Origin of the sequence: Mycobacterium sp. NPDC050441, from assembly GCF_040655355.1 — a bacterium.
Taxonomy (GTDB): domain Bacteria; phylum Actinomycetota; class Actinomycetes; order Mycobacteriales; family Mycobacteriaceae; genus Mycobacterium.
The window spans coordinates 229,048-286,231 of record NZ_JBFAJS010000003.1; the positions used below are offsets into that span (position 1 = coordinate 229,048).

Sequence of the window (57,184 nt, forward strand, 5' to 3'; positions counted from 1 at the left end):
GCAGCACGCCGTCGGTCTCCGACCACAGCGGCTCCTCGGTGGACAACGCCGTCATGGTGTGCCACTGCGAAGGATCAGCCCCTGGCACTCCCGCCGCGGCCAGTCTTGCCAATTGAGTTGCGGCACAGGACCGGGACTCGTCGTCGACGGCGCCCTCCGGCGCGCACACGACGGCCCGCAGCCGACCGACCACCGCCGAGGGCAGTAGCACCCGCGGTGCGGCCAATGGCGGAAGCGACACGGATTCCGTTGCCACCTCGGCCAGCTCTGCACAGAACGGTGACGGCAGCAGCGATTCATCCCCGCCGTCGCTGTCGACCGCGGTCACCAGCAGCCTGGTCCGGGCCCGGCCCATAGCCGCCATCAACAGCCGCCGTTCCTCGGCGAGCAGGGGCGCCCGGGTCGACACCACGCGGTCAGCCGGGGCGGACACCCCGTCGAGAACATCCACCAGATTCTGCGTACCCAGGATGCCGCCCCGCGGAATGGTGTTGGGCCACAATCCTTCCTGCACGCCAGAAATCACCACGAAGTCCCACTCCCGGCCCAGTGCGGCGTGCGCGCTGAGCACCGAGACCGCGTCAGCCCTTGGGCTCGAATCCGAGGCCGACATCGACGAACCCAATGTCGCCACGTGGTCCACCAGCCCGCGCAGCGACGCCCCTGCCGTCCGGCCCACATACTGATCGGCCACATCGAACAGCGCGGTCATCGCGTCCAGGTCGCGGTCGGCCTGTGCCCCGATGGTGCCGCCCCGCTCACTGGCGGCCAGCCAGCGCGGCTGCAACCGGCAGGCATTCCAGGCCTGCCACAAGGTGTAGCGCGGATCGGCGCCGTCCCGCTCGCTGCGGCGGGCGGCGGCCAGCACAGACCGCAGCCGGCGCAGCGGCTTGGCGTGTTCGGCCGACAGTCCGGCCGGCTCCGCATCGATGGCGGCCACGAGTAGATCGGCGAAATCCCTTGGCGGCGTGGAACCATCGGCACGCCGCAGCGCCCGTCGCAACTGCCGCAGGGTCACCGGGTCGACGCGTCCGATCGGACCGGTGAGCAGGCTGACGGCGCTGTCACCGTCCAGGTTCCCGGACGCCGTCACCTCCAACACGGTCAGCAAGGCTGCGACCGCAGGCTGCTGTGCCAGCCCCAATTCAGTGCCCGTGGCCTGCACCGGCACCCCGGCCCCGCTCAGTGCCCGCGCCAGTGCCGCACCCACCCGCGGAATCGAGCGCACCACCACCGCCATTTCGGACCAGGGCACCCCGTCAATCAGATGAGCACGGCGCAAAGCGTCGGCGATGAAGGCGTTCTCGGCATGCGGCGTGGCCGCCAACCGCATGGTCACCTCACCCGGTCCGCGCTCCGGGTTGCCCTCGATCACGCGGCCGGCCCCCACACCGGGCAGCCGGCGAGCGATGCCCGAGATCGCCGAAGCGACCGCGGGGGCACAGCGGTGCGACTGGGTGAGGGTGATCGACGGGGCATCCTCCCCGCCGTGATCGCGCAACAACACCGGATCGGCGCCGCGGTAGGAGAACACAGTCTGGTCGGGGTCGCCGGCAAGGACGGTCAACCCCGCCCCGGCGGCCAACACCCGCACCAACAACGCGGCCTGCGGGTCGAGGTGCTGGGCGTCGTCGACCAGCAGCAGGCTGATCCGCGCCCGCTCGGCGGCCAGCAGATCCGCGTCGGTCCCCAGCGCCTCCAGCGCCGCACCGACGAGCTCGGCCGCCCCCAATGCGGGGACCGTGGCCTGCGGTGCGGCCATACCGACCGCCGACCGCAACAGCATGATCTGCTCGTAGGCCTGGGCAAACCGGCCCGCCGCCAACCATTCCGGGCGTCCCGCCGAACGGCCCAGCCGCTGCAGTGCGCGCGGATCCACACCGCGCTCGGTGCAGCGGGCCATCAGATCGCGCAGCTCGGTGGCGAAGCCCGCCGTGCTCAGCGCCGGCCACAGCTGCTCCGGCCAGCCAACGGGAGAATCCGCACCGTCCTCCAGGTCGCCGGCCAGCAGTTCCCGGATGATGCCGTCCTGTTCGGCGGTGGTGATCAGCCGCGGCGGCGGATCACCGTTGCGCTGGGCCGCCAGCCGCAGGAGTGCGAAGGCGTAGGAGTGCACCGTGCGCACCAGCGGTTCCCGCACCACGCCGTGGGTGCCCGCCCCGAGCAGCCGCGCGGTGATGGCGGCCCTGGCCTCGCCCCGCAACCGGGCCGAACCGGTCAGCAACAGCACCGACTCGGGATCGGTGCCCGCCGCAATGTGGTCGACCGCGGTGCTGATCAACAGCGAGCTCTTGCCCGTCCCCGGCCCGCCCAGCACCCGCACCACCCCGCCGCGCCCGGGTACCAGCAGCTCGGTGCCCGCCAGTGCCGGTTCGACGTGGTGTGTGGTCATGGAGGAGATGACACCAGAAGGGACCGACAAGTAGCGGAGCGGATTGGAGCGAGGGCCCCGACAAGTAGCGGTTGCGACTCCTGGCAGCATGAACGAATGTCAGCCGCGAAGTTGAACGTCCACCAGTACGGTCCCGCGCAGCCGGCCCGGCTGTTGCTCATCCACGGGTTGACCGGGCACGGCGAACGCTGGAAGACACTGGCCGAGCAACACCTGCCCGAGGTGCCTGTACTCGCCCCCGATCTGCTCGGGCACGGCCGCTCATCGTGGGCCGCCCCGTGGACACTCGATGCCAATGTCGAGGCCTTGGCCTCGCTGCTGGACGGTCCGACCCTGGTGGCCGGGCATTCGTTCGGCGGTGCGGTGGCGCTCAATCTTGCTGCCGCACATCCTGATCTGGTCAGCGGGCTGGTGCTGTTGGACCCCGCGGTGGAACTCGACGGCGAATGGATGCGCGACATCGCCGACAGCATGATGGCCTCCCCCGACTATCCAGACCGCGCCGAGGCACGCGCCGAGAAGGCCAACGGTTCGTGGGGCGAGGTCGCCCCGGATGAGTTGGACCGGGACCTCGACGAACACCTCGTCGAGCTACCCGGCGGACGCTTCGGGTGGCGGATCAGCATCCCGGCCATGATGTCGTATTGGAGCGAGTTGGCCCGCCCGGTTGCCTTGCCGCGCAAGGGCACTCCCACGGTTCTGGTCCGCGCCACCCGTACCAGTCCGCCGTATGCGCGGGACTGTCTCATCGGTGCGCTGAGTGGGCAACTGGGCCCGGATTTCACGCTGCTGGATTGGGACTGCGATCACATGGTGGCCCAGGCCAAACCCGCCGATACCGCGAAGCTGATCCTCGAACAGCTGGGCTGACGATGGCCGGCGGATCGAACCAGATCACCGAGGAGCAGGTGGAAACCGTGCGGGCGCTGGTCGCGGCGATCCCGCCGGGCCATGTCTGCACCTACGGCGACATTGCCGATGCCGCAGACCTTTCCAGCCCACGGATCGTCGGTTGGATCATGCGGACCGATTCCTCGGACCTGCCCTGGCACCGGGTGATCCCCGCATCAGGCCGCCCGGCCCCGCACCTGGCCACGCGGCAGTTGGAACAGCTGCGCGCCGAGGGGGTGCTGGCCGTCGACGGGCGGGTACCGCTGCGGGAATACCGCCACGCCTTCTAGCGCGCTAGAGAATCAGCCGGACCAGTGAGGCGGTGCGCGCCAGGCCCGGGAAGGCCGCGGCGGTGGACCGCGGGTGCAGTGCGTGTACAGCCAGGCGGAACATCAACGCCCGCAACAACATCTGCGGCCATTCGGGCAGCGACTGCCACCGCTCGATCAATCCGTCGTCGGCGTCGCCCCAGGACAGCGCGTCGATCACCACCACTCCCGCGGCCCACGGGGCGGGGCGCCAGTACGGGGTGATGTCGGTGATTCCCGGCGCGGCCGTTCCGGCGAAAAGCACTGTGCCGTATAGGTCACCGTGGACCAGTTGACTGGCGCTCTTGGTCGGTCTGCGCAGGCCGGCCAACTGATTGATCAGCTCGACCGAGCGCTGGCCATCCGATGATCCGGGCGAGACCCTGGCCCCGGGCGGCAACGAATGCAGCGGCCGGTCCTCCCAGGCCGCCCGGTCTGCGGCGATGAACACGTCGACGTCGGCCCACGGCGCGACGGGCGGTTGGGTGAGGAAGCGTGGTCGCTCCAATTTCGAGGTGGCCTCGTGCAATCGCACTGCGGCCGACACCACCTCGTCGTGACGGGGCTCGGGCGTGCCGGCGACGAAGGTGTCGGCACGCCACCCGGCGACCACGTAGCGGCCGTCCGTCGAGCGGACCGGGCGAGCCAGCCGCACCCCGTCGATGAACAGCGATTCCCGAACCTTGGCCGACCACGCCGCACGGGCGTGCTCGGGCACCATCGACATCACTACTTCGCCGCAGCGCCAGCCACCCTCCCAGCCTGAGCCGAGCGGTACCGGGCGCACCCCGGACAGGCCGAACGCCGCCAGCACATGTTCCGGCGGCCGTTCCACACTCACAACCTCAGCCTAAGGTGTTGACCGGCAAACCAGCCGTCAGTACATCACCATGTCGGGCTCGAGTTGCTTGGCCCAGGCCACAATTCCGCCCTGCAGGTGCATCGCGTCGGAAAAACCGGCCTTCTTGACGATGGCGAGCACCTCAGCGGAACGTATTCCGGTCTTGCAGTACAGCACCGGTGTCCGGTCCACCGGGAGCTTGGCCAATGCGTCGCCCGATTCGAACGTCGGCTTCGGGATGAGCTCGGCGCCCTCGATGTGATTGATATCCCACTCGACGGGCTCGCGGACATCGATCAGCGCCAAAGGTTTCCCGGAGTCGATGAGCTCCTTGAGCTCGAGCGGGGTGACCGTCGATCCGGCAGCGGCCTCGGCGGCGGCGTCCGACACCACGCCACAGAACGCTTCGTAATCGATCAGCTCGGTGATCTTCGGCGTCGCCGGGTCCTTGCGGATCCGGATGGTGCGGTAGGTCATGTCCAGCGCGTCATAGACCATCAGCCGGCCGAGCAGCGGCTCGCCGATGCCGGTGATGAGCTTGATGGCCTCGGTACCCATCACCGACGCGATCGAAGCGCACAGGATGCCCAGCACCCCGCCCTCGGCGCAGGAGGGCACCATTCCCGGTGGCGGCGGCTCGGGATAGAGGTCGCGGTAGTTCAGGCCCAACCCGTCGGGGGCGTCCTCCCAGAACACCGACACCTGGCCTTCGAACCGGTAGATCGAGCCCCACACGTAGGGCTTGCCGGCGAGCACCGCGGCATCGTTGACCAGGTAGCGGGTAGCGAAGTTGTCGGTGCCGTCGAGGATCAGGTCGTACTGGCTGAACAGCTCCACCGCGTTGTCGGGCTCCAGCCGGAACTCATGCAGGTTCACCGTCACCAGCGGGTTGATCTCCAGGACCGAGTCCCTGGCGCTCTGCGCCTTGGACCGGCCGATGTCGGATTGGCCATGGATGATCTGCCGCTGCAGGTTGGACTCGTCGACCACGTCGAACTCGACGATGCCGATGGTGCCCACCCCGGCGGCGGCCAGGTACAGCAAGGTCGGCGAACCGAGCCCACCGGCTCCGATTACCAGCACCCTGGCGTTCTTCAGCCGCTTCTGCCCGATCACGCCGACGTCCGGAATGATCAGGTGCCGGCTGTAGCGCGTCACCTCTTCACGGGTCAGCTCGGCGGCCGGCTCAACCAACGGCGGTAACGACACGTCCAAATTCGCGGACACCGTATGTCTCCTCAGATTTTCTGGGCAGTTCATCGTCCCAGCTGCTCGTACCCACAACGGTAATCCGGTCCTCAAGCTTCCCGCCGTCGGGCTACCGTGACCGCGCACATGACCCATCCGGTCCGCATCGCGATACCCGGCGCAGCGTGGAGAATCCCATCACAAGACCGGGCGGTCAGGCGATCGGGTAAGGCCAGGGATTGAACTTGCAGGTCAGACCGTCGGCCGTGACGGTTCCGGGGTCAAACTTGGCGGCATCGTCGTTCGAGGTGGAGAACGTCTGCTGCATCATGATCGGCGCCAGCTTTCCGTTGCCTTCGCAGGCCTCATGCCGCTGGTACCCAATGGCGTGACCAACCTCATGGTTGATCAGGTACTGGCGGTAGGACCCGATGTCCCCCTGGAACGGCACCGCACCGCGCACCCAGCGGGCCTCGTTGACGAACACGCGGGGCTGATGCCCGTCGTACGACGGGTTGTAGCAGGACGATTCCAGCTCGATGTCGTAGCCACAGCCCTCCCGGACCGTCATCGGAGAGGTCAGCGACACCCGGAAATCGGGTTCGACACCGCTGGTCTCATCCACCCGGGTGAAGGCGAACAGCCCGTTGTGAGTCCAACTCTTCGGATTGGCCAGGGTCTCGCTGACCATCCGGGCGAAACCGTCGTCACCGCCGAACGAGGTGGTGTCCACCCCGTCCTCGACCTCGACGGTGTAGGTGAACGACTTCGTGGTGCCCTCACCGATCTTGGGGATGGCCCCCGGCACGATCCGCCAGGTCCGGGTCCCCGCCTCGGTGAACTGGCCGCCCGCGGGCAGGATTCCGGTCGGCAGGTTCGCGTCGAACTGGGTCAGGCCTTTGGGCGGCGCGCCGATGATCGAGGTGCTGGCCACATCGATGGTGGGCGGGCCCTGCACCGGGCCCTCCTCCTCCTGGGCGGACTGCGAGACGCTCGTGCCGGTCACGGTCTGGTACATCACCACCACGGTCAGCACGATGAGCACCGGCAACGCATACGCGCGCCAGCCGTACGTGGACACGAAGCGGCCGATCCAAGTCTGCTTACGCCACTGCTGATGGTCGTCCCGATTGGATCTGGCTCGGCCTGAATCGGCGCCAATCGGATCTCGCTGAGCGCGGAGCGGCTCCCGCCACTCGTTTCGCAGCGCCGGGACACGGCCACCCCCGCGACGTCCCGGGTCGTAGGTCACCGGACCAGAATGGCACAGACTCCTGTGGAGCGGTTCCGAGCGCAGCTATGCCGTGACCTCGCCGGTGTCATTTCGAAATCCATGTCCGTTTCGCATCGACCGCGCGACGGCAGCGGCGCGTCACGGTAGTAGTGTCGGTGCGATCAGCCGCTCGGATGAACATGTCCAAGTGCGCCAGAGCAATACAGATTGAGGACCTGATGAGCGATCTCGCCAACACCGCCGAGAGGAGAGGTGACAAGCCGACCGGTGGTCGACGCGGCAACCGCCTCCCTCGTGATGAGCGGCGTGGACAGCTGTTGGCAGCCGCCAGCGAGGTTTTCGTCGAACGCGGGTACCACGCGGCGGGGATGGATGAGATCGCCGACCGCGCAGGTGTGAGCAAACCTGTTCTGTACCAACACTTCTCGTCGAAGCTCGAGCTGTACCTCGCTGTACTGCAACGCCACGTCGACAACCTGGTGTCCGGGGTGCGTCAGGCCCTGCGCACCACGACCGACAACCGGCAGCGGCTGCGCGCCGCGGTCGAGGCGTTCTTCGATTTCATCGAGCATGACAGCCAGGGCTACCGGCTGATCTTCGAGAATGACTACGTCAGCGAGCCGCAGGTGGCAGCTCAGGTGAAGGTGGCGACCGAGGCCTGCACCGATGCCGTGTTCGATCTCATCAGTCGCGATTCGGGACTGGAAGCGCACCGCGCCAGGATGATCGCGGTCGGGTTGGTGGCCGTCAGCGTCGACTCAGCGCGGTACTGGCTGACCAATGACCGGCCCATCGACCGGAACACCGCCGTGGATGGCACGGTGCAGTTCGCCTGGGGCGGACTGTCACACGTGCCACTCACCCGTTCCTGATCTCAGGCGGATTCCGCTCCCACTCCGAAACCGACCCGGCGCACGTCGGCGGCGCCGATCTCGACATAGGCGATCCGGCTGTTCTGCACCAGGAATCGCCGACCCTTCTCATCGGTCAGCGCCAGCACACCCGCGTCCTTGGCGAGTGCGTCGTTGACCTGCTGCTCCACCTCGGTGGGTGTCTGCGCACTGTTGAAGGTCAGCTCGCGAGGGCTGTCCGTGACACCGATCTTGACCTCCACGCTGGACCCTTCTTTCTTTCTCACAACGTTTGTCGACTTCTCTGAGAAGGCTAGTGGACGGCCGAGCCCGCCGACCGCGAGCGGGGCTGCACCGGAGGTACGCCGTGCGCGAAACACAGATACCGAACTGAGTCCGGACCGTGACCGACACGCACCGAGCTCAACCTCATCTGTCACTTCTGCCTCGATAGCATCGGTTTCGACATTGGACGAGACGACTGGGACAGCCGCATGACCAGGCAATATTCGCCGTATGACACCACGCCGACCGAGCGCTTCGGGGATCACCCCTATGAGCCGGGCGGGTACTCCGGCCATACCGCCGACGGCTACACCGCCGACCCCGGGACGGACTACGACGCCGACTACGACGACTACGACGAGGTCACGTTCTACGAGGACCCGATCGACCGGCGCTGGATCTGGGTGGCCGCCGTGGCCGGCGCGATCCTTTTGGTCGCGGTGATCTGCACCGTGGTGATCCTCGGCGGCGGGGACAGCGGTTCGGTGTCGGCCACCCTGACCTCGCCATCGGCCCAGCCGACACAGACCACCCAACCGGCCCAGGACGCCACCTCCAAGCCGGTCCCGCCGCGCGCCGCACCGACTGCGCCGCTCTCGCCCGAAACCGTGACCACGGTGACGCCGTCGCCCAGTGCCACCGTGGCGCCCGTGCCCGCCGCCCCGCCGGCTGAAGCGGCCCCGCCCGCAGCCGCCGTGAATCCGAACACCATCACCTACCGGGTGACCGGCAACCGGCAGCTCATCGACCTGGTGACCGTCGTCTACACCGACGCGCAGGGCGCACTGCAGACTGACATCAACGTCGCGCTGCCGTGGGCCAAGACCGTGGTGCTCAACCCCGGTGTCCAGCTCAAGTCGGTGACCGCGACCAGCGTCGCCGGTCAGCTCAACTGCTCGATCGCCGACGCATCGGGCGCCGTGCTCATCGCGCAGGCCAACAACACGATGATCACCACCTGCACGCAGTAGCGACCAACCAAGCAGTGACGGACTGGGTCTGGCGGGTACTACGCCAGGCCCAGTTCCTGCATCCGGGACTGGTGGGTGTTCTGCAGGCGGCCGAAGAACTCGGCCAACTGGGTCAGACCCTCACCGCTGGACATGACCAGGTCGACAAGTTCGTCGTGATCGGCCAGCACGAACTGCGCCTGGGTGACGGCTTCGCCGAGCAGACGACGCGCCCACAGCGCCAGCCGGTGCCGCTGACGATCGCTCGCGGTCACCGCTGCGCGCACCTCGGCGACCACGAACTGCGAATGCCCGGTTTCGGACAGCACCGCGCGCACCACCGTCGCGACCGCTTCAGGCAATGCGTCGGCAATCTCCAGGTAGAAGTCCGCAGCGAGCGCATCGCCGATGTAGGTCTTGACCAACGCCTCCAGCCACGTGCTCGGAGTGGTCATCCGGTGATAGTTCTCCAACGCCGAGGCGTACTTTGTCATCGCCGGAACGACGTCAACTCCCCTGTGTTCCAACGCATCCCGCAACAACTCGTAATGGCCCATCTCAGCAGCGGCCATACTCGCCAAGTTGATCCGGCCGCGCAGATTCGGCGCCATGCGTGCCTCTTCGGTGAGCCGGTAGAACGCGGCGACCTCGCCGTAAGCCAGCACCGCGAACAGTTCGTTGACCCCGGGATGATCCGCCGTCACGCCCGCATCGACCGGTTCGACGATCTGTTCCGCGGCAGGCTGAGGCGAATTCATGAGGCCAACTCTAGACGCCGCCGGGGCACCGTGATCTGCTGGCAAATCGGCCCAGGTCCCGCGACCAGCTACAATGACACTTGGTAACGGCTTCGAGCCGACTGTTTTCAGCGCCCGAACCGCTACCAGGAAATGTGCGTGCACGCAGTTGGCCCGCCCTGTGGAGCTGGGCCCAGCGGATCGGCAGCGCCGACGGATACGACCGTATCCGGGCGAACCCGACCGTTTCATCGTCAAACTCGTGTGCGCTGGATGCCCATGAGGTTTGACAGTGAAAGGCCACCTCCACCCACCATGACTCATCTGAATAAGACTTTTGCCGAGCTCGGCGTCCGCGACGAAATCGTCCGTGCACTGTCCGAGGAAGGCATCGAACACCCCTTTGCAATCCAAGAACTGACCCTCCCGCTGGCACTGGCCGGCGACGACCTGATCGGTCAGGCCCGCACCGGCATGGGCAAGACCTACGCCTTCGGGATCCCGCTGCTGCATCGCATCTCCACCGATGAGACCCGCCCGCTCAACGGCACCCCCCGGGCCCTGATCGTCGTGCCCACCCGTGAGCTCTGCATTCAGGTCTACGGCGACCTCGCCGGAGCGGCCAAATACCTGACGGTGGACGCCGACCCCGCCGCCCACCGCAAATTCTCGGTGACCTCGATCTACGGCGGGCGCCCGTACGAGCCCCAGATCGAAGCGCTGCGCAAGGGCGTCGACGTCGTCGTCGGCACCCCCGGCCGGCTGCTCGACCTGGCCCAGCAGGGACACCTGCAGCTGGGCGGTCTGTCCGTGCTGGTGCTCGACGAGGCCGACGAGATGCTGGACCTGGGCTTCCTGCCCGACATCGAGCGCATCCTGCGACTGACCCCCGATGACCGGCAGTCGATGCTGTTCTCTGCCACCATGCCCGACCCGATCATCACGCTGGCCCGCACGTTCATGAACCAGCCGACCCACATCCGGGCCGAGGCCCCGCACTCTGCGGCGACCCACGACACCACCGAGCAGTTCGCCTACCGGGCCCACGCCCTGGACAAGTCGGAACTGGTGAGCCGGATCCTGCAGGCCGACGGCCGCGGCGCCACGATGATCTTCACCCGCACCAAGCGCACCGCACAGAAGGTGTCGGACGAGCTCGCCGAGCGCGGATTCAAGGTCGACGCCGTGCACGGCGACCTGGGCCAGGGCGCCCGTGAGAAGGCACTCAAGTCGTTCCGCTCCGGAGCCGTCGACGTGCTCGTCGCCACCGACGTGGCCGCGCGCGGCATCGACATCGACGACGTCACGCACGTCATCAACTACCAGTGCCCCGAGGACGAGCAGGCCTACGTGCACCGCATCGGCCGCACCGGCCGCGCCGGCAAGACCGGTGTCGCAATCACCCTGGTCGACTGGGACGAACTGACCCGCTGGGAGACGATCGACAAGGCGCTCAACCTGGGTTGCCCCGATCCCGCCGAAACCTATTCCAGCTCACCGCATATCTATGAGGAACTGGGCATCCCGAGCGACGCGACCGGCCGGATCGGCGAACCGCTCAAAGCCAAGCCCAAGCGCAGCGCCGACGAGAAGCGCATCTCCTCGGCGGACTCCGAGGGTCGGCCTGCCAAGACCCGGACCCGCAACCGTCGCCGTACCCGCGGCGGAGAGGCAGGCTCCGAGCATCCCGAGGGCGCCGCTGCTCCGGCACCGGAGAACACCGATTCCGCACCTGTGACCGAGTCGGACGACACCGCCGGCGATGCAGCGTCCGCCGGACGTCGCCGACGTCGTCGCCGTCCCCGGAAGACCGAGACCGCAACGGCCGGCTGACCGGCTCACGCCAGACAAAGACCGGTCAGTGGTCAAACCCGAACGCCGCACCCGCGGCGACATGGCCGCCGCGGCGGCAATCGTCGCGATCGTCGCACTGGCGGCCGGCCTGATCTGGTGGACCAGTGATGCGCGGGCAACCATCAGCAGACCCGCTGCAGCGCCGGTTCCCTACCTGACGCCGGCCCACGAGATACCGGCCGACCTGCAACAGCTGTGGACGGCAAACAGTCCGCGGACCACCCAGCCCGTGCTCGCCGGCGGCTCGGTGGTGACTGCCGACGGTTCCACCGTCGCGGGCCGCGATCCCGTCAGCGGCGCAGTTCTGTGGAGCTATGCCCGCGACCTCGAACTGTGCGGTGTGACGTCGGTGTACCAGTACGCGGTCGCGGTGTATCCCGATGTTCGCGGCTGCGGGCAGGTCAGCACCGTCGACGGCAAGACCGGCACGCGCGGGCCCGCCCGCACCGCCTATGCCGACCCCGAGGTCCAGCTGTCGTCCGACGGCTCCACGGTGCTCTCCGCCGGGGACAGCCGCCTCGAGCTGTGGCGCTCGGACATGGTCCGGATGCTGTCCTACGGCGCGCTGGACGCCCGCATCAAGCCCGACGTGCCGGCCTCACCGGTATGCCGCCAGCTGTCGGCGGCGGCGAGTTCCTCGGCGGTGTCGGTGCTGGAATCCTGCCCGAAGAGCAAGTTCATCCGGTTGACGCTGCTGCGTCCGGCCGACGAAGAAGACACTCCCGACGTGCGCTACGTCGAAATGCAGGACATCACGGACGAATCCGGGGCCAAGGTGATCGCGGTGTCAGGCACCACGACCGCGGTGTACCTGCCCACGCCGAGGCCCATGGTGAACGTCATCGACGAGACCGGAAAGACGCTCGCCAGCCTGCCGCTTGCCAAGCCGGCGGCACCGCAGTCGACCACCACCCGGGCCGGGGACCTGATCACCTGGTGGACCGGCGACTCGGTGCTGGTCTTCAGTACCACCGGAGCCTCCGGCCTTCAGTACAAGTTCACCGTCACCCCGTCGGGGCCGCAGCTTCCCGTCGGGCCCGCCACGGTGATGGCCGGCCAGCTGCTGGTTCCGGTCAGCGACGGTTACGACGTCTTCGATCAGGACACCGGAGCCGGCCAGCGCCACATCGCCCTGCCACGCACACCAAGCGTGTCACCGGTGGTGCCGGCGGTGGCCGGGGACACCGTGCTCGAACAACGCGGCACGCAACTGGTGGCCCTCGGCGCGACCTGACCCGCGAGGCTCAGCCGAAATCGATCACGATCACCGTGGTGTTGTCACTACCGCCGGCATCGTTGGCGACCTGGACCAGCCGCTGCGCCGCGACCTCAGGTTCGTCACCCGCGGCAGCGATCACGACGTCGGCATCCTCTGCGCCGGCGAACAATCCGTCACTGCTGATCAACAGCCGGTCCCCGGGAAGGCAGTCCAGATCGAACAGATCCGGCCGGATGACTGGGCCGATACCGAGCGCCCGGGTCAACAGATGGCGGTGCGGGTGGAAGCGGGCTTCCTCGCGGGTGATCTCACCGGCACGCACCAGCTCGCCGGAAACACTGTGGTCGTTGGTGAGCTGACTCATGGCGCCATCGCGAATCCGGTTCAACGGCGAATCCCCGATATTGATGGCCAGCGGTCCGCCCTGCTCGTCGCCGAACACCGCCACCAGGGTCAGCGTGGCACCCGAACTGGTGCCCGACGCGCTGACATGCGCGAAGACCTGATCGTTGGCCTCCTGGACCGCGCCGATCAGGCCGTCACGGTCGGGTGCGGCGGCGAAACCGGCGGCCAGCACCTCCACCGCGATCCGGCTGGCGTGTTCACCCTCGGGCCCGAAACCGTCGGCCACCGCGTACAGAATGCCGTCGGCCAGCAGGGAATCCTGGTTGCTCTCCCGCACCGGACCCTGATCGGTGGCCGTTGCGGACCGTAACACCGAAGCCATCCAGATCGTCCTCTCGTCGCTCCGGCGACCCCCTGCCACCGGAGAAGGCGCTGCTTACACCACCTCGGGTGCGAACGTCGGCAGCTTCTTGCCGGACTTCCAGTGTTTGAGCAGGGCCTGGGCCAGCTCGCGATAGGCCAGCCCACCTTTGCTCTTGCGGCCGGCCAACACCGAGGATCCCGACGCGCTGGCCTCGGCGAACCGCACGGTGCGGGGAATCGGCGGGGCCAACACCGGCAGTTCGTACCGGTCCGCGACATCCAGCAGCACGTCACGGCTGTGGGTGGTGCGCGAATCGTAGAGCGTCGGCAGTGCGCCCAGCAGCGCCAGCTCGGGATTGGTGATCTGCTGCACGTCGGTGATCGTGCGCAGGAACTGGCCCACACCGCGGTGCGCCAAGGTCTCGCACTGCAACGGCACGATCACCTCGTTCGCGGCCGTCAGACCGTTGAGCGTCAACACGCCCAGTGACGGCGGGCAGTCGATGATCACCACGTCGAAATCGCCAGAAACCTTGGCCAGGGCCCGCTTGAGCGCATACTCCCGTCCGGCCCGCATCAACAGCATGGCTTCGGATCCGGCCAGATCGATGTTGGCCGGCAGCAGCGTCATCCCCTCGGCCGTCTCGACCAGCGCCGCCCCCGGCTCGACGTCGCCGAGCAACACCTCGTGTACCGACACCGGCAGTTTGTCCGGGTCGTGGCCCAATGAAAACGTCAGACAGCCTTGTGGATCCAGATCGACGAGCAGTACCCGTCGGCCCTGCTCGGACATCGCCGCACCCAGCGACGCCACCGTCGTCGTCTTGGCTACCCCACCCTTTTGATTGGCGACCGCTAATACTCGCGTCACACCTTCATCCAAGCACGCTCCCGGCGGCATTGCCGGAACGTGCGGCAGAATCGCCGGTGTGAGCGACCGCCTGCACCGCCTGATCCTGCTCCGCCACGGCGAGACCGAGTGGTCGGCCACCGGCAGGCACACCGGCCGCACCGAGCAGGACCTGACCGAAACCGGGCGGGAACAGGCCGTCCTGGCGCGCCCGGCACTTGCCGAACTGCAGTTGACCGACCCGCTGGTGATCAGCAGCCCCCGGCGCCGCGCGCTGGACACCGCCGAACTGGCCGGCCTGCACGTCGACGAGATCAACCCGGTGCTGTCCGAGTGGGATTACGGCGACTACGAGGGACTGACCACGCCTCAGATCCGCCAGACAGTGCCCGATTGGCTGGTGTGGACGCATGGCTGCCCCGGCGGTGAGGGCGTCGAGCAGGTCGGCGCCCGCGCCGACCGCGCGGTCGCATTGGCGCTGGAACATCTGCCCGCCCGGGACGTCGTGTTCGTCGGGCACGGGCATTTCTCCCGCGCGATGTTGACCCGCTGGGCCGAACTGCCGGTGTCCGAAGGCATCCGGCTGTCGATGGTGCCCGCTTCTCTGGCCGTGTGCGGATTCGAGCACGGCGTGCGCCAGATCACCGCGCTCGGGCTCACCGGTCACCCCAACCCGTGTCTGTCGCAGTGAACCCGTCGTTCGTGTTGGCCGGGCCGAACGGGGCGGTCCTGGCCGAGGGCGTACGCGCCGGGTTTTCCGGCATCACCGACGCGCAGGACGCGCTGCGGTCGGGAACGCCAATTGTTCTGGGCGCGTTGCCATTCGACCCGACCGCACCGGCCGCCCTGTATGAACCCGACACGGTCCGGTTCACCGACGCGCTGCCCGAATGGCCCGTGAATGCGTCTCCGGCGGTAGTGGAGCGCGAAACCCTGCCACCGGGATCGGTGCACCGCGAGCGGGTGGCCGAGGCGATCCGGCGGCTGCGGGATCCACTGATCCCGATCGACAAGGTGGTGCTGGCCCGTGCGCTGCGCCTGACCGCCGATTCGCCGTGGGAGGTGCGGACCGTGTTACGCCGACTGGCCGACGCCGACCCAGCTGCCACGGTCTATCTGGCGGACCTGTCACCGGCCGGAGGCGCGAATGCCGGTACGGCTCTGGTGGGCGCGAGCCCCGAGTTGTTGGTGGCACGCGAGGGCGAGACGGTGATCTGCCAGCCGTTCGCCGGGTCAGCCCCACGATCGGCCGATCCTGCCGTCGACGCGGCCAACGCCGCTGCGCTGGCCGCCTCGGCGAAGAACCGCCATGAGCATCAGCTGGTCGTCGACATGATGCGCGAGGCGCTGGATCCGTTGTGCGCCGACCTGCAGATCGCCGAGGAGCCACAGTTGCACGGCACCGACGCGTTGTGGCACCTGAGCACCCCGGTTCTCGGTCGGCTACGCGAAAAGCGCACCACGGCAATCGATCTCGCGCTGGCATTGCACCCAACTCCCGCGGTCGGCGGAGTGCCCACCGACCGCGCCGCCACCCTGATCGGCGAATTGGAGGGTGACCGCGGGTTCTACGCGGGCGCCGTCGGCTGGTGCGACAGCAGCGGCGACGGACGCTGGGTGGTGTCGATTCGCTGTGCGGTGTTGTCCGCGGATCGATACACGGCACTGGCCAGTGCCGGCGGCGGTATTGTCGCCGAATCCGATCCCGATGACGAAGTCGACGAGACCACCACGAAATTCAGAACCATCCTGACTGGACTAGGGGCGACATGAGCGAGTTGATCCGCCGGGCGCGGCCCGGCGACGAGGTCGAGATCACCGCGATGATCCGCGAGTTGGCCGAGTTCGAACGGGCCGCCGACGAGTGCACCGTCACCGAAAAGCAGATGCACACAGCTCTTTTCGGCGAGCGACCGGTGGCCTACGCACACATGCTGGAGGTCGACGGGCAGGTTGCCGCGACCGCGGTGTGGTTCCTGAACTTCTCCACCTGGGACGGCGTCGCCGGACTCTACCTGGAGGACCTCTACGTGCGTCCGGCCTTCCGGCGCCGCGGGCTGGCCCGAAAGCTGTTGTCCACCTTGGCCGCCGAATGCGTCGAACAGGGCTACACCCGGATGACCTGGGCGGTGCTGAACTGGAACGTCAACGCCATCGCGCTGTACGACGCCGTGGGCGGCAAGCCCCAGACCGAGTGGACCACCTACCGGGTATCGGGCCCCGAGCTTTCGGCGCTGGCCGCCGAGCGACTCGGCTAGCTGCGTCCGGTGATCCAGTCCACCGAGGACGGGCTGAACAGCAGCCCCAGCGTCACCAGGGCGAGCAGCCCGACCAGCACGCCGTACACCACGTGGTGCGAAGTGATCACGTACCAGGCCACCGGCAGCAACAGCAGGTTGGTCAGCACCGCGATCCCCCGGCCCCAACGCCGTGCCGTGATCAGCGCCCAGCCGCCGGCGAGCACCCCACCACCGATCAACACGAACCAGATCGCCGTGCCGTAACCGCTGACGATGTGCTGGTCCGCACCGCCCACCGCCCGCACCAGGAGCACGACCGCCATGATCAGCGCGGCAATCCCTTCGGCGGCGGTCAGAAAACCTGCATACCGGATTGAGGGGGGCTGGATCACGACAGCCGCTCCGCCAGATAGCGGACCGCGTATTCGTATCCGACCGGACCCGCGCCGGCGATCACCACCTGCGCGACAGCCGACACATAGGAATGGTGCCGGAACGCCTCCCGGGTGTGGATATTGCTCAGGTGAACCTCGACCACGGGCAGTTCGGCGGCGCTGAGCGCATCGCGGATCGCCACCGAGGTGTGGCTGTAGGCCGCGGGATTGATGATGATGCCGACGCAGTCCTGTCGGGCCGCCTGGATGGCGTCGACCAGCGCACCCTCATGGTTGCTCTGCACGGCGCGGACCTCGAAGCCGAACCCGGCGGCCAGCTCGGCCACCCGCTGCTCGATCTGAGCCAGCGTGGTGGACCCGTAGATCTCAGGCTGCCGGGTGCCCAGCATGTTGAGATTCGGTCCGTTGACGAGCAGTAAACAGGGCTTGCCCGGGCGTTCGGTCACCTCCGTACGGTACCGGCGCAGGGGTCCCGGCAGGCAAGACGCACCGGGGCGTCGGCCGTGCCGATTGCGCCGGTTCACGACGTCGAGATCGACATCAGGGCTGTGATTCGACAAAAACCACAGCCCTGATGTCGATCTCGGCGCAAGAGACCTACCGGGATACTTGACCGCGTGTCGAGCGACAACCCATGCCCGTGCGGCACCGGCCGCACCTACGACGACTGCTGCGGGCCGCTGCACACCGGCACCCGCCGGGCCCCCACGGCCGTCGCACTGATGCGGTCGCGGTTCAGCGCGTTCGCCATCGGCGACGTCGGCTACCTGCTGAACTCCTGGCATCCCGACACCCGCCCCGCCGACCTGACCCTCGACGAGACCCTCATCTGGCGGCGATTGCAGATCGTCGACACGGAGTCGGGAGGCGAGGACGACACCGCGGGCGTGGTCGAGTTCCGCGCCCAGTACGAGCACGACGGAAGCCGCCACATCCTTCACGAACGCAGCCGGTTCGAGCGGGTCGGCGGCCGGTGGCGCTACCTGAATGGACAGATTTACGAATAACGGCTGTACACCTTGCGCAGTTAGGCTCATGCCCCGTGCGTGCCGTGCTGATCGTCAATCCGAACGCGACCTCGACCACCCCGGCCGGGCGTGACCTGCTCGCCCACGCGCTGGAGAGCCGGGTGACGCTGACCGTCGAACACACCAATCACCGAGGTCACGCCATCGAGATCGCCCGTGACGCCGCCCGTGACGGTGTGGACGTGCTGATCGTGCACGGCGGCGACGGCACGGTCAACGAGGTCGTCAACGGCGTGCTCGGCGACTGTGGAACTCGGCCCGATGCCGCCCTGGCGCCCGCAGTGGCCGTCGTGCCGGGAGGTTCGGCCAACGTCTTCGCTCGGGCCCTGGGCATCAGCCCCGATCCCATCGAGGCCACCAACCAACTCGTCGACCTGCTCGGCGGCTATCGGATGGGACGCGCGTGGCGCCGCATCGGTCTGATGGACTGCGGTGAGCGCTGGGGTGTGTTCACCGCCGGGATGGGCGTGGATGGTGACGTCGTGGCGGCCGTGGAGGCCCAGCGTGCGAAGGGCCGCAAGGTCACCGCATCGCGCTACATCCGGGTGGCGGTACGCGAGTTCCTGACCAGCGTGCGCAGGGAGCCGGCCCTCACGCTGCATCTGCCGGGCGCCGACCCGGTCGAAGGAGTGCACTTCGCGTTCGTGTCGAACTCCAGTCCGTGGACGTATGCGAACAGCCGCCCGGTGTGGACGAACCCCGAAACCACGTTCGACACCGGTTTGGGAGTGTTCGCCACCACGAGCATGAACATCTGGGCGAATCTGCGACTGGTCCGCCAGATGGTGGCCCGCAACCCGCGCCTCGAAGCCAAGCATCTGATCCGTGACGACAACGTCGCATCGGTCACCGTGACGAGCAACACGCCTGCTGCCTGCCAGATTGACGGAGATTACATCGGCACGCGCGAAAGTATGACCTTCACGTCGGTTCCCGAGGCACTGAGCGTCGTCGCGCCGACGAAGAAAATTGATTGACCTGCGCAAACACACCGCCTAGGGTGGAATTAGGGCGCAGCTAGATCCAGAGTGTAGTACACAGGAGTGAGGGTTCCGGTCACCGCCCCACCCAGTGACTTTGCCCACGTGTTAACTCAATGCTATTGACATCTGTTCAGCCTGTGAAAGCATCAATGCAACAGTGCAGAAACATTCGTGTGCACGCGTTAACAGCCGAAGAAAATCTGGTGCGCTTTGCCGCGCACACATGACATGTCTAACGAGGAGTTTGATCTTATGGATTGGCGCCACAAGGCCGTCTGTCGCGACGAAGATCCGGAGCTGTTCTTCCCCGTGGGAAACAGTGGCCCGGCGCTTGCTCAGATCGCCGACGCGAAGCTGGTCTGCAACCGCTGCCCGGTAACCACTGAGTGCCTCACCTGGGCCTTGGACTCCGGCCAGGACGCCGGCGTGTGGGGCGGGATGAGCGAGGACGAGCGTCGTGCGCTCAAGCGTCGCAACGCCCGCACCAAGGCCCGCACCGGAGTCTGACCTTCGGTCCAGATCCCGACGCAAGCTATGGCCCCGACGAATGTCGGGGCCATAGCTTATTTTTTCGACAATTGCATGTGGCAAATTGCGTAATTGTCATCACATCTTCTATTGACGCAACTGCGTAATTACTTCAGTGGTACTGACGTCCCACTGTGAACGTCCTGTGCCCCGCCCGGGCTCACTGAACGCCGCGACTCCGCCTACCGATCGGGACCCGCAGCACCACATCGGTTCCGCCCGACGCGACATCGTGCATGCCCAGCGACCCGTCCAGTTCCGCGGTAACCAGCGTGCGGACGATCTGCAGGCCCAACCGGTCGGACTTCTCCAGGCTGAACCCGTCGGGCACCCCACGCCCGTCGTCGTGCACCACGACATCGAGCCAGCGGGCCGACCGCTCGGCCCGGATCGTCACGCAACCCTGGGGCGTGTCGGCGTCGAAGGCGTGCTCGATGGCGTTCTGCACCAATTCGGTGATCACCATGATCAACGCAGTGGCCCGGTCGGCGTCGAGCACGCCGAGGGCACCATCCCGGTTGATCCGGATCGGGGTGTCCACCGAGGCAACATCGTTCATGATCGGCAGGATCCGGTCGATCACCTCGTCGAGGTTGACCTCCTCGTCGACCGACATCGACAACGCATCGTGCACCAGAGCGATCGAAGACACCCGCCGCACCGATTCGATCAGCGCCTCGCGGGCCTCCAGGTTGTTGGTCCGACGCGCCTGCAACCGCAGCAGGGCCGCCACGGTCTGCAGATTGTTCTTCACCCGGTGGTGGATCTCCCGGATGGTCGCGTCCTTGCTCAGCAGCGCACGGTCGCGCCGTTTGACCTCGGTGACGTCGCGGATCAGCACGGCGGCACCGACCGCGGCGCCATGTACGACCAGCGGCAGCGTTCGCAGCAGCACGGCCGCACCGCCGGCGTCGACCTCCATGCGCATGCTGGAGCCGCCGGCCAGCGAGTCGCGGACGTGGTTGGCCAGCTCCTGGGCCTCGAACGGGTCGGAGATCAACGGCCGGGTGACGGTGACCAGATTGTGCCCGTCGAGTTCGGAGGCCAGGCCCATGCGGTGATAGGCCGAGATGGCGTTGGGACTGGCGAACACCACGTCGCCGACCTCGTCGAGGCGGATGAACCCGTCGCCCACCCGCGGGCTGGAACGCGACATGGCCAGATCCCCGACGTTCGGGAAGGTGCCCTCGGACAGCATGTGCAGCAGATCGCTCGCACAGTCCAGGTAGGCGCCCTCCAGCGGGCTGGCCATCCGACGGGCAGCCAGAGCGGTTTGGTGGGTCAACACCGCAACTACGTGATCGCGGTGACGCACCGGCACCGCTTCCACGTTCAGACCGGGAAGGTCGGGCGAATGTCGTTGCGTACCACCGTTTCCCCTACCGATCGCACCCGACTCGAAGGCTGTGGTGACGATGCGGAGGTCTGCGGCCGCGGCCAAGGTGCCGACCGAGTCGGCCAACAAGACGGTGGGGGCGGTGTTGGGCCGCACCTGCGCGACGCACACCAACACGCCGTCGTCGCGGCGCACCCACATCAGATAGTCGGCGAACGACAGATCTGCCAGCAACTGCCACTCCCCGACCACCGCATGCAGATGGTCCACCGCGCTGCCGGGCAACATGGTGTGCTCGGCGAGCAGATCACCGAGGGTGGACATCAGCCAACGTCCACCGGGAGCAGGGAAATGAACCGAATCAGTCGATCACCGCGATGAGATGGCCGGCCTGGATCACGTCGCCCTCGGCGACGTTGACCTTGGTGACGGTGCCCGCGACCTCGGCGAGGACCGGGATCTCCATCTTCATGGACTCGAGCAGCACCAGGGTGTCCCCCGCACCGATCTGATCGCCCTCGTGAACCACGACCTCGAGCACACTGGCCACGATTTCGGCGCGAACGTCCTCGGCCATCTTCACCCCACTTCACTCCGGCGCTAACCCGACTACTTCTGCGGCCTATATCGAACCACAACCCCGGGTGGACGGTGCCGCCCCCGGGGCATGAGACACTAGGGAGCAAGCCCTTACACCATCTGGAGGATCATCATGGCCAAGCGTGGCCGCAAGAAGCGGGACCGCAAGCACTCGAAGGCGAACCACGGCAAGCGCCCCAACGCCGGTTCGAAGTCAGTGCGCTAGCCGCTTCGGCAGACTGTGACCGCCCGACTCCCTTCGGAGATCGGGCGGTTTGTCGTCGGGCCACCCAGGGCTACGTGCCCTGTCAGCCCCTGATGATCGTGGTCCGGCTGATCTGGATCCGCAGCCGTTCCCGCAGCCCCTCGGGGGCCTTTTCACCGCTGCACTTGGCCGCGATGAGCTTCTTGACGCGGTCCTCGACCCCGTAATGACGCAGGCAGGCCGGGCATTCTTCGAGGTGGTGCTTGAGCTTGTCGCGGCTTTCGGCCGTGCACTCACCGTCGAGCAGCGTCCATACCTCGGCGATCACCGCGGCGCACTCCGGGTGCTCAGGGTCGACGGGACCGACCGGCGGGGTCCAGCGCTCGTCCTCATCGCGCTTGTCACTCATGACGAGACCTCCTCCGGCTCACCAAGCTGCTGACCTCGGATGAAGCCGCGATCCCTGGCCACATCCGCCAGCAGGTCACGTAGCTGCTTGCGGCCGCGGTGCAGACGGGACATCACGGTCCCGATGGGAGTATCCATGATCTCGGCGATCTCCTTGTAGGGGAAGCCCTCGACGTCGGCGTAGTACACCGCCATCCGGAATTCCTCGGGCAACGCCTGCAGTGCTGCCTTGATCTCGGTGTCGGGCAGCGCCTCCAGTGCCTCGACCTCTGCCGATCGCAGACCGGTCGAAGAATGCTGGGCATTGGCCGCCAGCTGCCAGTCGGTGATCTCGTCGGTCGGGTACTCAGCGGGTTGGCGCTGCTTCTTGCGGTAGCTGTTGATGTAGGTGTTGGTCAGAATGCGGTACAGCCACGCCTTGAGATTCGTACCCTCGCGGAATGACCGGAAACCGGCATAGGCCTTGACCATGGTTTCCTGCAGCAGGTCCTCGGCGTCAGCGGGGTTGCGGGTCATCCGCAACGCGCCACCGTAGAGCTGGTCCAGCAGCGGAATGGCATCACGTTCGAACCGGGCGGTCAGCTCGGCATCAGTTTCGGCAGGAGGCTGCGGCGCGTCAGGCTCGGCCTGCTCGACGTCAGTCATCGTGGGAAACACCTTCCCTTCTGTCGCGGCGCCACCAACAGGTACGGAATACCACCGGGTATCCGCCGGCCGTTCCAGGCATACGGTTGGCACCAGAATCCTCCTTAGATCCTAGAGCGTGCTACCGACAAGTAGCGCTGAGCAGGTGTCGAGAGCAATAACAGCACGCAGGGGCCCCTGTGTTCCCGGCGTGCCCCGCTACCCTGTGCCGATGGCCCGCGCAGCAACCCCCGCGATCGCCGCCCTGATCTCCGCGGGTATCGACCATCAGGTCGTCCAGTACCACCACGACCCTCGCAACGATTCGTTCGGCGCCGAAGCGGTCGCAGAACTGGCCGCGGACGGCTTCGCCGCCGAGCAGGTGTTCAAGACACTGGTCATCGCACTGCCCAAGGGCCTGGCGGTAGCGGTACTGCCGGTGCCGACCAAGCTGTCGCTCAAGGCCGCGGCCGCGGCGCTGGGGGTGCCCAAAGCCGAGATGGCCGACCCTGCCGCGGCGCAGCGCTCCAGCGGATATGTGGTAGGCGGGATATCGCCACTCGGGCAACGCAAGCCGCTACCCACAGTCGTCGACGCCTCGGCGTTGACGTTCGAGAAGGTGCTGTGCAGCGCGGGAAAACGGGGTTGGGACGTCGCACTCGCCCCGGCCGACCTGATCCGGGCAACCGGCGCGGTGACCGCCGAGATCGCCGTCACCGCCTGAGCCGTCCTGCCACCTTCGACATCGGCATGTCGCAATCGGAAACGTGCCGGTGTCCGAATCCGTGATTTACATCACGACCGATGCCGGATTGCATGGACCCGACGAGGAAGGCGGGTCTCCATGACGATCAGCGTGGCCGAGCGAGCGGAACTGGCCGCCGCGGTCTCCGAGTTGCTGCACGACGAGTGCACCGAGCAGGACGTGCGCCGGGCGATGGACAGCGACGACGGATTCGACCGCGAGTTGTGGCGCAAGCTCGCCGCCCAGGGAGTCACCGGTCTGCTGGTCGACAGCGAGTACGGCGGCGTCGGCCTGGGCGCCCTCGAGCTCGAGGCCGTCGCCGAGGCGACCGGGGCCGCGCTGCTCCCGGCACCCTTCCTGTCCAGCGCGGTGTTGGCGTCGGCATTGATCGAGGCAGCAGGCACCGACGCCGACAAGCAACGTCTACTGCCGGGCCTGGTCGCAGGTACCTCGGTGGGGACGGTCGCGGTGACCGGTGCCCGCGGCACCTGGGCTCCGCAGGGCGTCGCGGTACGCGCCGCATCGGCGGGTACCTCCGACGACACCGACTACACATTGACCGGCAACGCGCACTACGTCATCCACGGTCAGGTTGCCGACGTGATCCTGGTCGTGGCCCGCATCAACGGCGACTTCGGGGTCTTCCAGGTCGCACCTGAAGCGGCCGGCTTCGAACGCACGGCCGCAACGGTTTTCGATCCGACCGTCCCGCTGTCGACCTACACGTTCGACGCCACCCCCGCCCGCCGTCTCGGCACCGCGGGATGGGACGCGGCGCAGCAGGCGCTCGACCTCGCGGTGATCGCGCTGGCCGGTGAACAGGTGGGCGGGGCACGGCGAATCTTCGACATCACCGTGAACTACCTCAAGACCCGGATCCAGTTCGGCAGACCCATCGGCAGCTTCCAGGCGCTCAAACACATGGCCGCCGACCTGCTGGTGCAGGTGGAATCGGCCACCTCGGCCGCCCAGCACGCTGCGGCCGAACATGACGCGGCTAGCGAAATGGCCAGTGGTGCAATCGGTCTGGCAGGATTCGCCTGCGCCGAGGCCTACCACACGACCGCCATGTCGGCGATCCAGATGCACGGCGGCATCGCTTTCACCTGGGAGCACCCGGCCCACCTGTTCCTGCGCCGGGCCCGCACCGGCCTGCAACTGCTCGGCGGCTCGGAGCTGCACCGCGAGCGCTACCTCTCGTCGAAAGGCGCCTGAAGATGACCGCCAACGACCTGCCCAACGCCGATCAACTGCGCACCGAGGTGCGCGACTGGCTCGCCCAGAACTGGGCTGGGTTACCGAAATCCACCAATCCGTGGGTCAGCTCCCCCGAGCGGGTGGCGTGGCTGCAGAAAGTTCTCGACGCGGGCTACGCGGTGCCGACATACCCCACCGAATGGTTCGGGCGGGCGTACCCGAATGCACTGGCCGCACTCATCGAACAGGAATTCCGGGCAGTAAAGGCCCCCGGTGCGCGCCAGGACAAATACAGCATCCCGGCCAACACCGCGCTCAAGTTCGGCACCGACCAGCTCAAGAACGACCTGGTGCGTGAATTCCTGACCGAACGTGCCCGCACCTGCCTGCTCTACAGCGAACCCGGGGCCGGATCCGACCTGGCCGCCGTGCGCACCACCGCGGTCCGCGACGGCGACGAGTGGGTGATCAACGGCCAGAAAGTGTGGACGTCGGGCGCCACCACCGCCGAGTACGCGCTGCTGATCGCCCGCACCGACTGGGACGTGCCCAAGCACAAGGGCTTGAGCTTCTTCATGATTCCGATGCGCCAGCCCGGCATCGAGGTCCGTCCGCTGGTGCAGATCACCGGCGAATCGCACTTCAACGAGGTGTTCATCACCGACGCTCGGGTGTCCGACGCCTATCTGCTCGGCGGCGAAGGCAATGGGTGGCGGGTACTGCAGACCGCACTGGCCTACGAACGGTCGATCATGGGCGACGGCGGGCGCGGCTCACGCAACCGCACCCGCGCCGACGACCTCATCGGCCTGGCCCGCGATCACGGCCGCCTGGAGGATCCCGCGGTGCGCAAGGAGCTGGCCGACGTGCTGGCGTTGCGCGAACTCAACTCACTCAACAATGCGCGAGCCAAAGCCGCTGCGGCACAAGGTAGTTCCAGCTCGATCATGTCTCTGGGCAAGCTGGCGATGTCGAACATCCTGCACGCCGAGGCCCGCCTCAAGACCGAGATCATCGGCGCCGAAGCACTTTTGGCCGGCCCCGAGAACCCCGAGGCCGACGACATCAACTTCCTGACTCTCAACGCGTTCTTCACCTCGATCGGCGGCGGCACCGACCAGATCCAGCGCAACATCATCGGCGAGCGCGTACTCGGCCTGGCCAAAGAACCCGAGGTCGATCGCGACATCCCGTTCCGCCAGGCCCGCCGGAGCTGAATGATGGCCAACCCGGACAACTACGACCCGCCGCTGGCCGGCGTTCGCGTCCTCGACCTGTCCCGCGGCCCGATGACGGCGGTCGGTCGCCTGCTGGCCGATCTCGGCGCCGCGGTCAGCCAGGTGCACCTGCCCGGTGTCACCGAGGAACCCGACGATCGCCTCGCCGCGGGTGCCGGAGTCGCCCCCGACCCGGTGAGCATCGCGATCAACCGACACGGCCTGAGCACCGTCGTCATCGATCCCTCGATCCCCGACGACCGCCGCCGCTGGGTTCACCTGCTGGCCGGGGCCGACATCCTGATCGAGGACACCCTCCCCGGCTCGGCTGCCGAGAAAGCCTTGTCGGCGCGAACCATTCACGCCGAACACCCTGGACTGGTGATCCTGTCCATCAGCGATTTCGGCCGTGACACCACCTACCGCGGCTGGCACGCCACCACGCCAGTGCTGCATGCCCTGACCAGCGAGCTGTCCCGCTCCGGCATCCCGGGGCGCGAGCCCCTGATACCGCCGGCAGCACAGCTGCCCTATCGCGTGGCGGCGGCTCAGGCCGCGGTGATGACCACGAGCGTGTACCTCGACCGATTGCGCACCGGCGAAGGCGATCTCATCGACTTCTCGATCCTCGACGGGGCCATGCAGACGCTCGATCCTCCGTTCGGTACGGCAGGGACGGCCTCCGCCGGGGTCGCATTGAGCGCGCAGCAACGCGATTGGAACGCCGAACGGCTGCGGTACCCGATCATCGCCTGCAAGGACGGGCATGTGCGGATCTGCCTGCTGGCAAAACGCCAGTGGCACGGCATGTTCGAGTGGATGGGCCGACCCGTTGAGTTCGCCGATCCGTCGTTCGACCGGTTGCGGGTGCGGTTCAGCTCGCCGGAGCTGATGGCCGCGATCGGGCGGTTCTGCGCCGGGCAGACCCGAGCCGAGTTGGAGGTCGCCGGCCAACGGCACGGAGTGCCGACGGCAGCAGTGCTGACTCTCGCCGAAACGCTGAGCGCCGAACAGGTCAAGAGCCGTGGGTACTTCCACGAGGTCGACCTGGCCCCCGGAATATCGGCACCGGTGCCGGCGGGTGTCGTCGAGATCGACGGGCACCGGGCGAACACGGCGAACCGGTCCGAACCCACGGAGGCAAGCCACCCGCCGCGACGCATTGATGTCGCACCGGTGCTCGCCGGCCGCCAACGCCGCAACGAGGGCCTTCCACTGGAGGGTGTGCGCGTGCTGGACCTCGGCGTGATCGTCGTCGGGTCCGACACGGGACGACTGTTCGGTGACCTCGGCGCCGACGTCATCAAGATCGAGAATTCGGCGTTCCCGGACGGTCTGCGCGGCAGCCTGACCTCGATGTCGCAGACCTACGCCGCCGGCCACCGCAACAAGCGCTCGATCGGCATCGATCTGCGGACACCGCGGGGCCGGGCTTTGGCACACCAGCTGGTCGCGACGTCCGATGTCGTGCTGACCAACTTCAAACCGGGCGTGGCCGAGACGCTGGGCATGGACTACCGAACGTTGCGCGAGCTGAACCCGGGCATCGTGGTCGTGGACAGTTCGGCATTCGGGCCCACCGGGCCGTGGGCGAAGCGAATGGGCTACGGCCCACTGGTGCGTGCCGCCGCCGGGTTCACCGACCTGTGGGTGTACCCGGACGAACCGGAGTCGTTCTGCGACACGGTCACCGTCTACCCCGACCACGTGGCCGCCCGGATCGGTGCGCTCGGTGCGCTGGCCCTGCTGCTGCGCCGCGAACGCACCGGCACCGGCGGGTCGGTCAGCATCGCGCAGTCGGAGGTGATGCTCAGTCACCTGGCCGGCGAGATCGCCGCCGAAGTCCTGGTGCGTCGCGGGCACGAACCCTCGGTTCAACCCGTCCACGATGCGCCCTGGGGCCTGTTCCCCGCCGCCGGCGACGACCGATGGGTGGCGGTCACCGTCCGCGACGATGCCGATTGGCTCGCGCTGTGCGGGGTGATCGACCGTCCGGATCTGGCTGCCGATGCAAAACTCGGGACCCGCAGCGGACGTGACGCCCACCGCGGCCGCGTCGACGAGGCCGTGCGTGCCTGGACGTCACAGCGCCCGGCGACCGAGGCGATGGATCTGCTGCAGGCGGCCGGTGTTCCGGCCGGTGCCGCGCTGCGCGCCGCCGAGGTCGCCGACTGGGCGTACTACGTGCAGCGGCGCGCATTCCGCGAGGAGCTGCACCCCCACGCCGATGAACCGTTCACGATGGAGAACGTGCAGATCCATTCGGATCGCATCGCTGATCCACCGCTGCGGCAGGCGCCGCTGCTCGGCGAGCAGACCCGCGACATCGCCGCCGAACTGTTGGGCCTGGACGGCGCCGACGTCGATGAACTGATCGCCGCCGGCGTGCTCGAAATTCCGCAGAGCGTGCAACCGGCAGGACGCTGATCGCGCGTCTCGTACGATTCGTGGGTCACACCCCCTCGAATACCGCCCTCGTAACGCCGGAAAAGACCGCATGGACTTCACCAGACTCAGGTACTTCGTGGCGGTTGCCGAGGAACTGCACTTCAAGCGGGCCGCCGACCGGCTGCTGATCACGCCGCCGCCGTTGAGCAAGCAGATCAAACTCCTCGAGAAGGAACTCGGCGGGCAACTCTTCGAGCGCAACTACCACGAGGTCCGGCTGACGCCGCTGGGCGCCAAGCTGCTCGGCCCGGCGCGCGAAATCCTGCGCCAGGTAGAGGAATTGAGGGCCACCGCGACCCGGCTCACCGAGGGGGCCGCCACGGTCCGGGTCGGTGCCACCGCCTATGCCCCATCGGATTTCGTCGCGCGGGTCCAGCGCGCGGTCGCCGACCTGCCGGTGTCGACCGAGTTCAGCGTTCCCGGGTCGGCTGCCGAGGTGACGGCCAAGCTGGTGTCCGGCCATCTCGACCTCGGGCTGATCCACCTGCCCACCGCCGACAAGCGGCTGGAGTTCCGGGTGGTGGCCACCTTCCAGGGTGCCGTCGCGGTGCGTTTCGACGATCCGCTGGCCACCAAGGACCTGGTGTCGATCGAGGAACTGCGCGATCGTGACGTGGTCATCGACTTCGCCCGACCCAATCCGGTCATGCTGGCCGGCCTGACCCGTGCGCTCAACGCGCGCGGGGTGACCCGCATCGTGCGCACCACCAACCAGTTCGGCGGCGAACTGGAGATGGCCGCCCAGGTGTTCAATCGCCACCTCGTCGCGGTGGTGCCCTACGCGCCCGAGTCACTGATCGGCAAGATCTTCTCGCCGCCCGAATTCACGCTGGTTCCCATCGACCAGAGCACCTGGGCACCGGCGCGAATCGCCTTGGCCTGGGTGCCCGACCGTCTGAAAGACCCGGCCGAGATCGAAGCGCTGGTGGCTGAGCTGGCGGCCACCCTGGCCCGGGAGCGGGCGCAGTAATGTGATCACAGTGATTCCGATGATGGTGGGTGCGACTGTGGCCTCGGGTGTCGCCGCACTGGCGGCCCTGCTCGGCACACCCGCGCCCGTACCGACCGCACCGCAGATCCGGCTGGTCGATGACACCGTCCCGATGACTCAAGGCGACGGCTCGCTACCCGACGGGCAGGTCCTGACCCCGTTCGACGTGCAGAACCCGGCGATCGGCCGGTTGGACCCGCGCCTGCTGGCCGCCGTTCAGAACGCCGCCAATGCCGCGGCCGCAGACGGCGTGACCATGACGATCAATTCGGGGTGGCGGTCGGCCGATTTCCAGCAGTCGTTGCTCAACCAGGCCGTGCAGACGTACGGCAGCCTCGCGGCCGCCCGCCAGTACGTGCAGACGCCAACTGCGTCCCGGCATGTGACCGGTGAGGCCGTCGATGTCGGCGGCCCGCAGGCCGATCACTGGCTGATCGCCAACGGCGCACGCTTCGGACTGTGCCAGATCTACGCCAACGAGCTGTGGCATTTCGAGCTCGTCGCCGACCCGGCCGGCAACTGTCCGCCGCTGCAACCCAACGCAGCGGGCTGACCCTTTTCGGTGACCTATTCGGTGACCGGCACCATGTCGGCACCGCAGGTGCATTTGTAGCTGCTTTCGGGACCTTCGCAATGGCATTCGGACTCGACGCGGATCCGGCACCCACAGCCCTCGTGAGCACAGGTCAGGACGGTCCCTGCCGGGACGACGCTCATCGCACACCTCCATATGTCGCCGCCGATGACTCCGATCCCATCGTCCCCTCCCACGGCGCTGAACCGGCGAGATCAATACAAATGGGTCGGCCTATCGTGTCTCTATGACTCTGTCCGGGAAGACCATGTTCATCTCCGGCGCCAGCCGCGGCATCGGCCTGGCGATCGCCAAGAAAGCCGCCGCCGACGGCGCCAACATCGCGCTGGTCGCCAAGACCGCCGAACCGCATCCCAAGCTCGAGGGCACCGTCTACACGGCAGCCAAGGAGATCGAGGAGGCCGGCGGGCAGGCCCTGCCGATCGTCGGAGACGTGCGTGACGGTGATTCGGTGGCCTCAGCAGTAGATCAAGCGGTCGCACAATTCGGCGGCATCGACATCTGCGTCAACAACGCCTCGGCGATCAACCTCGGCTCGATCGAGGAAGTACCACTCAAGCGCTTCGACCTGATGAACGGCATCCAGATCCGCGGCACCTACGCGGTGTCGCAAGCCTGCATCCCGCACATGAAGGGCCGGGAGAACCCGCACATCCTCACCCTGTCCCCGCCGATCCGGCTGGAGTCCGAGTGGCTCAAGCCGACCGCGTACATGATGGCCAAGTTCGGGATGACGTTGTGCGCGTTGGGTATTGCCGAGGAGATGCGCGAGGCGGGCATCGCCTCCAACACGCTGTGGCCACGCACGCTGGTGGCGACCGCCGCGGTGCAGAACCTGCTCGGCGGTGACGAGGCGATGGGCCGCGCACGCAAGCCCGACGTATACGCCGACGCGGCCTACACGATCTTCAACATGCCTGCCCGGGAGTACACCGGCCAGAGTCTGCTGTGCGAGGACGTGCTGCTCGCCAACGGCGTTGCCGACCTGTCGGTGTACGACTGCGTGCCCGGCTCGGACCTCGGCGTGGACCTGTGGGTGGATACCCCCAACCCCCCGGGATACGTCCAGCCGTGATCCCCGCCGCTCGCCAGGCGTTTGCCCGCCTGGCGAGCGACAATTCAGCGACAATCGAAAAACATGGCCAACCTGCCGATATACGAGTAATATCGAACATGTGTTCGAATTGCTTGATCGGTCGGCGCTCAGCGAATACACCGACGCCGCACTGATCGACGCCCGCGAGCACCGCACCCGCGCCGAAGCGATCGAAGCCGCTGGCCGCCTGGCAACCATCGCCGAGATAGTTGCCCGCCACTGCGACGACGAAGACGACATCTCCGCATTCCGGGTGATCGACGGCTGGGAAACCGCCACCGCCGCGATCAGCGCCGCCTGCAACCTGACCCGCCGCGCCGCCTCCGCCCAAATGCGCATCGCCCAAGCCTTGCGTGAACGACTCCCCAAAGTCGCCGCCGTCTTCGCCCGCGGAGACATCTCAACCGCCGTCGTCTCCACCATCACCTGGCGCACCCAACTCGTCACCGACGACGACGCCATACAACTGATCGACACCGCCCTGGCCGGCGCCGCCACCATCTACGGCGCGCTGACCGCCACCAAAGCCGAACAAGCCATCGATGTCTGGGTGGAGAAATTCGACCCCGCCGCCGTGCGCAGAACCCGCACCGCCGCCCGCGAGCGCGACATCCACTTCGGTGACCCCGACGATCCCAACGGCACCGTCTCCATCTGGGGGCGACTCTTGGCCACCGACGCCGCGCTGATCAAAAACCTGCTCAACACCATGGCCCGAGGAGTGTGCGACAACGATCCCCGCACCACCGGACAACGCCGCTCCGACGCACTAGGCGTCATCGGCGCCGGAGCCGACCACCTCACCTGCCAATGCAACACCCCCGACTGCGCAGCCAGCGGCATCGACCCCCGCTCCCGTGCCGTGGTGATCCACCTGCTCGCTCAGATACTGCCCCAGTCAGCCACCAGTGACGCGGGTGACGAGAGCCAGTGCGGCCCAGACACAAGCGATCCCGCAGAGGCGCACGCCAATACCTACGGCACGGACGAGACACCCGCCGAACAGGCACCCGCAGCCCCGCCGCAACCACCCCGGGACCCACGTATCCACGGTGAACCCGCCCTCAACGACTACCCCGCCGACCGCGTGCCCGCCGTAACCGGGCCTCCTGCAGTCATTCTCGGCGGCGGGGTCGTGCCGGCACCCCTGCTGGCCGAACTGATCGCCACCGGCGCCATCGTCACACACCTCACCAACGCCGACGACCTCACCCCGCTTCACCCAGGTACGCATGGGGTCATGGCACGGGCGCACCGCATCTCCGTGCCATGCATGTATGCCGCCCACCCCATCTAGGCTCGTCTGCATGCCTGACCCACAACTCCCTGACCCGCGGCCTACCAACTGGGCCGCCGGCCGCTACCAGGCCGTCGCCGAACGCATCGCCGTCATCGCCGGTGAGGTCGTCGCCGCGGCCGACGCGCTGCGGCCGATCCGTGACACCGCGCTGGTCGATCTGGCCTGTGGCACCGGAAGCGCCGCGCTGGCGGCCGCCGGTGCCGGCGCCCGGGTCACCGGTGTGGACCTCACCGCCGAACTGATCGCCCTCGCCGCCGCGAGGCCCGGAGCCGACGCGGTGCAGTGGGTGGTCTCCGACGCCGCCCGCACCGGCCTGCCCGACGGCGGGTTCGACACCGTGGTGTCGAACATGGGCATCATCTTCGTCGAGCCCACGAGCCTGGTCGCCGAGGTGACCCGGCTGCTGGTCCCCGGCGGAGTGTTCGCGTTCTCCACCTGGGTCCGCGACGAGGCAGGCAGCCCGTTCTTCAACCCCATCGTCGACACCCTGGGCCAGCCGCCTGCCGGGGCCTACTCTCCGGACCAGTGGGGCGATCTCGATGTCGTGCAGTCGCGCCTGCGCGCCGGATTCGACCAGATCAGCGCCAAATCCGGTTCGCACACTTGGCAATTCGACTCGGTCGAGTCCGCGGTGCGGTTCATCTCGGACGAGTCACCGATGCATGTCCACCTGTTGAGTCAGCTGGACCAGGCGACGCGGGACCGCCTGCTCGACGCCTTCACCGCCGCCCTGAGCGCGCAAGCCGACAGCGCCGGGCAGGTCGCCTTCGAGGCGCCCTACGCGGTGGTGACCGCCCTCCGAAAGCCGTGACCCACAGGGACGTCTAGCTCGGACGCGTCCCACCGGACAGCATCGTCTCGACGCTGTCGGCGAATGCCGCGGTGGTGAAACAGGTCGGTTCGGCGAACTCTTCCAGCGTGAGTGCATCGTTCCAATCGGCGTCGGCCGCGGCACGCAACAGGGTTTTGGTCATCGCGACCGCGTGCGGCGGCAGCGCCGCAACGCGCGAGCACCACATATCTGCGGTTGCGAGCAGTTGCTCGTGGGCGACGACCTCATGCACCAGGCCCAGCCGCTGCGCGGCTTCGGCGTCGATGTGCTCGCCTTTCAGGTAGTAGGCCAGCGCGCCCTGATAGCCGAGTTTCCTGGTGAGCGCCCAGCTGGTGCCGACCTCAGGGATCAATCCGAGGCGGGCGAAGGCAGGCACGATGACGGCCTTCTCGCTGGCGATGGTCAGATCACACGTGAGCGCCCAGGCCAGCCCGACACCGGCGGCCGGACCGTTGAGGGCGGCCACGAAGACGGTGTCCGAACCCGCGATGAGTCGGGCGATACCACCGAATTCACGTCGTATCCAGCGCCATACGTCCGCGGTTCCCTCGGCCTGGTACCGATTCTCGACGGCCGCACGCATCATGCGCAGGTCGCCGCCCGCGCTGAAGCCCGGATCGGCGCCCGTCAACACCACGGCACGAATGTCGTTGTCGGCCACCAGATCCTCCAGTGCCCGGCGCAGCTGCCGGACCAGCGGTGCGGACAGGACGTTCAGCCGGTCGGGTTCGTCGAGGGTCACCACCGCGCGGTCGCCGCTGCGTTCGACCAGAATCCGTTGCGGCGCAGCCGGATCGTCACCATCGGCCACCATGCCGCGATACAAGGGCTTGTCCATCAGAAATTCTCCTCAATCGGTCTGGCATGCAATGCATTCCATGCCGCATCGGCAAATGTCTCGACGACCTCGCTGTCCATCTCGGCGACGTCGCCGGCCACCCAGTAGCGGGCGTACTCCTGTGCGGGACCGAGCCACAGCGCGGCCGTGATACCCGGCCGAATGGCCACCAGCGCCCCGTAGGTGTGGTGCGGACGCCACCAGTCCCGGATGGCCGCGAAGAAGTTCCCGTTCGCTTCGCGTAGCTCGGCGCTGTCGAGGCGGTCGCCGAGCAGAAGCACGGCCTCACCGCGGTGAGCCGCGACCCAGTTCAGATGATTGCGGACACCACCACGGATCCCGTCCTGCGCGGTGGCCTGTTCACGCAGCATCACCAGGAAACCCGCCTGGTATTCGGCCATGACCTGCGCGTAGACCGCCGCCGCCAAAGCAGGTTTGTCGGGGAAGTGATGGTAGAGCGAGCCGACGCTCACCTCGGCCTCACGCCGCACCTCATCGAGCGTCGGGGCGATCGCCCCCTCGGCCGCGAATCGACGACGCGCAACCGATAGCAGCCGGTCTCGCGCACCCTTGGCCCTGGGCGGTGGCACGAGGATTACTCTAGCAAAACCGAGGAATTCTCTACAGCGCTATTCCGCCTGATAGAGGATTCCGCGCCCGATCGCCTCACGTACCTCGGGCAGCGCGGCCTGCGCCAGGGCGTCGGCATCCACCCCGTGATGAGTGGCCAACAGCTGGATCAAGGTGCCCAGCGGCACCTCCCCGCGGCAGCCCGCCAGCAGCGCTCGCAGTACCTCGTCGACCCCGATGACCGCGGCCGGGCCACCCGGGCGGCGCACCGCGGCCCCGACCTCCTGCCAGCCCTCCGGCCCGGGCAGCGACTGTGCCTCCAGAAAGACCGGCGCCGTGGAGAGCCGAGCCGCCAGCAGCGTGTCGTCGGAGGTGTCGCGCAAGTAGGCCCGCCGGGCGAAGAACGCGTCCACCTCCGCTCCGGTGACCGCCTCATCGGCGCCGGTGATCTCCTCGACGATCTGCTCTGGCGGTTCCCCGTCACGCGGGACCCGCAGCGAGATCAGGCCCATCCCGACGCCGGCGATGTCCTGCTCGGTGAACCAGTCGAGCCATTGCCCGCCGCGCTGTGCCTGCCGTTCGAGGTCCTCCCCGGCATCGGCCAGCCACAGCGACACATAGCTGACCGGGTCGGCCAGTTCGCGCTGCACCACCCAGGCGTGCAGGCCGGTGCCGGTCAACCAGCCGCGCACCCGGTCGCGCCAATCCGCGCCGTCACGCACGATCCAGTTCGCCATGATGTGCGCGGTGCCGCCCGGCAGCAGATGATCACCCACCTGCTCGATAAGACTCTGGCACAACGCATCTCCGGCCAGACCGGAGTCCCGGTAGATATAGTCGCGGGCGCCCGAGCCGACCACGAACGGCGGATTGGAGACGATCAGATCGAAACGCTCGCCCGCCACCGGTTCGAACAGACTGCCGTGGCGCAGGTCCCACGACATGCCGTTGAGCCGGGCGGTCATCGCGGCCAGTGCCAGCGCCCGCTCGTTGGTGTCGGTGGCGACGATCTCGTCGCAGTGTGCGTCCAGATGCAGCGCCTGGATACCGCATCCGGTGCCGAGGTCGAGGGCGCGGCCGACGGGGTCACGCGTGACCGCGCGCGCCAATGACACCGACGCACCGCCGATCCCGAGCACATGATCGTGGCGCAACGGCCCGCGGCGCACGGCAGCATCCTGATCGGAGACAACGTAGAACTCCCGGGTTCCGTCGCTGTGCGGGCGGATGTCGAGGGCGGCCCGAACCTTGTTTCCGCCCGAGTCCAGTACTCCGCCCGCGATCAGGGTCTGCAGGCCGGCCGACGGGAACGCCGCCTCGACCAGATCGGGTGTCTCCTCGGTACCGAGCAGCAGCAGACGCACCAGTACGGCCAGCCGCTGCCGCCCAGCCGGAGCAGCCTGGGTGACCCGCAGGACCGGCCACCACACGCCACGGCCCAGCGCGGCATTGGCGTCGGCGCCCAGAAGCTCGGCCACCCCGTCGGTGGTGAATCCGGCCGATCGCAGGTCGGCACCGATCGCATCGAGAAGGCCAGAGTCGACACCTCCGTCAATCCGGCTCAAAACAACCCCATCTCTTCGGGCTCGGCGGGCTCGATGAGCTCGGGGCCGTTGTTGCGGACACTGTTGACCAGTCGAGACACCTCACGAACGGCGATCCGGTCCAGGTCCCCGTGACCGCGCAGCAGCCCCTCGTCGATGGGGGCGTCGGGATCCATCCAGCGGTCCCAGTCCGGCGCGCTGATGGTCAGCGGCATCCGGTCGTGGATCTCGGCGAGCGGACCGGCGGCGTCGGTGGTGATGATCGTGCAGCTGAGCAGCGGCGGCTGGTCCTTCGGTGCGCCCTGCGGACGCCAGGTGGTCCACAGGCCCGCCATGAACAGCAGCTCACCGTCGGCGCCGTACATGTAGAACGGGGTCTTCTTGGAAGATCCGGCTTTCTTTCCTTCACTACCCGCGTTCGGCTTCCATTCATACCAACCGTCCATCGGGATCAGACAGCGCTTGTTCTTGGCGGAGTTGCGGAATGCCGGTGAGGTGATGACCTTGTCGGCACGTGCATTGATCAGCAGCGGCCCCTTGGTATCGGGTCCGCCGCCCTCAGCGGTCTTGACCCACGGCGGGATCAGCCCCCAGCGCATGGACCGGACCCGGCGGGTCGATTCATCTTCGGGTTCGGTGTGCCGTTTGACGACGCTGGAGATGGTCGTCGTGGGGGCCACGTTGTAATTGGTGCCCGCCACATCCTTGTCGGCCTTGTCGCCCGTGCTCGCCACGGTCTCATCGAGGGCCTGGATTTTCTGCGCCAGCAATGCAGGATCGGTGGTCACCGCGAAACGTCCACACATAGTGCCCATGGTTGCAGAGTCCGCGGACAAGGCAGGATGTAGTGCGTGAGCGCACGTGAGGAGCAGATGACACATTGGCCGGCTCCGTCGGCCACGACCCCGGTCGACGCCTCGGTGACGGTGCCCGGTTCGAAGTCTCTGACCAACCGCGCGCTCGTGCTGGCCGCTCTGGCCACCGCGCAGGGCCCCTCGACGGTCAGCGGCGCGTTGCGCAGCCGCGACACCGATCTGATGATCGACGCCATCCGCACCCTGGGCGTCAACGTCACGCCGGCCGAACATGACGACACCGAGCTGACGATCAGCGGCCGCATCGCGCCCGCCCCGGATGCGCGGGTCGACTGTGGACTGGCCGGCACCGTGCTGCGATTCGTGCCTCCGGTCGCCGCGTTGGGCACGGCATCGGTCACCTTCGACGGCGACGAGCAGGCCCGGGCCCGACCGATCTCGCCGCTGCTCAATGGGCTACGCGGCTTGGGAGTCGACGTCGACGGAGACGCGCTGCCGTTCGCGGTGCGCGGCCGTGGCGCAGTGGCGGGCGGCACCGTCGAGATCGACGCGTCGGGGTCCTCGCAGTTCGTCTCCGGGCTGTTGTTGTCCGGTGCGACATTCACCGACGGGCTCACCATCGTGCACACCGGAACCTCGGTGCCCTCGGCCCCGCATGTGGCGATGACGGTGGCGATGCTGCGCGACGCCGGCGTCCAGATCGATGATTCGGTCCCCAATCGCTGGCGGGTCTCCCCCGGACCGATCGCCGCGCGGGCCTGGCACATCGAGCCCGACCTGTCGAATTCCACGCCTTTTCTGGCCGCGGCGATCGTCACCGGCGGAACAGTGCGCATCGCCGACTGGCCCTCGGTCAGCATCCAGCCCGCCGACACCATCCTCGGCCTGCTGACGAAGGTGAATGCGACTGTTCACCAACGTGATTCATATCTGGAGGTCAGTGGCTCCGAAGGCTACGACGGGTTTGACGCCGACCTGCACGATGTCGGCGAACTGGCCCCGACGGTGGCGGCGCTGGCCGCGCTGGCCGGTGACGGCGCCACCTCGAGGCTGCGGGGCATCGCCCATCTGCGCGGACACGAAACCGACCGGCTGGCCGCGCTGACCGCCGAGATCAACGGACTCGGCGGCGACTGCGCCGAAACCGAGGACGGGCTGCTCATCACGGCGCGCCCACTGCACGGCGGGACCTGGCGCTCCTATGCCGACCACCGGATGGCCACCGCCGGGGCGATCATCGGCCTGCGGGTGTCCGGTGTGGCTGTGGAGAACATCGAGACCACGGCCAAGACCCTCCCCGATTTCCCGCTGATGTGGGAGCAGATGCTGACGGGCGACCCGCACACGAGGGGGAAGTAAACCACCTTGGGAGCGCGGGAGTACGACGAATCCGATGTCCGGATCAGGCCGGGCCGCGGTACCCGTCCGCGCACCAAGATCCGCCCCGACCATGCCGATGCCCAGTCCGCGATGGTGGTCACCGTCGACCGCGGCCGCTGGGGCTGCGCGCTGGACCGCGACCCGCATCACCGCGTGGTCGCGATGCGGGCACGTGAGCTGGGCCGCACCCCGATCGTGGTCGGCGACGACGTCGACATCGTCGGCGACCTGACGGGCCGGCCGGACACCCTGGCCCGGATCGTGCGCCGCGGTGAACGCCGAACGGTGTTGCGCCGCACCGCCGATGACACCGATCCGACCGAACGGGTGGTGGTCGCCAATGCCGATCAGCTGTTGATCGTGGTGGCGTTGGCCGACCCGCCGCCGCGTACCGGATTCGTCGAACGCGCGCTGATCGCCGCGTACGCCGGCGGACTGACACCGGTGCTGTGCCTGACGAAATCCGATCTGGCCGCACCCGAACCGTTCGCTGCGCAGTTCGCGGATCTGGATCTGACCATCGTCACCGCGGGTCGCGAGGATCCGCTCGATGTAGTGGAACCGCTGTTGACCGACCAGGTCACCGTGTTCCTCGGACATTCCGGGGTGGGCAAATCCACCCTGGTGAACCGTCTTGTCCCAGAGGCAGATCGGGCCACCGGCGAGGTGTCCGGGGTGGGCAAGGGCAAGCACACCTCGACCCAGTCCGTGGCGATACCGCTGGACGGCCAGGGCTGGGTGATCGACACCCCCGGGATCCGCTCGTTCGGGCTGGCCCATATCGAACCGGACGATGTGATCAGGGCGTTCTCGGATCTGGCCGACAGCATCGAGGACTGTCCGCGCGGCTGCGGCCACATGGGCCCGCCCGCCGATCCCGAATGTGCGCTGGACACGTTGTCCGGCCCGGCTGCGGGCCGGGTCGCCGCGGCCCGGCACCTGCTGGCCGTGCTGAAGGAAGCCTGACCGACTCCGCATACCGCTGTGCGGCACATGAGGTCAACTGTCGAACCCGGCGCACTATGGTCGCTAATCGTGGCTACTTACGTTCTCACCGGCAGCGCCTCTGGGCTTGGGGCGGCAACCAAGAAACGGCTCGAATCCGACGGGCATCGGGTGATCGGCGTCGACCTGCGCGGCGCCGACGTCAACGTGGACCTCAGCACCCCGGACGGGCGCGCGGAGGCGATCGTCAAGGTCACCGAGCTGGCCGACGGCGGTATCGACGGTTTCGTCCCGTTCGCCGGACTGGCGGCCGCAACCGGGCGTCCGGCGCATCTGCTCATCGCCGTCAACTACTTCGGCGCCATCGAGCTGCTCGAAGGTCTGCGCCCGCTGCTGGCCGGCCGGGAGACCGCGTCGGTGGTGCTGATCAGCTCGAATTCGACTACCAGCCAACCCAATTGGCCGGTCGAGCTGGCCGATGCCTGCCTGGCCGGTGATGAGGCAGGCGCCAACACCGTCGCCTCCACCTACGGCGATTTCGCGGCGCTGCAGGCTTACCCGGCGACCAAGGCCGCCCTGGCGTACTACGCCCGCACCAAGTCCGCGGAGTACATCGCCGACGGCATCCGGCTCAACGCGATCGCGCCGGGGCTCATCGACACTCCGATGACCCAGGAGGGTCGTAAGGATCCGTTGACCGGCGAGGCGATGGAGCAGTTCCTCAAGACCATCCCCGCCGGGCGGGGCGGACGCCCCGAAGAGGTGGCCGCACTGGTGGCGTTCCTACTGGGGCCCGAAGCGGGATATTTCGTCGGGTCCGTGATCTTCGTCGACGGCGGCACCGACGCTGCTTTCCGCGGCCGGGACTGGCCGAAGGTGTGGGAACTCAATATGTGACGGTCAGTGCTTGGGCTTGGTCTCGTCGGCCGCCGCCTGCTGCTGCTCCTCCTCGGCCTGCTGCTTGGCCGCCGCAATAGCCGCACGTCCCTCGGGGCTGGCCGCCGAGTTGCCCGGGGTCTTGGCCGAGGCCACCCCGGCATTGCAGTTCAGGTTGAGCAGCACGGTGTCGGTGACCGGCGCGAAGTTGTCGCCCTTGTGCCAGGACGCCTTTTCCGAGCTCGCCACCACGCAGTCGTCGTCGGCCTCCGAATCACCCGAGCGGGTCGCAACGACACCCTTCATCCCGGCGTCGGACAGCGCCGACTGCACGTCGGAGTACTTCTGCCCGGCGTAGTCGTCGGCCGCTGCGATACCGGTGGTCAGTGCACCCACGGGAACGGCCGAGGCGCCGAGCACCATCGCAACCGCAAGTAGCTTCCTCATCGCGAACTCCGTTCCGGGCGGTGCCTACCTGTTGAGGCCACAGGTTATGAGCGGCGGCTGCGAGGACCCTGGGAGTACGACGGGTGGTTGCTTGGAATCTGGACAGGGCGCGGAAACGAATGTGGGCTTGTGTCGGGATCTCGGCGGATCCTCGGACACAAGCCCACATTCGATGAAGAAACCAGATGAAACTACTTGCGGCGCCAGCCCCGCACTGTCGCGATGGCCGTCTTCAGGCCACGGCGACGCCCGGTCTCCGGGTCGGTGACGCCGTACCCGTCGAGCTCGGTGAACATCCGCTCGCTGCGGGTTTCCGGGGCGTTGTCGGCGGTGTCACGCAGGAACCGGTCCGGCAGCGACAGTTTGGCGATCGTGCGCCAGGTCTTCCCGTACTGCACCAGGAAGGGTCCCGTGGTGTAGGGCAGGTCGTACTTGTCGCACAGCGCCCGCACCCGGACCGCGATATCGGCGTACCGATTGCTCGGCAGATCCGGGAACAGGTGATGCTCGATCTGGTAGCTCAGGTTGCCGCTCATGAAGGCCAGCGCCGGACCCGAGTTGAAGTTGGCGCTGCCCAGCATCTGGCGCAGGTACCACTGGCCGCGGCTCTCACCGACCATGTCGGTCTTGGTGAATTTCTCTGCGCCATCGGGGAAATGGCCGCAGAAGATCACCGCGTTGGCCCACACGTTGCGGATGACGTTGGCCACCGCGTTGGCCTTCAGCGTGGACTTGAAGGTCGCGCCGGGCGACAGCGCGGTGAGCGCAGGCCAGACGACGTAGTCCTTGGCGACCTGGTTGCCGGCCTTCACCCCGAACTCGCGAACCCGCATCAGCGTGGCCTTGCGGTCGTCGCGGCCCTTGAAGATCTTGCCGAGCTCCAGGTGCTGCAACCCGACGCCCCACTCGAAGCCGATCGCCAGCAGGGTGTTGAACAGCAGGTTGCCGTAGAGGTTGAACGGCTTCCACTTCGCGTCGCGGGTGACCCGAATGACGCCGTAGCCCACATCGTCGTCCATGCCGAGAATGTTGGTGTACTTGTGGTGCATGAAGTTGTGGGTGAAGCGCCAGTGCTTGGATGCCCCGCTCATGTCCCACTCCCACGTCGAGGAGTGAATCTCGGGATCGTTCATCCAGTCCCACTGGCCGTGCATGACGTTGTGGCCGATCTCCATGTTCTCGATGATCTTGGCCACGCCCAGGGTCACAGTGCCCGCCCACCACGCCGAGCGGCGCGAGCTTGCCGCCAGCATCACCCGGCCCGCCACCTCGAGGGCGCGCTGGCCGGCGATGGTGCGACGGATGTAGCGCGCGTCGCGCTCACCGCGGGAGTCTTCGATGTCCTGACGGATTGCATCGAGCTCGATGCCCAGATTCTCTATGTCGGCATCAGTGAGATGCGCGAACTCGGGAACGTCGGTAATTGCCATCGTCGGCCTCCTCTCGCTTACCTACGGTAGCGTAACCTACGATGCCGTAGGTTACTAGCCGGTAAAGTCTAAATGTCCAGCACGCAGTCGCCGGACGCTGCCGAAACACACGTCTGAATCCGGGTTCCGGGCTCATGTTCGACGCCGGTGCGCAAGTCGCGCACATGTCCGTCGACCAGGCCCACCACGCACGACTGACAGATACCCATCCGGCAGCCGAACGGCATCTGGATGCCCACCTTTTCGCCGACGTCCATCAACGGCGTCGCCCCATCGATGGTGGCTTCCTTACCGCTGCGCTCGAACGTCACCGTGCCCCCGGCGCCGTGCGGTGCTGCCCGCGACACCGCGAACCGTTCCAGGTGCAGGTGCTCGGCGATGCCGGCGGCTTCCCATACCTGTTCGGCATCATTGAGCATGCCTTCGGGCCCGCACGCCCACGCTTGACGCTCACGCCAATCGGGAACCACGTCGCCGATCTGCGCCAGATCCAGCCTGCCCTCGGTCCGGGTGCTGCGCAACAGCAGCCGATAACCGGGATGCGCATCGTGCAGTGCGGCCAGCTCCGAGCCGAACATCACGTCGGAATCGGTTGGCGCGGAATGTACATGCACGATGTCGGTGATCTGGTCACGACGGACAAGGGTGCGCAGCATCGACATCACCGGGGTGATGCCAGAACCCGCCGTCACGAACAACACCGTGGCCGGCGCCGGTTGAGGCATGACGAAGTTGCCCTGCGGAGCCGCCAGCCGCACGACCGTGCCCGGCTGCAACCCGTCGACCAGGTGCGCCGACAGGAACCCCTCGGGCATCGCCTTGACCGTGATCGCGATGGTGCGCGCGCCGAAGTGGGATTTCTCCGGCGTCGAGGTGAGCGAATACGACCGCCAGCGCCAGCGCCCGTCCATCAGCACGCCGATACCGACGTACTGGCCGGGCTCGTATTCGAACGAGAATCCCCAGCCCGGTTTGATCACCAATGTCGCGGAATCGGCAGTTTCCCGCCGCACCTCGACAACCCGTCCGCGCAACTCCCGCGCCGACCACAACGGGTTGGCCAACTTGAGGTAATCGTCGGGCAGCAGCGGTGTGGTCACCTGCGCGACGATGCGACGCAACGCGTTCCAGCCCGGACGCCGCTCGGCGCCGGCGATGGTCGGGCGGACCGTATCGGCCACATTGGCCGAGACCTTGATCGAGTTCTTGGCCATGAACCTACGGTACCGTAGGTTACTGCCCCGTAGCTAGTCGGACGACGGCCATCGCAGGTCAGGACACCAAAGTGTTTTTGTACGTTTTCCCGTCCTTCATGATCACTTTGAAGTTGTGCTCCGGGTCGGCGACCAGGTCCAGGCGTGCCAACGGGTCGCCGTCGACCAGCAACACATCCGCCAGGGCACCCTCTTGAACCACGCCCAGCTTGCCCGCGTAGGGGCTGCGCTTGCCCGACATCGCGAGCAGTTCGGCGTTGGTTCCGGTGGCCATCGTCAACGTCTCGGCGGGCGAGAACCACTTACCGAGCCCCGCCAACAGCGCCCCCTGTTTCGGTGCCAGCTGCGGCGAGAACAGGATGTCGGTGCCGAAGGCCGTCTTGAGTTTGTACTTGCGGGCCAACTGGTAGACGTTGCCCACTCCGTCGACGATCTCCTTGGCCTTCGCGGCCTCGTCGGAGCCCGGCGGGAACGCCCCGATCATCTCGGCCGGGATGGGCTGCGTGCTCAGCCAGATGTTCTTGTCCGCCATCTCCTTCGCCGTTGCCTCGTCCATCAGATGTGCATGCTCGATGCACGTGACCCCGGCGCGGATCGCCTGCTGGATGGTCTGCGGGGTGTAGGCGTGGACGGTCACATAGGTGCCCCAGTTGCCCGCCGCTTCCGTGGCCGCCCGCAACTCGGGTTCGGTGAAGGTGGTGACGTCGAGCGGGCTGTGCGGTGAGGACACGCCGCCGCCGGCGGTCAGCTTGATCTGCGACGCGCCCTGGAACAACTGCTCGCGCGCGCGCATCCGCACCTCGTCGGGGCTATCGGCCACCATGGCCGCGCCGAGTTCTTCCTGCCGCGACGGCGGGCCACCCGGATTGCGCGGAAGGTCCGCGGGCGTACGGAAGTCACCATGGCCACTGGTGACGGTGATGATCGCGCCCGACGGGAAGATGCGCGGACCGTTGACGACGCCTTCGTCGATGGCCTGCTTGAGCCCGAAGCTCGGGCCGCCGAGATCGCGGACTGTGGTGAACCCACGCATCAAGGTGTCGTTGGCCTCGGCGCCGGCCAACAGGTTGAGGTACCCCGGATCCAAGGTCGTCAACTGTGTCACCGGCGGCCGCACGAGCATCGTGTGCCAGTGGTTGTCGATCAGGCCCGGCATCAATGTGCGACCGCCCCCGTCGATCACCGTGGCAGCCGGATCGGCCGGCAGCGCCTCGGTGGAGATCCGTTCGATCCGGTTGCCTTTGACCCGTACATTCGACGGCGCCGACAGCCGATCACTGTGACCGTCAAAGATTTTGACGTTGCGGAAGTCCGTGATGGCCGGCCCGGCGCCAGGAGGTGCCGCAGGCGGCGGTGCCTGCGCGGACTCCGCGGGGCGATCCGGCTCTGAGGATCCGGCCGATGAGGTGTCGCCGTCACCGGTCGAACACGCCGCACTGGCCAAGACCACGGCCAGCACCGTCAGCAGCCCGAATCCGCGCATCAAAATCTCCCGTCGAGTCGATCAGAGCAGTTCGAGCAGAAACGGCAGTTCCTGCGGGGCGTACCACGCCAGGTCGTGATCCTGGGCGTCTCCCACCGTGAGTTCGGCGTCCTCGTCCCCCATGTCCGCCTCGTCGATGACATCGACGGCGGCCAGCACCGCCGACTCCGCATCGGCATTGTCGACGTACACCGCGACGACGGCGTCGATGGGCAACGGCCCGGACAACCGCACGACGGCGTCATCGAGGTCGGGACGGATCGTGACCTCCACATGCGCCCCCGTATCGGCCACCACCACCGCGCGGCGCGGCGGCAGACCCGAATCGGTCGGCCCGCCGGCCAGCAACCGCAAGGAGGCCAGCGCGGCTTCCCGCAAGGCCACCTCGGCGAGTTCGTCGTCGTCACCCTCGGCGTAGGCCTCCCGCAGCGTCGGGGTGACCGCGAAGGCGGTTCCGTTCACGACGAGCAGGTGACGGTCGGCGACGAGCTGCTGCAGGGCGACCAGGGTCGTCGGGATGTAGACGCGCACACCGCGAGGTTAATCGTCCACGGCGTCTATGCGGTCGTCGGCTTGCGGGTCCTTCTCCACGGAAAACACGAAATCGTCGCCGTGCTGGGTGACACCGGCGACCACAGCATCGTTGACGGCTTCCAGCGCGTACTCGCGGCGCACCACCAACGGATCCTGCCGCAGGTCGCGGACCAGCGACACCGCGAGCCCGATCATCACCAGGACGAAGGGCACCGCGACGATGATCGTGATCGACTGCAGACCGTTCAGTGCATCGGCACCGCCGACCAGCAGCATGACCGCCGCCACCGCACCGGTGGCGACGCCCCAGAAGATCACCGTGGGCCGGGTCGGTTTGATGGTGCCGCGTTCGGACAGCGAACCCATCACGATCGACGCCGCGTCGGCACCGGATACGAAGAAGATGGCGACCAACACCATCACCACCACACTGGTGACCGTCGCGATCGGATACTCGCCGAGCAAGCTGAACAGCTGCTTCTCCTGGCTGCCCATTCCTGCCAGGTCCACACCGTTCTGCTGCTCGAAGATGGCCGCGCCGCCGAACACACAGAACCAGATCACCGACACCACGCTGGGCACCAGCAGCACGCCCGTCACGAACTGCCGGATGGTGCGGCCACGGGAAATCCTGGCGATGAACATCCCGACAAAGGGGGTCCAGGAGATCCACCAGGCCCAATAGAAGATGGTCCAGCTCTGCAGCCAGGTGCTGACCGCGTCGCCTTCGGCGCCCGTCCTGGCGGCCATCTGCGCGAGATCTCCGAAATAACTGCCGATGGAGGTCGGAATCATGTTGAGCATGAACATGGTCGGGCCGACCAGGAAGATGAACAGCGCCATGCCCAGTGCCAGCACCATGTTGATGTTGGACAGCCACTGGATCCCGCGCGCGACGCCCGACACCGCCGAGAGGACGAACGCGACGGTCAGGACCGTGATGATGCCAACCAAGACGGCATTGCCGGTTTCACCGATTCCGGCGACGATGTGCAACCCGCTGCGGATCTGCAGCGCGCCGAGGCCCAGCGAGGCCGCGGACCCGAACAGCGTGGCGAAGATCGCCAGCATGTCGATCACCTTGCCCCACGGCCCGTTGGCGTGTTTGCCCAGCAGAGGCTCGAACGCGGCACTGACCAACTGCAGGCGGCCCTTGCGGTAGACGCCGTAGGCGATGGTCAGGCCGACGACGGCGTAGATCGCCCACGGGTGCAGCGTCCAGTGGAACATCGTGGTGGCCATCGCGGTCTCCGCGGCCTGGGGATTGCCCGGCCCGCCGGTGCCCGGTGGCGGGGAGGCGAAATGCGACAGGGGCTCGGACACCCCGAAGAACATCAGGCCGATCCCCATGCCGGCACTGAACATCATCGCCACCCAGGACACGGTGCGGAATTCCGGTTCATCGTCGTCACGGCCCAGCGGGATGTTGCCGTAGCGACTCATCGCGAGCCAGATCACGAAAACCACGAACCCGGACGCGGTCAGGACGAACAGCCAACCGACATCGGCCATCACCCAACTGAGTGCGTTCGACGATGCCGCGGCAAGTGAACCCGTGCTGACGAATCCCCAGACCAGGAATGCGAGAGCGATGACAGCGGTGACCCCGAATACGACCCAGTCCACACCGGCGCGGCGGGTGTAGGCCTTCTGCTCGACCGGGACGTCGAGCACCGGGTGGTGGGGCACCACCTCGGCAACCGACTTGAGCGCATTTTCAGTTCTCTTGACGACTGATTTCTTGGCGTCTTGCGTGTTCTCGTCGGATCTACTTTTTCGTATCTCAGCTGGCATGGTCAATTCATCAGACCGCGAATTGCGGCTCAGGTCAAACAGCCCACACGTTGCGCCAGGTTTTATCTGGCCGCCTCGAGCAATTCCTCGAGAGATTCACGGAACAGGCTCGGCAACACGTCGACGTCGCTCATCGCGTCCCGGTCGGCGTTGATCCCGAAGTACAACATGCCGTTGTACGACGTCACCCCGATGGCCAGAACCTGGTTCTGCAGCAGCGGCGGCACCGCGTAGGTCTCCAGCAACTTGGTGCCCGCGACATACATCTGCTTCTGGGCCCCGGGCACGTTGGTGATCAGCAGGTTGAACAGCCGCGCCGAGAAACCCGTCGCCACCCGAATACCCATGGCGTGCAAGGTCGGCGGTGCAAATCCGGACAGGGTCACGATGGTGCGCGCGTCGACGAGGCTGGCCGCGGTGGAATGCGATTCGGTGGCATGCGCGATCTGCGACAGTCGCACCACCGCGTTGCCCTCGCCGACCGGGAGGTCGACCAGGAACGGCGATACCTCGCTGATGGCCTGGCCCGGCCCAGTGGAGTCCAGTTCGGCATCCGGGTACACCGACATCGGCGCCATGGCCCGCACCGTGGTGGTCGGGGTGACCGGTTCTCCGCGCGACAGCAGCCAGTTGCGTAACGCGCCGGCCACCACGGCCAGGACGACGTCGTTGATGTCGCAGTTGTAGCGGGCCCGCACCAGCCGGTAATCCTCCAACCGATGCTCGTCCACCGAGAACCTGCGGTTGCGCGAGACCGTGGTGTTGAGCGGGCTGCTGGGGGCGGTACCGCGCGCCACCGTGCGGGCCATGTCGGCAACCCGCCGGCCCACCGCCGCCAGTTCGCTGGCACTCGTGGCCACCTCGGTCACGGTGTCGCGCAAGGCGGCGAGCTGGCTGGTCGGCCGGGTGATCCACTCCCCGATCGCGCCGAGCACCAACTGGCGGTCGCTGGGTTCGCGGGCCGGGATCCAGATGTCCTCGCCGAACTCCGGCGGCTTCGGCGCACGATCGGCGATCACGTGCCCGATCTCGAGCGCGGTCATCCCGTTGACAAGGGCCTGGTGCGTCTTCGTGTAGATCGCGATGCGGTTCTTGGTCAGCCCTTCGACCAGGTACATCTCCCACAGCGGACGGGTCCGGTCCAACGGCCGCGAGCCGAGCCGGGCGATCAGGTCGTGCAGCTGCGCGTCGCTGCCCGGGGACGGCAGCGCCGACCGCCGAATGTGGTAGGTGATGTCGAAATCCCGATCATCCACCCACACCGGCCGGGCCAGGCCCAGCGTCACCTCACGCACCTTCTGGCGGTAACGCGGAATCTGCGGCAACCGATGCTCGACGGTCTCCAACAGGGTCTCGTAACTCAAGCCGGCACGCGGCTTGCGCAAGATCGACAAGGACCCGACGTACATCGGCGTAGCGCTGTTCTCCAGATGGAAGAACGCTGCATCGGACGCCGACAGCCTGTTCACCATGCGGCGCCACCCTCCCCTTCTCGCTCCGCTCGAACCCCGTCACGTTAACCGGCGATTCTGCTACTGCGCATCACGGGTGCTGCCGCGCGTCAATTTCACGCCGGAGCTGCCGAGAGTTCATGCCGTAATCACCGAGAGCTCCCAGCGCCCGCTGCCCTCCAACTGCAGTCGCGACCGGTGATGCCGGTCGATGGTTGACCGGTGCCCGACGCTCACCACCACGGACTCGGGTAACCGTTCACGCACCAATCCATACATGGCGTCCTCGAGTCCCTCGTCCAACGCGGAGGTCGACTCATCGAGGAACACCACCCGCGGACGGACCAGCAGCACCCGCGCAAATGAGACCCGCTGTTGCTCACCCAGGGAAAGTACCGACGCCCAGTCCGCTTCGTCGTCCAGGCGCTCGGTCAGATGCCCGAGGGCCACCGCGCGCAAGGTGTCCCGCAGTTCGCTGTCACTCACGTCGGCAATCGGAAGCGGGTACACCACCGAGGCCCGCAGATCCCCCAGCGGCAGGTACGGCAGTTGTGGCAGGAACAGCGTCGCCCATCCGGACGGGTACTGCACAAGTCCCCCAGTCCGCGGCCAAAGCTCGGCCAGGCTACGCAGCAAGGTGGTCTTACCGCAGCCGGACGGACCCTTGACCACCACACTGTCCCCCGGGTTCAACACCATCGACAGATCGGTGATCAGCGGCCGCCCCTGCAGGTCATCCACCTGCACCTCGGTGAGCGCCAGCGAATCGCGGGTGGCCTCAACCGAGATCCGGGGCAACTCCCGTGCCCGGTGATCGTGAGCGAGCATCTGGTCGATGCGCATCAGCGCGGCGCGGTAGACGGTGAACTCGTCATAGCTGTCCCGAAAGAACGCCATTGCCGCACAGACATTTCCGAAGGCCGCGACGGTCTGCAGCAGGCCGCCGAGCGTGATCTGGCCGGCGAAGAACCGGGGAGCCTGCACGATGTAGGGAATCATCCCGGTCGTCACGTCGCCGACCCCGCGGTTCCAGCCGTTGAGTCGCAACTGGGCGAACACGATGCGCCACATGTTGGCGATGATCTCGGCGAACCTCGAGTGCAGCAGTTGCCGTTCACGCTCCCCACCGCGGTAGAACGCGACGCGCTCGGCACTGTCGCGCAATCGAACCAGCGCGTACCGGAAACTGGCGCTGAACCGTTCGTTGAGGAAGTTCAGGCGCACCAGCGGGCGGCCGATCCAGAACGCGACGACCGTCACCGTGATCGAGAAGACGAACGCCACGAACACCATGGCCCGCGGAATCGTCCAGCCGCCCAACTGCAACGGACCGGACAGTTGCCACAGCACACCGGTGAACATGACGATCAACAGCGACCTGTTCACCGCTCCGATGCTCATGTCCACCGACTTGGTGGTGAACGTCTCGACGTCGGTCTGGATGCGCTGATCGGGGTTCTCCACCGGAGGGTCCAGAAACCGGTTGCGATAGAACGCATCGCCGGTCATCCAGTCGTCGACGAGACGGGTGTTGAGCCAGATGCGCCAATGGATCGAGAAGACCCGGCGCAGGAACAGATCGACCACCGTGTAGATCACGGTGAGTGCCACCAGAATCCCGCTGATCGCAAACGACGTCATGAACGCCTGGCGTGCAGCGTCGAGCTTCGCGCCGTCATGGGTGGCCAGTGCCTCCGCACCAGCCTGCACCGCATTCATCAGGTCCGCATACTGGTAGGTGAAAATCACCACCACCCGCGCCGAATACACGGTGTGCCAGAGGATGAACGCCAGCAGCGCCCAGGTGCGCCAACTGCCCGGCCCGCTGAAGAACGGCGCGGTGACCCGCCAGAACTGTTGTCCCCAGCGGGTGAATCTCGCGATCAGCAGCGCCACTGCCAGGAACACCACAAGGGTGATCCCCCACGCCTGCAGCGTCCATATCAGCGAGCGCAGCGGCTCGGCCGGCCAATCGATGCTGGGCTGAACCATTCCGCTCCCCCTGGTTCGACGACTCTCGTCACGCTAACCGGAGAAACCGAGCACCGGATTATGCGTGCCTCCGGCACGCCGCACCCCATGCGATCATGGGTAGGTCTGCACCTCTCCAGCAGATGTCGTCCGTGATGCCGACCGCTGGAGGTTGCCTGTGCCCACCCCGAAACTTCCCGCGCAATCCGCCACTGCGAACGGTTCCCGGCGTCTGCCGCTGACCGCCCCGGTGATCGACTGCGAGCCGCCCGCCCTGCTGCTGGGAGGCACACCGGTTGCCTTGCCGGCACTGCCGGCACTGCCGGCGCCCTGTCCGGCACCGACCGTGCTGCACGGGCACAGCCCGCGCCGGTTGCGGTTGGTCGGCCCCGAGACCGACGGGCAATTGCAGCCCGGCGCCGCACAGTTCGCCGATATGGCCCTGCGCCGGGTCCTTGAGGTCGTCGACCGGCGCAGGCCACCGTCCCAGCTGAAATCACTGATGAGCCAACTGCTGCTCGACGCGGTCATCGCTTCCACCGCGTCCCGCCACGGCACCACCGCCAGCCTGCGCCGGGTGGGGCTACGCCCGGCAGCCTCACCCGAGGCCGCCGAGCTGTTCGCCACCTACACGCGCGGGCCGCGCGTGCGCGCCATCGCGGGACGTATCGAATCACGCAGTGGCCGTTGGCAACTCACTGCGCTGCAGCTCGGTTAGCTCTTGCGGTGCGACTTCGACGGCCGGCCGGTCTTGGCCTGCTTGCGGGCCGCTTCGCGACGCTCACGCCGGGTACCACCGGCCCCCGCGGAATGTCGCCCGCCACCGCCGGAGCGCTGCACCTCAGCCGTGCCGTCCTCGGACGGTCCGGTGTAGGTCAGCGGCGGTGCGTCATTGTCGATCCCCTTGGCACGCAACGCCGGTGCCGGCCGCTCCTTGGTGGCCACCGCACCGGAATCCGCGTCGGCAGCCGTGGCCTCACCAGCCTTCGCCGCGGCGGCCGCGGCGAACTCGGCCAGCCCACTGGGCGCGGCCACCGGTGCGACTTGAGCGCTGGGGGCAGCCGGCGCGGCCTCGACCTGAACGTTGAAGAGGAACCCGACCGACTCCTCCTTGAGCGCGTCGAGCATGCCGACGAACATGTCGTAGCCCTCGCGCTGGTACTCGACCAGCGGATCGCGCTGCGCCATCGCCCGCAGGCCGATGCCCTCCTTGAGGTAATCCATCTCGTAGAGGTGCTCACGCCACTTGCGGTCGATCACGTTGAGCAGGACGTTGCGCTCCAGCTGACGCATGGCACCTTCGCCCGCCAGTTCTTCGAGCTGCTTCTCGCGCTCGGCGTACGCACGGTCGGCGTCGGCGACGAGCGCTTCGAGCAACTCCTCGCGGGTCAGCTCACCGGGCTCGCCCACCGCATCGGAATCGACCAGGTCGTGGTGGTCGATACCGACCGGGTACAGCGTCTTGAGCGCTTCCCACAGCTTGGCCAGATCCCAGTCCTCGGCGTAGCCCTCGGCGGTCGCACCGTCGACGTAGGCGGTGATCACGTCGACGAGCATGTCGTGGGCCTGCTGTTGGAGGTTCTCGCCCTCCAGCAGCATCCGGCGCTCCTTGTAGATGACCTTGCGCTGCTGGTTCATCACCTCGTCGTACTTGAGGACGTTCTTGCGGACCTCGAAGTTCTGCTGCTCGACCTGGGTCTGCGCGCTCTTGATGGCGCGGGTCACCATCTTCGCCTCGATCGGCACATCGTCGGGCAGGTTCAGCCTGGTCAACAGCGACTCCAGCGTCGCGCCGTTGAACCGTCGCATCAACTCGTCACCCAGCGACAGGTAGAAGCGGGACTCGCCCGGATCGCCCTGGCGGCCCGAGCGGCCGCGCAGCTGGTTATCGATACGCCGGGACTCGTGGCGCTCGGTGCCCAGCACGTACAACCCACCGGCATCGGTGACCTTCTCGGCCTCCTTGTTGGCCTCTTCCTTGATGGCCGTGAGGGTGTCGTCCCAGGCGGCCTCGTACTCCTCGGGGGTCTCCACCGGGTCCAGGCCCTTTTCGCGCAGGCGCTTGTCGGCCAGGAAATCGGCGTTGCCGCCGAGCACGATGTCCGTACCACGGCCGGCCATGTTGGTGGCGACGGTGATCGCGCCGAGGCGGCCGGCCTCGGCGATGATGTTCGCCTCCTGCTCGTGGTACTTCGCGTTCAGCACGTTGTGCGGGATCTTGCGCTTGGTGAACTGCCGCGACAGGTACTCGGAGCGCTCGACGCTCGTCGTACCGATGAGGACCGGCTGGCCCTTCTCATAGCGCTCGGAGACGTCGTCGACGACCGCGATGTACTTGGCTTCCTCGGTCTTGTAGATCAGGTCGCCCTGATCGGCACGCACCATCGGCTTGTTGGTCGGGATGGGCACCACACCCAGCTTGTAGATCTCGTGCAGCTCGGCGGCCTCGGTCTCGGCCGTACCGGTCATGCCGGACAGCTTGTCGTAGAGCCGGAAGTAGTTCTGCAGCGTGATCGTGGCCAGCGTCTGGTTCTCGGCCTTGATCTCGACGTGTTCTTTGGCCTCGATCGCCTGGTGCATGCCCTCGTTGTAGCGGCGGCCCAGCAGCACGCGGCCGGTGAACTCGTCGACGATGAGCACCTCGCCGTCGCGGACGATGTAGTCCTTGTCGCGCTGGAACAGCTCCTTCGCCTTGATGGCGTTGTTCAGGTAGCTGACCAGCGGCGAGTTGGCGGCCTCGTAGAGGTTCTCGATGCCCAGCTGGTCCTCGACGAACTCCACACCCAGCTCGTGCACACCGATGGTGCGCTTGCGGATGTCGACCTCGTAGTGGGTGTCCTTCTCCATCAACGGGGTCAGCCGGGCGAACTCGCTGTACCAGTTGGAGGCGCCGTCGGCGGGCCCCGAGATGATCAGCGGGGTACGGGCCTCGTCGATGAGGATCGAGTCGACCTCGTCCACGATGGCGAAGTTGTGGCCACGCTGGACCATGTCCTCGGTGGAATGCGCCATGTTGTCGCGCAGGTAGTCGAAGCCGAACTCGTTGTTCGTGCCGTAGGTGATGTCGGCGTGGTATGCCGCCCGGCGCTCCTCCGGGGTCAAGCCCGAGAGGATGACGCCCACGTCCAGGCCCAGGAACCGGTGCACGCGACCCATCCACTCGCTGTCGCGTTTGGCCAGGTAGTCGTTGACCGTGACAACGTGCACGCCCTCACCGCCGAGCGCGTTGAGGTACGCCGGCAGCACCGCGGTCAGGGTCTTGCCCTCACCGGTCTTCATCTCGGCGACGTTGCCGAAATGCAGCGCCGCGCCACCCATGATCTGGACCTCGAAGTGCTTTTGGGACAGCACCCGCCACGCCGCCTCACGGGCCACGGCGAACGCCTCGGGAAGCAGGTCATCGAGGTCCTCGCCGTCGGCGATCCGCTTCCTGAACTCGTCGGTCTTGGCTCGCAACTCGGCGTCCGAGAGCTTCTCCATGTCGTCGGACAAGGTGTCGACATAGTCGGCCACCTTCTTGAGGCGCTTGACCATGCGGCCTTCACCGAGACGGAGCAACTTCGACAGCACGCTATTTCCCCTGTGGGTTCGATGGATCCCGTGGGCGGGATCGCACGGGCTTAGTTGACGTCCATCGTAGGTGACCGGTCGAAGTCGCTGGTTCTGCTGGCGACAACAGACAAAATCGCACCCCGGAATGCTCCGAGGTGCGATTCTGCGTCTGCCGGCGCTCAGGCCAGGCGGATCAGCCCGTAGTCGTAGGCATGGCGGCGATACACCACCGACGGGCGGTCGCTCTCCTTGTCTTGGAACAGGAAGAAATCGTGGCCGACCAGCTCCATCTCATAGAGGGCGTCGTCGACTGTCATCGGCTTCGCGGGGTGTTCCTTGGTCCGCACGATCCGGCCCGGCTCATGGTCGTCAAGACCATCAAGGGCGGGAGCATCGTCGGACACGGGTTGGGTGTCGAACAGCGTCTCGTGCGCGGTTGCTTCGGACAGCGAGACCGGGGTCTTGTCGCCGTAGTGGATCTTGCGGCGGTCCTTGCTCTTGCGGAGCCTGCTCTCGAGTTTGCCTGCCGCTGATTCCAGGGCGGCATAGAAGCTGTCTGCGCAGGCCTCGCCGCGCACCACCGGGCCACGGCCGCGGGCCGTGATCTCGACGTGCTGGCAGTTTTTGCGTTGACGGCGGTTGCGTTCGTGGTCGAGTTCGACGTCGAACAGGTAGATGGTGCGGTCAAACCGCTCCAGGCGCGACAACTTCTCCGAGACGTACATACGGAAGTGATCAGGAACTTCGACGTTTCGACCTTTGACCACAACCTCTGCGTTCGGCTCCGGGGTGGTGTCGCCGACCTGTTCGTCGGGGTCGACCACCATGGTGGCGCTTGTATCCGGGGAATGGGTTGACATACTCGGCAACTCGTTTCTCTCAGTTGTCACACGCATCGCGCGTGCCCTACTTCTCAACGAATCGTGATGGTGCCGATGGGCCGAATAGTTTGCTCCACCCATCGGCGCAAGGTGTCAGGTACTCACCTCCTACCGTTTAGCGGTGAAGTGGCGCTGCGTTTCGGGAGCGCCGCCGTGAGTCATTCACGGGTGGTTGCTGCCGACGGTAGTCCGTGTTCACCCACTCGTGCCACCAATTTCAAATACGTGTTCTCAGTTCTTCATGTGGGTTTGATCTCAACGAAATGACGCGCGCGTCAGGCATGCGAAATCGCCAGTACAGCAGACACGTCGACCCCCGCCGCCGTGAGCATCCGCACCGATTCGGCCGCCGTGGCTCCAGTGGTGACAATGTCGTCGACCAGCACCACTTCACCCGCGACCGGTCGGATCAGACGCACCCGTCCGGCGATGTTGCGCTGGCGGGCGGCGCCGGACAGGCCCACCGAATCACGCACCCACGGCCGCAGGCGCAGCGCGGGCACGACGCGAACACCGGGTAGCCCGGCAACCGCTGCCGTCGCGATCCGGCCGACCGGATCACCTCCGCGGCGACGTGCCGCGACGCGGCGGGTGGGTGCCGGGACCAGAGTCACCGGAGTACCGACGACGCCCCAGGTCAGCAGGTGCTGCAGGCCGACATTCAGGGCACCGGCCAGCGGGTCGATCAGGTCGGTGCGACCGTGCTCCTTGGCTGCCACGATGGCGCGCCGGCGGACACCCGCATGGCGGCCCAGGGCGAACACCGGGACTCCCGGATCGGTTCGTGGGGTGACCAGGTGCGGCTCGTCGTCACCAACACCGAGCTGCACGGCACACGCCGCACACCACCGGGTCGACGGTGCCCCACAGCCACCGCACTCCAGCGGCAGGATGAGGTCGAGCATGCCGGCAGTCTGCGCGCCGGGGGTGACATCGTCGCTGCGCCACGTGCTCGGCCTCAGCCGGGCAGCACCGGCAACGAACCGGGAACCATCAGCGGCCGGACCTCGACCCATCCAGGATTGTCTTCACTGACCGACGCGGACAGCTGCATCACGCCGCGCTGATCGGCGACGTAGACCGTCGACGGATTCGCGGCCACCGTGCCCACCGGAACCTGCAGATTGCGGCTGGGCCCGTCCGAATTCACCCCGTCGAGATTGACGTAGGACACCGGGTGCGCCGGATCGGTCCGACTGACCACGATGTCGTCGCCGGTCCGCCAGGACAGCGACACCACCGTGTTGCCCAGGCCGAAGCCGAGACGCCGCGGATAGGTCAGCAGGAACTGGCCCTCGGGAGTCCGCTCGATACCGGCCAGGATCACCTGCCCACCGATCACCATCGCCGCGCGGGTGCCGTCCCGGGACAGCTGCAGTTCGGTGATCGGGCCCGGATAGCGGGTTGTCACCGCCGCCGCGTCGACGGGAATGCGGGCCGGCACACCGGAGGCGTCGCGGATGGCGCGCACCACGTTGGCGTCATCGACCACCACCCACACGGCCTGATCCAGCGACCAGCTCGGCCGGCTGAGGGTGCGGCCCTCGATGGCCTTGGCAGTGGGCCCTCCCAACGGCCCCATCCACAGCGAGGCGGCAGTGGCCTCCGGGGCGTCGGGCAGCACCACGACCGACGCCGCGTCCTGACCGTTGCGCGACACCGCGGCCGACATCTGATTGGGCGCCGAGCCGAACGCCCCGGGCACCCGGCTGGTCTGTTGCCCGTCCAACGCCACCAGGGAACCGCCGACCAGCGCGTGCAGACCGGCGGCCGACCCGGGGACCGCCCCCGGGTCGGTGGCCGCGACGTCGGATGTCTCCCAGCCGTCGGCGAACCGGTCATCCAGCGGGGCACCGTCGACGTTGATCACGTAGGGCCCACTGATCCCGGCCCGCGACAGGGTCCAGATGATCTGTGCGGCAAGCAGTTGCCGACTGTGCGGATCGGTGGTCGAGAGATTATCGAGGTCGATTCGGGCGCCACCGTAGCCGCGTCCCACCCCGGTCTTCCCACCGTCGGCCCGGGTGACCGGACCGCGTAGCCGCAAGGGCGGGTCGAGCAGATTGCGTACCGCCCTGGCTATTTCCGGGCGTGGGCCGGAAACCAGTTTGGAGATCAGTTCGGTGGCCACCTGGTCGGGATCGGACACCGCGACATAACGGGGGTCGGGCACGACCGTGGTTCCGGTCGGGTCGACGAAATAGAGCGTGTTGCGCTTGTAGGTGGACTGAAACTGCTGCCAGTCAAGGAAAACCCCGTTGGGCAGCCGGTCGATGCGCCATCCGCCCGGAGTCTGGACGAGCTCGATGGGGCCGGGGTCGGGCAGTGCCCCCTCCCCGGTCTCGAACACCCCCATGTCGGACAGCGATCCCAGGATGTCTGCCCGCATGCTCACCGAAACCCG

Annotated in this window: 56 protein-coding genes (2 of these 56 running past the window's edge); 25 read left to right on the plus strand and 31 right to left on the minus strand. The window is 67.2% G+C overall.

Going from position 1 to position 57,184, the window contains the following annotated elements:
- Positions 1-2,392, minus strand: the 5' portion of a protein-coding gene (locus tag AB0I14_RS10090; RefSeq protein ID WP_358019702.1) for an ATP-dependent DNA helicase. 764 nt of this gene lie to the left of the window's left edge; the window shows 2,392 of its 3,156 coding nt (coding positions 1-2,392); the start codon lies at positions 2,390-2,392; its stop codon lies beyond the left edge, outside the window.
- A 96-nt stretch (positions 2,393-2,488) separates the two neighbouring features.
- Here AB0I14_RS10090 and AB0I14_RS10095 point away from each other — a divergent pair, with 96 nt between their 5' ends.
- Positions 2,489-3,262, plus strand: a complete 774-nt coding sequence (locus tag AB0I14_RS10095) for an alpha/beta hydrolase (RefSeq protein ID WP_358019705.1) — start codon at positions 2,489-2,491, stop codon at positions 3,260-3,262.
- Between the two features lie 2 nt (positions 3,263-3,264).
- Positions 3,265-3,573 carry an MGMT family protein gene (locus AB0I14_RS10100; protein ID WP_358019708.1) on the plus strand — a complete coding sequence of 103 codons (309 nt, stop codon included), beginning with the start codon at positions 3,265-3,267 and terminating at the stop codon, positions 3,571-3,573.
- Positions 3,574-3,577: 4 nt separating this feature from the next.
- Here the strand turns inward: AB0I14_RS10100 and AB0I14_RS10105 are convergent, their stop codons facing one another.
- The 3 genes from AB0I14_RS10105 to AB0I14_RS10115 all read right to left on the minus strand — a co-directional run bounded on the left by AB0I14_RS10105 (position 3,578) and on the right by AB0I14_RS10115 (position 6,872).
- The gene (locus AB0I14_RS10105; RefSeq protein WP_358019710.1) at positions 3,578-4,432 is read right to left on the minus strand and encodes a TIGR02569 family protein; all 855 of its coding nucleotides are present in this window, start codon (positions 4,430-4,432) and stop codon (positions 3,578-3,580) included.
- Between the two features lie 36 nt (positions 4,433-4,468).
- A complete protein-coding gene (moeZ, locus tag AB0I14_RS10110; RefSeq protein ID WP_358021200.1) occupies positions 4,469-5,647 on the minus strand; it encodes an adenylyltransferase/sulfurtransferase MoeZ in 1,179 nt (392 codons plus the stop codon).
- A gap of 187 nt (positions 5,648-5,834) precedes the next feature.
- Positions 5,835-6,872: a DUF3152 domain-containing protein gene (locus AB0I14_RS10115; RefSeq protein ID WP_358019713.1), complete on the minus strand. Its 1,038-nt coding sequence runs from the start codon at positions 6,870-6,872 to the stop codon at positions 5,835-5,837.
- A 200-nt stretch (positions 6,873-7,072) separates the two neighbouring features.
- Here AB0I14_RS10115 and AB0I14_RS10120 point away from each other — a divergent pair, with 200 nt between their 5' ends.
- Complete coding sequence (locus AB0I14_RS10120; protein WP_358019716.1) at positions 7,073-7,726, plus strand: TetR/AcrR family transcriptional regulator; 654 nt, start codon at positions 7,073-7,075, stop codon at positions 7,724-7,726.
- 2 nt (positions 7,727-7,728) lie between these two features.
- Here the strand turns inward: AB0I14_RS10120 and AB0I14_RS10125 are convergent, their stop codons facing one another.
- Positions 7,729-7,968: a DUF3107 domain-containing protein gene (locus tag AB0I14_RS10125; protein ID WP_358019719.1), complete on the minus strand. Its 240-nt coding sequence runs from the start codon at positions 7,966-7,968 to the stop codon at positions 7,729-7,731.
- A gap of 231 nt (positions 7,969-8,199) precedes the next feature.
- Here AB0I14_RS10125 and AB0I14_RS10130 point away from each other — a divergent pair, with 231 nt between their 5' ends.
- Entirely contained in the window at positions 8,200-8,961 is a 762-nt protein-coding gene (locus AB0I14_RS10130; protein ID WP_358019722.1) for a hypothetical protein, read from the plus strand.
- A gap of 38 nt (positions 8,962-8,999) precedes the next feature.
- On the opposite strand, the gene AB0I14_RS10135 is transcribed toward AB0I14_RS10130, so the two are convergent.
- Positions 9,000-9,698, minus strand: coding sequence for a ferritin-like fold-containing protein (locus AB0I14_RS10135; RefSeq protein WP_358019725.1), 699 nt, complete (start codon positions 9,696-9,698; stop codon positions 9,000-9,002).
- 294 nt (positions 9,699-9,992) lie between these two features.
- Between AB0I14_RS10135 and AB0I14_RS10140 the strand changes: the two genes are divergently transcribed.
- The gene (locus AB0I14_RS10140) at positions 9,993-11,510 is read left to right on the plus strand and encodes a DEAD/DEAH box helicase (RefSeq protein ID WP_358019728.1); all 1,518 of its coding nucleotides are present in this window, start codon (positions 9,993-9,995) and stop codon (positions 11,508-11,510) included.
- A gap of 28 nt (positions 11,511-11,538) precedes the next feature.
- Positions 11,539-12,765, plus strand: a complete 1,227-nt coding sequence (locus AB0I14_RS10145) for a hypothetical protein (protein WP_358019731.1) — start codon at positions 11,539-11,541, stop codon at positions 12,763-12,765.
- Between the two features lie 10 nt (positions 12,766-12,775).
- On the opposite strand, the gene AB0I14_RS10150 is transcribed toward AB0I14_RS10145, so the two are convergent.
- Both AB0I14_RS10150 and AB0I14_RS10155 read right to left on the minus strand, forming a co-directional pair.
- Positions 12,776-13,477 (minus strand): protein phosphatase 2C domain-containing protein, encoded by a 702-nt coding sequence (locus AB0I14_RS10150; RefSeq protein WP_358019734.1) that lies wholly within the window; start codon positions 13,475-13,477, stop codon positions 12,776-12,778.
- Positions 13,478-13,531: 54 nt separating this feature from the next.
- Entirely contained in the window at positions 13,532-14,359 is an 828-nt protein-coding gene (locus tag AB0I14_RS10155) for a ParA family protein (RefSeq protein ID WP_358019737.1), read from the minus strand.
- 28 nt (positions 14,360-14,387) lie between these two features.
- Here AB0I14_RS10155 and AB0I14_RS10160 point away from each other — a divergent pair, with 28 nt between their 5' ends.
- From AB0I14_RS10160 to AB0I14_RS10170, 3 genes are read left to right on the plus strand one after another with little or no spacing between them, the layout of a single operon-like run.
- On the plus strand, positions 14,388-14,999 hold the full coding sequence (locus AB0I14_RS10160; protein ID WP_358019740.1) for an acid phosphatase: 612 nt from the start codon (positions 14,388-14,390) through the stop codon (positions 14,997-14,999).
- Positions 14,984-16,081 carry an isochorismate synthase gene (locus AB0I14_RS10165; RefSeq protein WP_358019743.1) on the plus strand — a complete coding sequence of 366 codons (1,098 nt, stop codon included), beginning with the start codon at positions 14,984-14,986 and terminating at the stop codon, positions 16,079-16,081. Before AB0I14_RS10160 ends, AB0I14_RS10165 begins: the two co-directional genes overlap by 16 nt.
- Complete coding sequence (locus AB0I14_RS10170) at positions 16,078-16,566, plus strand: GNAT family N-acetyltransferase (protein ID WP_358019746.1); 489 nt, start codon at positions 16,078-16,080, stop codon at positions 16,564-16,566. Before AB0I14_RS10165 ends, AB0I14_RS10170 begins: the two co-directional genes overlap by 4 nt.
- Here the strand turns inward: AB0I14_RS10170 and AB0I14_RS10175 are convergent.
- Together AB0I14_RS10175 and aroQ are read right to left on the minus strand one after the other, a co-directional pair.
- Positions 16,563-16,940 (minus strand): hypothetical protein, encoded by a 378-nt coding sequence (locus AB0I14_RS10175; RefSeq protein WP_358019749.1) that lies wholly within the window; start codon positions 16,938-16,940, stop codon positions 16,563-16,565. The two genes, AB0I14_RS10170 and AB0I14_RS10175, sit on opposite strands and share 4 nt — an antisense overlap.
- A complete protein-coding gene (gene aroQ, locus AB0I14_RS10180; protein ID WP_358019752.1) occupies positions 16,937-17,389 on the minus strand; it encodes a type II 3-dehydroquinate dehydratase in 453 nt (150 codons plus the stop codon). Before aroQ ends, AB0I14_RS10175 begins: the two co-directional genes overlap by 4 nt.
- Before the next feature lie 171 nt (positions 17,390-17,560).
- Here aroQ and AB0I14_RS10185 point away from each other — a divergent pair, with 171 nt between their 5' ends.
- The 3 genes from AB0I14_RS10185 to whiB1 all read left to right on the plus strand — a co-directional run bounded on the left by AB0I14_RS10185 (position 17,561) and on the right by whiB1 (position 19,461).
- The gene (locus tag AB0I14_RS10185; RefSeq protein ID WP_358019755.1) at positions 17,561-17,950 is read left to right on the plus strand and encodes a YchJ family metal-binding protein; all 390 of its coding nucleotides are present in this window, start codon (positions 17,561-17,563) and stop codon (positions 17,948-17,950) included.
- 35 nt (positions 17,951-17,985) lie between these two features.
- Positions 17,986-18,948, plus strand: coding sequence for a diacylglycerol kinase family protein (locus AB0I14_RS10190; protein WP_358019758.1), 963 nt, complete (start codon positions 17,986-17,988; stop codon positions 18,946-18,948).
- Positions 18,949-19,206: 258 nt separating this feature from the next.
- Entirely contained in the window at positions 19,207-19,461 is a 255-nt protein-coding gene (gene whiB1, locus AB0I14_RS10195) for a transcriptional regulator WhiB1 (protein ID WP_003882795.1), read from the plus strand.
- A gap of 181 nt (positions 19,462-19,642) precedes the next feature.
- On the opposite strand, the gene AB0I14_RS10200 is transcribed toward whiB1, so the two are convergent.
- The 4 genes from AB0I14_RS10200 to AB0I14_RS10215 form a co-directional block, all read right to left on the minus strand.
- Entirely contained in the window at positions 19,643-21,142 is a 1,500-nt protein-coding gene (locus tag AB0I14_RS10200) for a sensor histidine kinase (RefSeq protein ID WP_358019766.1), read from the minus strand.
- Between the two features lie 37 nt (positions 21,143-21,179).
- On the minus strand, positions 21,180-21,395 hold the full coding sequence (locus tag AB0I14_RS10205; protein ID WP_039317638.1) for a biotin/lipoyl-binding carrier protein: 216 nt from the start codon (positions 21,393-21,395) through the stop codon (positions 21,180-21,182).
- Between the two features lie 310 nt (positions 21,396-21,705).
- Complete coding sequence (gene rsrA / locus AB0I14_RS10210) at positions 21,706-22,011, minus strand: mycothiol system anti-sigma-R factor (protein ID WP_358019769.1); 306 nt, start codon at positions 22,009-22,011, stop codon at positions 21,706-21,708.
- The gene (locus tag AB0I14_RS10215) at positions 22,008-22,655 is read right to left on the minus strand and encodes a sigma-70 family RNA polymerase sigma factor (RefSeq protein WP_358019772.1); all 648 of its coding nucleotides are present in this window, start codon (positions 22,653-22,655) and stop codon (positions 22,008-22,010) included. Before AB0I14_RS10215 ends, rsrA begins: the two co-directional genes overlap by 4 nt.
- A 211-nt stretch (positions 22,656-22,866) precedes the next feature.
- Between AB0I14_RS10215 and ybaK the strand changes: the two genes are divergently transcribed.
- From ybaK to AB0I14_RS10245, 6 genes are all read left to right on the plus strand, one after another.
- Positions 22,867-23,358, plus strand: coding sequence for a Cys-tRNA(Pro) deacylase (gene ybaK / locus AB0I14_RS10220; RefSeq protein WP_358019775.1), 492 nt, complete (start codon positions 22,867-22,869; stop codon positions 23,356-23,358).
- 120 nt (positions 23,359-23,478) lie between these two features.
- Positions 23,479-24,594: an acyl-CoA dehydrogenase family protein gene (locus AB0I14_RS10225; protein ID WP_358019778.1), complete on the plus strand. Its 1,116-nt coding sequence runs from the start codon at positions 23,479-23,481 to the stop codon at positions 24,592-24,594.
- A 2-nt stretch (positions 24,595-24,596) separates the two neighbouring features.
- Positions 24,597-25,793, plus strand: coding sequence for an acyl-CoA dehydrogenase family protein (locus AB0I14_RS10230; RefSeq protein WP_358019781.1), 1,197 nt, complete (start codon positions 24,597-24,599; stop codon positions 25,791-25,793).
- A gap of 3 nt (positions 25,794-25,796) precedes the next feature.
- Entirely contained in the window at positions 25,797-28,220 is a 2,424-nt protein-coding gene (locus AB0I14_RS10235) for a CoA transferase (RefSeq protein ID WP_358019784.1), read from the plus strand.
- 70 nt (positions 28,221-28,290) lie between these two features.
- Positions 28,291-29,211 (plus strand): LysR family transcriptional regulator, encoded by a 921-nt coding sequence (locus AB0I14_RS10240; protein WP_358019787.1) that lies wholly within the window; start codon positions 28,291-28,293, stop codon positions 29,209-29,211.
- Positions 29,212-29,230: 19 nt separating this feature from the next.
- Entirely contained in the window at positions 29,231-29,785 is a 555-nt protein-coding gene (locus AB0I14_RS10245; protein ID WP_358019790.1) for a M15 family metallopeptidase, read from the plus strand.
- 14 nt (positions 29,786-29,799) lie between these two features.
- On the opposite strand, the gene AB0I14_RS10250 is transcribed toward AB0I14_RS10245, so the two are convergent.
- Entirely contained in the window at positions 29,800-29,949 is a 150-nt protein-coding gene (locus AB0I14_RS10250; protein WP_074133229.1) for a metallothionein, read from the minus strand.
- Positions 29,950-30,053: 104 nt separating this feature from the next.
- Between AB0I14_RS10250 and AB0I14_RS10255 the strand changes: the two genes are divergently transcribed.
- The 3 genes from AB0I14_RS10255 (at position 30,054) to AB0I14_RS10265 (ending at position 33,034) form a co-directional block, all read left to right on the plus strand.
- Entirely contained in the window at positions 30,054-30,902 is an 849-nt protein-coding gene (locus AB0I14_RS10255) for an NAD(P)-dependent oxidoreductase (RefSeq protein ID WP_358019793.1), read from the plus strand.
- 100 nt (positions 30,903-31,002) lie between these two features.
- On the plus strand, positions 31,003-32,220 hold the full coding sequence (locus AB0I14_RS10260; protein WP_358019796.1) for a DUF222 domain-containing protein: 1,218 nt from the start codon (positions 31,003-31,005) through the stop codon (positions 32,218-32,220).
- 10 nt (positions 32,221-32,230) lie between these two features.
- Positions 32,231-33,034, plus strand: a complete 804-nt coding sequence (locus AB0I14_RS10265) for a class I SAM-dependent methyltransferase (protein ID WP_358019799.1) — start codon at positions 32,231-32,233, stop codon at positions 33,032-33,034.
- Positions 33,035-33,047: 13 nt separating this feature from the next.
- On the opposite strand, the gene AB0I14_RS10270 is transcribed toward AB0I14_RS10265, so the two are convergent.
- The 4 genes from AB0I14_RS10270 to AB0I14_RS10285 are packed head-to-tail and all read right to left on the minus strand — an operon-like array spanning position 33,048 to position 36,813.
- A complete protein-coding gene (locus AB0I14_RS10270) occupies positions 33,048-33,893 on the minus strand; it encodes an enoyl-CoA hydratase/isomerase family protein (RefSeq protein ID WP_358019802.1) in 846 nt (281 codons plus the stop codon).
- The gene (locus tag AB0I14_RS10275; RefSeq protein ID WP_358019805.1) at positions 33,893-34,483 is read right to left on the minus strand and encodes a TetR/AcrR family transcriptional regulator; all 591 of its coding nucleotides are present in this window, start codon (positions 34,481-34,483) and stop codon (positions 33,893-33,895) included. The genes AB0I14_RS10270 and AB0I14_RS10275 overlap by 1 nt, the downstream gene beginning before the upstream one ends.
- A 39-nt stretch (positions 34,484-34,522) precedes the next feature.
- Entirely contained in the window at positions 34,523-36,019 is a 1,497-nt protein-coding gene (locus AB0I14_RS10280) for a class I SAM-dependent methyltransferase (RefSeq protein WP_358021203.1), read from the minus strand.
- Between the two features lie 5 nt (positions 36,020-36,024).
- A complete protein-coding gene (locus AB0I14_RS10285) occupies positions 36,025-36,813 on the minus strand; it encodes an SOS response-associated peptidase (protein ID WP_358019808.1) in 789 nt (262 codons plus the stop codon).
- A gap of 66 nt (positions 36,814-36,879) precedes the next feature.
- Here AB0I14_RS10285 and aroA point away from each other — a divergent pair, with 66 nt between their 5' ends.
- The 3 genes from aroA to AB0I14_RS10300 all read left to right on the plus strand — a co-directional run bounded on the left by aroA (position 36,880) and on the right by AB0I14_RS10300 (position 40,044).
- Positions 36,880-38,181 carry a 3-phosphoshikimate 1-carboxyvinyltransferase gene (gene aroA / locus AB0I14_RS10290; protein WP_358021206.1) on the plus strand — a complete coding sequence of 434 codons (1,302 nt, stop codon included), beginning with the start codon at positions 36,880-36,882 and terminating at the stop codon, positions 38,179-38,181.
- Between the two features lie 6 nt (positions 38,182-38,187).
- On the plus strand, positions 38,188-39,168 hold the full coding sequence (gene rsgA, locus AB0I14_RS10295; protein ID WP_358019811.1) for a ribosome small subunit-dependent GTPase A: 981 nt from the start codon (positions 38,188-38,190) through the stop codon (positions 39,166-39,168).
- A 69-nt stretch (positions 39,169-39,237) separates the two neighbouring features.
- On the plus strand, positions 39,238-40,044 hold the full coding sequence (locus tag AB0I14_RS10300) for an SDR family oxidoreductase (protein ID WP_358019814.1): 807 nt from the start codon (positions 39,238-39,240) through the stop codon (positions 40,042-40,044).
- 3 nt (positions 40,045-40,047) lie between these two features.
- Here the strand turns inward: AB0I14_RS10300 and AB0I14_RS10305 are convergent, their stop codons facing one another.
- The 8 genes from AB0I14_RS10305 to AB0I14_RS10340 all read right to left on the minus strand — a co-directional run bounded on the left by AB0I14_RS10305 (position 40,048) and on the right by AB0I14_RS10340 (position 50,368).
- The gene (locus AB0I14_RS10305; RefSeq protein ID WP_358019817.1) at positions 40,048-40,470 is read right to left on the minus strand and encodes a hypothetical protein; all 423 of its coding nucleotides are present in this window, start codon (positions 40,468-40,470) and stop codon (positions 40,048-40,050) included.
- 191 nt (positions 40,471-40,661) lie between these two features.
- On the minus strand, positions 40,662-41,900 hold the full coding sequence (locus tag AB0I14_RS10310; protein ID WP_358019821.1) for a fatty acid desaturase: 1,239 nt from the start codon (positions 41,898-41,900) through the stop codon (positions 40,662-40,664).
- A gap of 68 nt (positions 41,901-41,968) precedes the next feature.
- Entirely contained in the window at positions 41,969-43,114 is a 1,146-nt protein-coding gene (locus tag AB0I14_RS10315; protein WP_358019824.1) for a ferredoxin reductase, read from the minus strand.
- Between the two features lie 58 nt (positions 43,115-43,172).
- The gene (locus tag AB0I14_RS10320) at positions 43,173-44,597 is read right to left on the minus strand and encodes an amidohydrolase family protein (RefSeq protein ID WP_358019827.1); all 1,425 of its coding nucleotides are present in this window, start codon (positions 44,595-44,597) and stop codon (positions 43,173-43,175) included.
- Positions 44,598-44,618: 21 nt separating this feature from the next.
- Positions 44,619-45,128 carry a hypothetical protein gene (locus AB0I14_RS10325; protein ID WP_358019830.1) on the minus strand — a complete coding sequence of 170 codons (510 nt, stop codon included), beginning with the start codon at positions 45,126-45,128 and terminating at the stop codon, positions 44,619-44,621.
- Between the two features lie 9 nt (positions 45,129-45,137).
- Positions 45,138-46,925 carry a BCCT family transporter gene (locus AB0I14_RS10330; RefSeq protein ID WP_358019833.1) on the minus strand — a complete coding sequence of 596 codons (1,788 nt, stop codon included), beginning with the start codon at positions 46,923-46,925 and terminating at the stop codon, positions 45,138-45,140.
- Positions 46,926-46,987: 62 nt separating this feature from the next.
- Positions 46,988-48,397, minus strand: a complete 1,410-nt coding sequence (locus AB0I14_RS10335; protein ID WP_358019835.1) for a wax ester/triacylglycerol synthase family O-acyltransferase — start codon at positions 48,395-48,397, stop codon at positions 46,988-46,990.
- Positions 48,398-48,514: 117 nt separating this feature from the next.
- Positions 48,515-50,368, minus strand: a complete 1,854-nt coding sequence (locus AB0I14_RS10340; RefSeq protein WP_358019838.1) for an ABC transporter ATP-binding protein/permease — start codon at positions 50,366-50,368, stop codon at positions 48,515-48,517.
- Between the two features lie 157 nt (positions 50,369-50,525).
- Here AB0I14_RS10340 and AB0I14_RS10345 point away from each other — a divergent pair, with 157 nt between their 5' ends.
- The gene (locus AB0I14_RS10345; protein ID WP_358019841.1) at positions 50,526-51,065 is read left to right on the plus strand and encodes an Rv3235 family protein; all 540 of its coding nucleotides are present in this window, start codon (positions 50,526-50,528) and stop codon (positions 51,063-51,065) included.
- On the opposite strand, the gene secA is transcribed toward AB0I14_RS10345, so the two are convergent.
- The 4 genes from secA to lpqB all read right to left on the minus strand — a co-directional run.
- Entirely contained in the window at positions 51,062-53,917 is a 2,856-nt protein-coding gene (gene secA, locus AB0I14_RS10350) for a preprotein translocase subunit SecA (RefSeq protein WP_358019844.1), read from the minus strand. The two genes, AB0I14_RS10345 and secA, sit on opposite strands and share 4 nt — an antisense overlap.
- 161 nt (positions 53,918-54,078) lie before the next feature.
- Positions 54,079-54,726, minus strand: coding sequence for a ribosome-associated translation inhibitor RaiA (gene raiA, locus AB0I14_RS10355; RefSeq protein ID WP_358021209.1), 648 nt, complete (start codon positions 54,724-54,726; stop codon positions 54,079-54,081).
- Positions 54,727-55,055: 329 nt separating this feature from the next.
- Entirely contained in the window at positions 55,056-55,685 is a 630-nt protein-coding gene (locus tag AB0I14_RS10360; protein ID WP_358019847.1) for a ComF family protein, read from the minus strand.
- A gap of 53 nt (positions 55,686-55,738) precedes the next feature.
- A protein-coding gene (lpqB, locus tag AB0I14_RS10365; RefSeq protein ID WP_358019850.1) for an MtrAB system accessory lipoprotein LpqB crosses the window boundary here: on the minus strand, positions 55,739-57,184 show its 3' portion. The gene runs 315 nt beyond the window's last position; 1,446 of the gene's 1,761 nt are visible here — the last part of the coding sequence; the start codon falls outside the window, past its right edge — the gene reads right to left on this strand; its stop codon occupies positions 55,739-55,741.

Excerpts from the sequence above, each read along its gene's own strand:
- AB0I14_RS10095 (WP_358019705.1), top strand. The coding sequence starts at position 2,489 with ATGTCAGCCGCGAAGTTGAACGTCCACCAGTACGGTCCCGCGCAGCCG.
- AB0I14_RS10100 (WP_358019708.1), top strand. The coding sequence starts at position 3,265 with ATGGCCGGCGGATCGAACCAGATCACCGAGGAGCAGGTGGAAACCGTG.
- AB0I14_RS10120 (WP_358019716.1), top strand. The coding sequence starts at position 7,073 with ATGAGCGATCTCGCCAACACCGCCGAGAGGAGAGGTGACAAGCCGACC.
- AB0I14_RS10130 (WP_358019722.1), top strand. The coding sequence starts at position 8,200 with ATGACCAGGCAATATTCGCCGTATGACACCACGCCGACCGAGCGCTTC.
- AB0I14_RS10135 (WP_358019725.1), bottom strand. The coding sequence starts at position 9,698 with ATGAATTCGCCTCAGCCTGCCGCGGAACAGATCGTCGAACCGGTCGAT.
- AB0I14_RS10140 (WP_358019728.1), top strand. The coding sequence starts at position 9,993 with ATGACTCATCTGAATAAGACTTTTGCCGAGCTCGGCGTCCGCGACGAA.
- AB0I14_RS10150 (WP_358019734.1), bottom strand. The coding sequence starts at position 13,477 with ATGGCTTCGGTGTTACGGTCCGCAACGGCCACCGATCAGGGTCCGGTG.
- AB0I14_RS10155 (WP_358019737.1), bottom strand. The coding sequence starts at position 14,359 with ATGCCGCCGGGAGCGTGCTTGGATGAAGGTGTGACGCGAGTATTAGCG.
- AB0I14_RS10170 (WP_358019746.1), top strand. The coding sequence starts at position 16,078 with ATGAGCGAGTTGATCCGCCGGGCGCGGCCCGGCGACGAGGTCGAGATC.
- whiB1 (WP_003882795.1), top strand. The coding sequence starts at position 19,207 with ATGGATTGGCGCCACAAGGCCGTCTGTCGCGACGAAGATCCGGAGCTG.
- AB0I14_RS10200 (WP_358019766.1), bottom strand. The coding sequence starts at position 21,142 with ATGTCCACCCTCGGTGATCTGCTCGCCGAGCACACCATGTTGCCCGGC.
- AB0I14_RS10205 (WP_039317638.1), bottom strand. The coding sequence starts at position 21,395 with ATGGCCGAGGACGTTCGCGCCGAAATCGTGGCCAGTGTGCTCGAGGTC.
- rsrA (WP_358019769.1), bottom strand. The coding sequence starts at position 22,011 with ATGAGTGACAAGCGCGATGAGGACGAGCGCTGGACCCCGCCGGTCGGT.
- AB0I14_RS10215 (WP_358019772.1), bottom strand. The coding sequence starts at position 22,655 with ATGACTGACGTCGAGCAGGCCGAGCCTGACGCGCCGCAGCCTCCTGCC.
- ybaK (WP_358019775.1), top strand. The coding sequence starts at position 22,867 with ATGGCCCGCGCAGCAACCCCCGCGATCGCCGCCCTGATCTCCGCGGGT.
- AB0I14_RS10225 (WP_358019778.1), top strand. The coding sequence starts at position 23,479 with ATGACGATCAGCGTGGCCGAGCGAGCGGAACTGGCCGCCGCGGTCTCC.
- AB0I14_RS10230 (WP_358019781.1), top strand. The coding sequence starts at position 24,597 with ATGACCGCCAACGACCTGCCCAACGCCGATCAACTGCGCACCGAGGTG.
- AB0I14_RS10235 (WP_358019784.1), top strand. The coding sequence starts at position 25,797 with ATGGCCAACCCGGACAACTACGACCCGCCGCTGGCCGGCGTTCGCGTC.
- AB0I14_RS10240 (WP_358019787.1), top strand. The coding sequence starts at position 28,291 with ATGGACTTCACCAGACTCAGGTACTTCGTGGCGGTTGCCGAGGAACTG.
- AB0I14_RS10245 (WP_358019790.1), top strand. The coding sequence starts at position 29,231 with ATGATGGTGGGTGCGACTGTGGCCTCGGGTGTCGCCGCACTGGCGGCC.
- AB0I14_RS10250 (WP_074133229.1), bottom strand. The coding sequence starts at position 29,949 with ATGAGCGTCGTCCCGGCAGGGACCGTCCTGACCTGTGCTCACGAGGGC.
- AB0I14_RS10255 (WP_358019793.1), top strand. The coding sequence starts at position 30,054 with ATGACTCTGTCCGGGAAGACCATGTTCATCTCCGGCGCCAGCCGCGGC.
- AB0I14_RS10265 (WP_358019799.1), top strand. The coding sequence starts at position 32,231 with ATGCCTGACCCACAACTCCCTGACCCGCGGCCTACCAACTGGGCCGCC.
- AB0I14_RS10270 (WP_358019802.1), bottom strand. The coding sequence starts at position 33,893 with ATGGACAAGCCCTTGTATCGCGGCATGGTGGCCGATGGTGACGATCCG.
- AB0I14_RS10285 (WP_358019808.1), bottom strand. The coding sequence starts at position 36,813 with ATGTGTGGACGTTTCGCGGTGACCACCGATCCTGCATTGCTGGCGCAG.
- aroA (WP_358021206.1), top strand. The coding sequence starts at position 36,880 with ATGACACATTGGCCGGCTCCGTCGGCCACGACCCCGGTCGACGCCTCG.
- AB0I14_RS10305 (WP_358019817.1), bottom strand. The coding sequence starts at position 40,470 with ATGAGGAAGCTACTTGCGGTTGCGATGGTGCTCGGCGCCTCGGCCGTT.
- AB0I14_RS10310 (WP_358019821.1), bottom strand. The coding sequence starts at position 41,900 with ATGGCAATTACCGACGTTCCCGAGTTCGCGCATCTCACTGATGCCGAC.
- AB0I14_RS10315 (WP_358019824.1), bottom strand. The coding sequence starts at position 43,114 with ATGGCCAAGAACTCGATCAAGGTCTCGGCCAATGTGGCCGATACGGTC.
- AB0I14_RS10320 (WP_358019827.1), bottom strand. The coding sequence starts at position 44,597 with ATGCGCGGATTCGGGCTGCTGACGGTGCTGGCCGTGGTCTTGGCCAGT.
- AB0I14_RS10330 (WP_358019833.1), bottom strand. The coding sequence starts at position 46,925 with ATGCCAGCTGAGATACGAAAAAGTAGATCCGACGAGAACACGCAAGAC.
- AB0I14_RS10335 (WP_358019835.1), bottom strand. The coding sequence starts at position 48,397 with ATGGTGAACAGGCTGTCGGCGTCCGATGCAGCGTTCTTCCATCTGGAG.
- AB0I14_RS10340 (WP_358019838.1), bottom strand. The coding sequence starts at position 50,368 with ATGGTTCAGCCCAGCATCGATTGGCCGGCCGAGCCGCTGCGCTCGCTG.
- raiA (WP_358021209.1), bottom strand. The coding sequence starts at position 54,726 with ATGGTGGTCGACCCCGACGAACAGGTCGGCGACACCACCCCGGAGCCG.
- AB0I14_RS10360 (WP_358019847.1), bottom strand. The coding sequence starts at position 55,685 with ATGCTCGACCTCATCCTGCCGCTGGAGTGCGGTGGCTGTGGGGCACCG.